53 protein-coding genes are annotated in these 51666 nt (G+C 32.8%); 10 read left to right on the top strand and 43 right to left on the bottom strand.

Features of this window, described 5'->3' with window-relative positions; all coding sequences use genetic code 11:
• Nucleotides 1–193 precede the first annotated feature (193 nt).
• Together IAI10_RS21370 and IAI10_RS21365 are read left to right on the top strand one after the other, a co-directional pair.
• Nucleotides 194–394 (top strand): ribosomal protein L7/L12, encoded by a 201-nt coding sequence (locus tag IAI10_RS21370; RefSeq protein ID WP_315675346.1) that lies wholly within the window; start codon nt 194–196, stop codon nt 392–394.
• Nucleotides 395–504: 110 nt separating this feature from the next.
• The gene (locus IAI10_RS21365) at nt 505–1053 is read left to right on the top strand and encodes a GrpB family protein (protein WP_315675345.1); all 549 of its coding nucleotides are present in this window, start codon (nt 505–507) and stop codon (nt 1051–1053) included.
• Between the two features lie 64 nt (nt 1054–1117).
• Here the strand turns inward: IAI10_RS21365 and IAI10_RS21360 are convergent, their stop codons facing one another.
• Complete coding sequence (locus IAI10_RS21360; RefSeq protein ID WP_315675344.1) at nt 1118–1465, bottom strand: MerR family transcriptional regulator; 348 nt, start codon at nt 1463–1465, stop codon at nt 1118–1120.
• A 90-nt stretch (nt 1466–1555) separates the two neighbouring features.
• Between IAI10_RS21360 and IAI10_RS21355 the strand changes: the two genes are divergently transcribed.
• Entirely contained in the window at nt 1556–1936 is a 381-nt protein-coding gene (locus IAI10_RS21355) for a carboxymuconolactone decarboxylase family protein (RefSeq protein WP_315675343.1), read from the top strand.
• Nucleotides 1937–2010: 74 nt separating this feature from the next.
• On the opposite strand, the gene IAI10_RS21350 is transcribed toward IAI10_RS21355, so the two are convergent.
• From IAI10_RS21350 to IAI10_RS21325, 6 genes are all read right to left on the bottom strand, one after another.
• The gene (locus IAI10_RS21350) at nt 2011–2460 is read right to left on the bottom strand and encodes an N-acetyltransferase (RefSeq protein WP_315675342.1); all 450 of its coding nucleotides are present in this window, start codon (nt 2458–2460) and stop codon (nt 2011–2013) included.
• 56 nt (nt 2461–2516) lie between these two features.
• Entirely contained in the window at nt 2517–2690 is a 174-nt protein-coding gene (locus IAI10_RS21345; RefSeq protein WP_315675341.1) for a hypothetical protein, read from the bottom strand.
• Between the two features lie 295 nt (nt 2691–2985).
• On the bottom strand, nt 2986–3180 hold the full coding sequence (locus IAI10_RS21340; RefSeq protein WP_315675340.1) for a hypothetical protein: 195 nt from the start codon (nt 3178–3180) through the stop codon (nt 2986–2988).
• A gap of 58 nt (nt 3181–3238) precedes the next feature.
• A complete protein-coding gene (locus tag IAI10_RS21335; RefSeq protein ID WP_315675339.1) occupies nt 3239–3700 on the bottom strand; it encodes a GNAT family N-acetyltransferase in 462 nt (153 codons plus the stop codon).
• A gap of 58 nt (nt 3701–3758) precedes the next feature.
• Nucleotides 3759–3896, bottom strand: a complete 138-nt coding sequence (locus IAI10_RS21330) for a hypothetical protein (protein ID WP_315675338.1) — start codon at nt 3894–3896, stop codon at nt 3759–3761.
• 260 nt (nt 3897–4156) lie between these two features.
• The gene (locus tag IAI10_RS21325) at nt 4157–4507 is read right to left on the bottom strand and encodes a GNAT family N-acetyltransferase (protein WP_315675337.1); all 351 of its coding nucleotides are present in this window, start codon (nt 4505–4507) and stop codon (nt 4157–4159) included.
• 584 nt (nt 4508–5091) lie between these two features.
• On the opposite strand from IAI10_RS21325, the gene IAI10_RS21320 reads away from it, so the two are divergent.
• Nucleotides 5092–5613, top strand: a complete 522-nt coding sequence (locus IAI10_RS21320; RefSeq protein ID WP_315675336.1) for a hypothetical protein — start codon at nt 5092–5094, stop codon at nt 5611–5613.
• Nucleotides 5614–5782: 169 nt separating this feature from the next.
• Here IAI10_RS21320 and IAI10_RS21315 read toward each other — a convergent pair whose 3' ends face one another.
• Together IAI10_RS21315 and IAI10_RS21310 are read right to left on the bottom strand one after the other, a co-directional pair.
• Nucleotides 5783–6679, bottom strand: a complete 897-nt coding sequence (locus IAI10_RS21315; RefSeq protein WP_315675335.1) for an aminoglycoside phosphotransferase family protein — start codon at nt 6677–6679, stop codon at nt 5783–5785.
• A 418-nt stretch (nt 6680–7097) separates the two neighbouring features.
• Nucleotides 7098–7895 (bottom strand): tetratricopeptide repeat protein, encoded by a 798-nt coding sequence (locus tag IAI10_RS21310; RefSeq protein WP_315675334.1) that lies wholly within the window; start codon nt 7893–7895, stop codon nt 7098–7100.
• 137 nt (nt 7896–8032) lie between these two features.
• On the opposite strand from IAI10_RS21310, the gene IAI10_RS21305 reads away from it, so the two are divergent.
• Complete coding sequence (locus IAI10_RS21305) at nt 8033–8245, top strand: hypothetical protein (RefSeq protein WP_315675333.1); 213 nt, start codon at nt 8033–8035, stop codon at nt 8243–8245.
• A 77-nt stretch (nt 8246–8322) separates the two neighbouring features.
• On the opposite strand, the gene IAI10_RS21300 is transcribed toward IAI10_RS21305, so the two are convergent.
• From IAI10_RS21300 to IAI10_RS21270, 7 genes are all read right to left on the bottom strand, one after another.
• A complete protein-coding gene (locus IAI10_RS21300) occupies nt 8323–8892 on the bottom strand; it encodes a flavin reductase family protein (protein WP_315675332.1) in 570 nt (189 codons plus the stop codon).
• 331 nt (nt 8893–9223) lie between these two features.
• On the bottom strand, nt 9224–9481 hold the full coding sequence (locus IAI10_RS21295; RefSeq protein ID WP_315675331.1) for a CD3324 family protein: 258 nt from the start codon (nt 9479–9481) through the stop codon (nt 9224–9226).
• Nucleotides 9482–9494: 13 nt separating this feature from the next.
• Complete coding sequence (locus IAI10_RS21290; protein ID WP_315675330.1) at nt 9495–10529, bottom strand: hypothetical protein; 1035 nt, start codon at nt 10527–10529, stop codon at nt 9495–9497.
• 318 nt (nt 10530–10847) lie between these two features.
• Complete coding sequence (locus IAI10_RS21285; RefSeq protein ID WP_315675329.1) at nt 10848–11231, bottom strand: hypothetical protein; 384 nt, start codon at nt 11229–11231, stop codon at nt 10848–10850.
• 153 nt (nt 11232–11384) lie between these two features.
• Complete coding sequence (locus IAI10_RS21280; RefSeq protein WP_315675328.1) at nt 11385–11939, bottom strand: hypothetical protein; 555 nt, start codon at nt 11937–11939, stop codon at nt 11385–11387.
• Nucleotides 11940–12200: 261 nt separating this feature from the next.
• Nucleotides 12201–13286 carry a hypothetical protein gene (locus IAI10_RS21275; protein ID WP_315675327.1) on the bottom strand — a complete coding sequence of 362 codons (1086 nt, stop codon included), beginning with the start codon at nt 13284–13286 and terminating at the stop codon, nt 12201–12203.
• A gap of 268 nt (nt 13287–13554) precedes the next feature.
• Complete coding sequence (locus IAI10_RS21270) at nt 13555–14115, bottom strand: GNAT family N-acetyltransferase (protein WP_315675326.1); 561 nt, start codon at nt 14113–14115, stop codon at nt 13555–13557.
• 563 nt (nt 14116–14678) lie between these two features.
• Between IAI10_RS21270 and IAI10_RS21265 the strand changes: the two genes are divergently transcribed.
• Nucleotides 14679–15104 carry a hypothetical protein gene (locus IAI10_RS21265; RefSeq protein WP_315675325.1) on the top strand — a complete coding sequence of 142 codons (426 nt, stop codon included), beginning with the start codon at nt 14679–14681 and terminating at the stop codon, nt 15102–15104.
• A gap of 287 nt (nt 15105–15391) precedes the next feature.
• Here IAI10_RS21265 and IAI10_RS21260 read toward each other — a convergent pair whose 3' ends face one another.
• From IAI10_RS21260 to IAI10_RS21245, 5 genes are all read right to left on the bottom strand, one after another.
• Nucleotides 15392–15952 carry a carbonic anhydrase gene (locus tag IAI10_RS21260; protein WP_315675324.1) on the bottom strand — a complete coding sequence of 187 codons (561 nt, stop codon included), beginning with the start codon at nt 15950–15952 and terminating at the stop codon, nt 15392–15394.
• A 78-nt stretch (nt 15953–16030) separates the two neighbouring features.
• The gene (locus IAI10_RS24710; RefSeq protein ID WP_396334414.1) at nt 16031–16210 is read right to left on the bottom strand and encodes a methyltransferase; all 180 of its coding nucleotides are present in this window, start codon (nt 16208–16210) and stop codon (nt 16031–16033) included.
• 147 nt (nt 16211–16357) lie between these two features.
• Nucleotides 16358–17158: a class I SAM-dependent methyltransferase gene (locus IAI10_RS21255; protein WP_315675323.1), complete on the bottom strand. Its 801-nt coding sequence runs from the start codon at nt 17156–17158 to the stop codon at nt 16358–16360.
• 186 nt (nt 17159–17344) lie between these two features.
• Nucleotides 17345–18106 (bottom strand): sugar phosphate isomerase/epimerase family protein, encoded by a 762-nt coding sequence (locus IAI10_RS21250; protein ID WP_315675322.1) that lies wholly within the window; start codon nt 18104–18106, stop codon nt 17345–17347.
• Nucleotides 18107–18155: 49 nt separating this feature from the next.
• On the bottom strand, nt 18156–18917 hold the full coding sequence (locus tag IAI10_RS21245; protein WP_315675321.1) for an SDR family oxidoreductase: 762 nt from the start codon (nt 18915–18917) through the stop codon (nt 18156–18158).
• Nucleotides 18918–19387: 470 nt separating this feature from the next.
• Between IAI10_RS21245 and IAI10_RS21240 the strand changes: the two genes are divergently transcribed.
• A complete protein-coding gene (locus IAI10_RS21240) occupies nt 19388–19855 on the top strand; it encodes a hypothetical protein (RefSeq protein ID WP_315675320.1) in 468 nt (155 codons plus the stop codon).
• Nucleotides 19856–19956: 101 nt separating this feature from the next.
• Here the strand turns inward: IAI10_RS21240 and IAI10_RS21235 are convergent, their stop codons facing one another.
• The 22 genes from IAI10_RS21235 to IAI10_RS21130 all read right to left on the bottom strand — a co-directional run bounded on the left by IAI10_RS21235 (nt 19957) and on the right by IAI10_RS21130 (nt 47509).
• Nucleotides 19957–20244 carry a hypothetical protein gene (locus tag IAI10_RS21235; RefSeq protein WP_315675319.1) on the bottom strand — a complete coding sequence of 96 codons (288 nt, stop codon included), beginning with the start codon at nt 20242–20244 and terminating at the stop codon, nt 19957–19959.
• An 83-nt stretch (nt 20245–20327) separates the two neighbouring features.
• Nucleotides 20328–21221: a dTDP-4-dehydrorhamnose reductase gene (rfbD, locus tag IAI10_RS21230; protein ID WP_315675318.1), complete on the bottom strand. Its 894-nt coding sequence runs from the start codon at nt 21219–21221 to the stop codon at nt 20328–20330.
• Nucleotides 21222–21255: 34 nt separating this feature from the next.
• Nucleotides 21256–21429: a hypothetical protein gene (locus tag IAI10_RS21225; RefSeq protein ID WP_315675317.1), complete on the bottom strand. Its 174-nt coding sequence runs from the start codon at nt 21427–21429 to the stop codon at nt 21256–21258.
• 112 nt (nt 21430–21541) lie between these two features.
• Nucleotides 21542–24325, bottom strand: a complete 2784-nt coding sequence (locus IAI10_RS21220; protein ID WP_315675316.1) for a glycoside hydrolase family 48 protein — start codon at nt 24323–24325, stop codon at nt 21542–21544.
• Between the two features lie 573 nt (nt 24326–24898).
• The gene (locus IAI10_RS21215) at nt 24899–25117 is read right to left on the bottom strand and encodes a (2Fe-2S)-binding protein (protein ID WP_315675315.1); all 219 of its coding nucleotides are present in this window, start codon (nt 25115–25117) and stop codon (nt 24899–24901) included.
• 117 nt (nt 25118–25234) lie between these two features.
• A complete protein-coding gene (locus tag IAI10_RS21210) occupies nt 25235–25915 on the bottom strand; it encodes an isochorismatase family cysteine hydrolase (RefSeq protein ID WP_315675314.1) in 681 nt (226 codons plus the stop codon).
• A gap of 39 nt (nt 25916–25954) precedes the next feature.
• Complete coding sequence (locus IAI10_RS21205) at nt 25955–26752, bottom strand: ABC transporter ATP-binding protein (RefSeq protein ID WP_315675313.1); 798 nt, start codon at nt 26750–26752, stop codon at nt 25955–25957.
• Nucleotides 26739–27590 (bottom strand): ABC transporter ATP-binding protein, encoded by an 852-nt coding sequence (locus IAI10_RS21200; RefSeq protein WP_315675312.1) that lies wholly within the window; start codon nt 27588–27590, stop codon nt 26739–26741. The genes IAI10_RS21205 and IAI10_RS21200 overlap by 14 nt, the downstream gene beginning before the upstream one ends.
• Nucleotides 27578–28354, bottom strand: a complete 777-nt coding sequence (locus IAI10_RS21195; protein ID WP_315675311.1) for an energy-coupling factor transporter transmembrane component T — start codon at nt 28352–28354, stop codon at nt 27578–27580. Before IAI10_RS21195 ends, IAI10_RS21200 begins: the two co-directional genes overlap by 13 nt.
• Nucleotides 28355–28693: 339 nt before the next feature.
• A complete protein-coding gene (locus IAI10_RS21190) occupies nt 28694–29296 on the bottom strand; it encodes an ECF transporter S component (RefSeq protein ID WP_315675310.1) in 603 nt (200 codons plus the stop codon).
• Nucleotides 29297–29308: 12 nt separating this feature from the next.
• Entirely contained in the window at nt 29309–30055 is a 747-nt protein-coding gene (locus IAI10_RS21185) for a nucleoside phosphorylase (protein ID WP_315675309.1), read from the bottom strand.
• Between the two features lie 99 nt (nt 30056–30154).
• Nucleotides 30155–31564 carry an arabinan endo-1,5-alpha-L-arabinosidase gene (locus tag IAI10_RS21180; protein ID WP_315675308.1) on the bottom strand — a complete coding sequence of 470 codons (1410 nt, stop codon included), beginning with the start codon at nt 31562–31564 and terminating at the stop codon, nt 30155–30157.
• Between the two features lie 135 nt (nt 31565–31699).
• A complete protein-coding gene (locus IAI10_RS21175; protein WP_315675307.1) occupies nt 31700–35434 on the bottom strand; it encodes an alpha-L-arabinofuranosidase C-terminal domain-containing protein in 3735 nt (1244 codons plus the stop codon).
• Nucleotides 35435–35512: 78 nt separating this feature from the next.
• Entirely contained in the window at nt 35513–36481 is a 969-nt protein-coding gene (locus IAI10_RS21170; protein ID WP_315675306.1) for a family 43 glycosylhydrolase, read from the bottom strand.
• Nucleotides 36482–36517: 36 nt separating this feature from the next.
• The gene (locus IAI10_RS21165) at nt 36518–39388 is read right to left on the bottom strand and encodes an alpha-L-arabinofuranosidase C-terminal domain-containing protein (RefSeq protein WP_315675305.1); all 2871 of its coding nucleotides are present in this window, start codon (nt 39386–39388) and stop codon (nt 36518–36520) included.
• Between the two features lie 70 nt (nt 39389–39458).
• Entirely contained in the window at nt 39459–40322 is an 864-nt protein-coding gene (locus tag IAI10_RS21160; protein WP_315675304.1) for a carbohydrate ABC transporter permease, read from the bottom strand.
• 14 nt (nt 40323–40336) lie between these two features.
• Nucleotides 40337–41278: a sugar ABC transporter permease gene (locus tag IAI10_RS21155; RefSeq protein ID WP_315675303.1), complete on the bottom strand. Its 942-nt coding sequence runs from the start codon at nt 41276–41278 to the stop codon at nt 40337–40339.
• Nucleotides 41279–41347: 69 nt separating this feature from the next.
• Entirely contained in the window at nt 41348–42673 is a 1326-nt protein-coding gene (locus tag IAI10_RS21150; protein WP_315675302.1) for a sugar ABC transporter substrate-binding protein, read from the bottom strand.
• Nucleotides 42674–43745: 1072 nt separating this feature from the next.
• Nucleotides 43746–44792 carry an aldose epimerase family protein gene (locus IAI10_RS21145; protein WP_315675301.1) on the bottom strand — a complete coding sequence of 349 codons (1047 nt, stop codon included), beginning with the start codon at nt 44790–44792 and terminating at the stop codon, nt 43746–43748.
• A 156-nt stretch (nt 44793–44948) separates the two neighbouring features.
• Nucleotides 44949–45593, bottom strand: coding sequence for a fructose-6-phosphate aldolase (fsa, locus tag IAI10_RS21140; RefSeq protein ID WP_315675300.1), 645 nt, complete (start codon nt 45591–45593; stop codon nt 44949–44951).
• A 17-nt stretch (nt 45594–45610) separates the two neighbouring features.
• Nucleotides 45611–46300, bottom strand: coding sequence for an L-ribulose-5-phosphate 4-epimerase (locus IAI10_RS21135; protein ID WP_315675299.1), 690 nt, complete (start codon nt 46298–46300; stop codon nt 45611–45613).
• A gap of 123 nt (nt 46301–46423) precedes the next feature.
• Entirely contained in the window at nt 46424–47509 is a 1086-nt protein-coding gene (locus tag IAI10_RS21130; protein WP_315675298.1) for a GntR family transcriptional regulator, read from the bottom strand.
• A gap of 234 nt (nt 47510–47743) precedes the next feature.
• On the opposite strand from IAI10_RS21130, the gene araA reads away from it, so the two are divergent.
• The 3 genes from araA to IAI10_RS21115 all read left to right on the top strand — a co-directional run bounded on the left by araA (nt 47744) and on the right by IAI10_RS21115 (nt 51524).
• Nucleotides 47744–49234, top strand: a complete 1491-nt coding sequence (gene araA / locus IAI10_RS21125) for an L-arabinose isomerase (protein WP_315675297.1) — start codon at nt 47744–47746, stop codon at nt 49232–49234.
• Nucleotides 49235–49519: 285 nt separating this feature from the next.
• Complete coding sequence (locus IAI10_RS21120; protein ID WP_315675296.1) at nt 49520–50437, top strand: winged helix-turn-helix transcriptional regulator; 918 nt, start codon at nt 49520–49522, stop codon at nt 50435–50437.
• Nucleotides 50438–50663: 226 nt separating this feature from the next.
• Complete coding sequence (locus IAI10_RS21115; RefSeq protein WP_315675295.1) at nt 50664–51524, top strand: Cof-type HAD-IIB family hydrolase; 861 nt, start codon at nt 50664–50666, stop codon at nt 51522–51524.
• The last annotated feature ends 142 nt before the right edge of the window (nt 51525–51666 follow it).

Here is a 51666-nt window from a genome sequence, read left to right as displayed (position 1 = left end):
AAGAACTAGCTTAAATCCAATAGCGAAGCGGTGATGATACATGCTTTCTACTGGATTTAGTTTATCAAAATTTATTAGAAATTTGTATACGGAGAATTTTTGACGGTTACATACTATTTGGATAATCATAGGGGTATTTGCACTAATAACTTTATTGAGCATTATCAGTCAATTAAGAAATGATATTGTTCGTATGAAATTAACTTTAGATAAGATTGCTAAACAAGCCGGTGTACCTGACATTATAACAAAAGATGTAAGAAATGAATTACTAAGTCTTATTTCAGAAGGTAATAAGATTAAAGCGATAAAAAAATACAGAATGATTACTGGGCTTGGCTTAAAGGAATCGAAAGAATATGTTGACCAATTGAGTACGCAGGAAATAGAGTAAATAAATTTAATTATTGGTATCTATTTTAAACCAATGTTGATAATTTAACAAATGCATAATTGTAACTTAAGGGAAGATAAATAACAATTAAATCAACGGAGATGATAGCTATGGCAAGAGAAATGGTTGTTGTTCCTTATGATGATATGTGGGCGAAAATGTATAAAATTGAGGAAAATATCCTATTAGATATTTTGGGTAATTTAATAATTGACATACAACATTTTGGTTCTACATCAATCAAAGGATTGAGTGCGAAACCAATAATAGATATTATGATTGTAGTAAATGATATAAGTCAGATTGATGAATATAATCATGTTATGGAGGATTACGGATATAGCGTTAGGGGAGAAAACGGAATTGAAGGTCGAAGATATTTTGTAAAATTAAGTCCAGATAATTCTGGCAATCACACGCATCACATACATATTTATCAAAAAGGAAACCCTCATATCTCTGATGAATTAATGTTTAGAGATTATTTACGAATTGATAATGAAGTATTAAAGGAGTATGAAAGAATAAAAATAGAAGCCTCTTTGAAATTTCGTTATAGCCCCATAGAATATGTAGATGCAAAATATGATTGCATTATGAGCATTATGAATAAAGCCAACTTATTCTATAAAAACAAATATAATCCATATGTAAAGTAATACTATGTTCTTAAATTGGGAATGGAAGCCCAAGCTTTGGGGAAGGTTATATAACCTACTTAAATCAAAGTTGCTTTTTATACCACTCAATTTTAGAATTTAGATTTTCAGAATACTCTTCCCAAAGTTTTCTTTGCTTCATAACATAAACCTGATGATTTTGTAATATCTCAAGTCTCTCGGAAATCGTATACTCTCCTTCATATCTCAAATCTGAGTAATGCTTCATTTCTTTTAAGGTCATACCTGTATTCTTAAGACGTTGTAAAAATTTTACCCATTCAATATCTTTATCAGAATAAATTCTTCTGTTTCCAAAATCTCGCTGAACCTTTATGAGACCTTTTTCTTCATAATATCTTAATGCTGAGCAATTTATGCCTGTTAATTTAGAAAATTCACCAATTGTCATTTTTACACCTCACAATTTACAATTTGTTCATTGACCTCTACTATACTTGAAGTTTTATTCTTTAAATATCACTTATACAGGAGGTTTTTTATGGATAATAGATTTATAAAAGGAATGGAAAATTTGAAATCTGTAGATGGAAAAGGTGGTGATGCTGTAATTAAATCTTTAGAAGATATATCACCAGATTTAGGTAAATATATTGTTGAATTTGCTTTTGGTGATATATATTCTAGACCAATCTTGTCCCTACAGGAACGTGAAATAATTACTATAGTTAGTCTACTAACTGCTGGAGGCTGCGAACCTCAACTAGAAGTTCATATTAATGGTGCCTTAAATACAGGGATAGCTCCTACAAAAATCATAGAAGCTTTTCTGCAATGTATACCCTACACTGGGTTTCCTAAGGTATTAAATGCTGTATTTACAGCCAAAAAAGTATTTCAGCAGCGAAATATCACATTATGATCCTTATCTCCTCACCTGAAATACAAGTGGGGAGATTTTCATATAACATCTTATACTTCCACTTCCAGCTTCATTTATATACTTAATTTATATCTAAATGCATCTTCAGTAGGATTATCATAATACCCTTTTATAGTTTCTACATTTCTGAAATTAAAATCACTGAATACTTTTTGCATTGGATAATTTGTAACCCTTGTCTCTCCTCTGAAATCTTTCATTCCTTCATTTTGCATCTCATTTATCATTGTTTCAAATAGTTTATGAGCTAATTTTTGCCCTCTAAAACAGCTTTTAGCTCCTATACTAGTTATTTTAACATAATTTTTTTCTTTTCCCCAATTGAATATGCTTAAGTAGGCAATTAAGTCATCATGTTCTTTTACTAGATAAATAATATTATGTTCTAAGTCTCCAAAAATTTCTTGCCATAATTCCTTATCCCAGCTACTAACTCCAAAACATTCCTTATCCAGCTCTATTAATTCATTTTTATCTTTTAAATTAAATTTAACTATTTCCATAGGTTTCTTCCCCTTAAAATTTATTTACTGAAATTCATTATAGGACACAGTATCAATCAACTGTTTAATACTGGTATGCCCAGCATATGGGTTGTGACAATTGAAGCATCAATATCACCACTTATTTTTCCATCATATTCTCTTTTCCAACAAAGCTTCTTATCATAACAAGTTAGAATGGCAAGGGGCGCATTAAAATGACACACTGTACATTTTCTATACCTTGCCAAAGCCTCATCACTTTGAATTACTAATATTTTCTGGGGTTGAAGATTACAGGCTGTTGGAGCTACCTGCCCTCAATATGGCATTGATTTTTTCCTGTTCAACTGGTTTGCTTGCAAAGCTTCTAACGGAGAACCGCTGCTCTGCTAATTGTAAAAAATCCATTTTTTTATTCTCCTTAAATTTATAAATTGTGATTTATCATTGAAAAATGCTTATAATTTTGCTTTAGTGATTATTGTTTTTGCAGCTTCATAAGCAGACAAATTAGTTATATCTAATTTAGGATAAGTTACATCATCAAAAGCTTTTCGTGATTCCTTTAAAGTTCTTTGCAATTGTAGGTATAGTGTCATCATTTAAAACAAATGGATTCATAAACCTGCATGGATCAGAATCAACATAGGCCGAATTTGGTAATTGTTCAACAATTTCTTTGCAGATAGTAGTTTTTCCTATTCCATTTGAACCACATAAAAACAAAATGTTTTTCATCATAACTCCTTTTTTATAAATTACTATTTATAATTCCATAGAGAGTTTTTTTAATTTACTACCAGGACTGCTTCAACATCCTAAATTCCTTATAGGTGACGTCCCCAATTTTATATTCAAAGGAATTCTTTTTAATAAAGCCATGTCTTTCATATAATTTAATAGCTACTTCATTATCTGTTTCTACACTGGTATATAAATCTTCGTTTGGAAATTTGTCGTGAAAAAATACTAGAAATTTTTCTAATGCCTTGGCGCCAAAGCCCTTGTTTTGATATTTAACATCTATCATAAATCTTGAAAATGACCATCCATTTATTTCTTCATCATAATCATATAATATAAATCCTACCATTTCATCCTCATTATATATTCCTAATGGATATAATCCTTCTTCATAGGAAGCTTGTACCAATGAATAGACATTACTTGCTACATAGTTAATTTGGTGTTCTCCCACCTTTAATGACACACAAGTATTATAATTTGTTTTGTCTATCTCTCTAAAATTAATCTCCATATTACACCTCAAAAATTATTATTTTTTTCGAAATAACACTTTATCTCAATTGTACCTTTTAATGATATCTTAAGCTTGTTGATATTACATCAACTATAGTGAATTTATTGTCTGTGTATTTTGCTTGTAATACATCTTCCATATTTAATAGAATATTATCAATATACTCTCTAAGCCTTTCAATGCGATTATCCATATCTTCAGCAAGTCCATTATGTAAATACTTTTGAATTTTTTTAATATGGTTTTCCGTGTCTTCCTCCGCCCATTATATAAATTTTCTAACTTCACAGTTTAATCTTAAACTCTCAATACTTTACAATTTTGAAACAATAAATATATATACCTCTACTACCATCTAAATAATAAATAATTAATTAATGTAAAAATATTAACGCAAGTTAATAGCCTTCCTCAGCACTCATGCTTTTCTATGCTTCTTCACCAGTAGCTATATCAAGGCTGTTCTTCCATGTATTTTCTATATACATGAACAATTTGCATAGTTTGAAAGCCAAGGGACTTGTATAACCTATCTGCTTTTTCATTTTCATCTAAATAGCAAAGGTAGATAGGTTTAAAGTCCTTGCTTAATGCTTTATTAATAGCAAACTGTGTGGTTTTTTTACCATATCCCTTTCCCTGATATTGTGGCGAAACCATTACATTATCAATATAACCATTAGACAAAAACTTTTTCGCTTTTCCATATACATCACCTAGTATATCTATTTCATCAATAATATCTCCTTTGCTAATAATTCTATTAAGTTGAGTTAAGTCTTGTTTCGCAAAATCTCGTAACATAATGAATCTTCCTTTAAATCCAGCAACTGTACCAAGTCAAATATATAGAATATCTTCTTACAGCAGTATCTGGTTATTTTCTATTCTACCTTTTAATAATTTTTATACTTATATTTGATTATTTTACCATATAATAACTATCAATTGCTATATTATTTAAATTGGAGCATAGGCTTAGTAATAGTAATCTCATTTATTTGTCGCTTCTAGATAGTACTATCATCTTTTACTAAAAATTTCATAACTATGTTAGCACAGAAAGCTACTACTGCCACTACAGTATCTATAGCTTCTTCACTTAGCTCAGTGACAATTACCTGCATTATGGCAAAAGATGCTCCTCCTGCTCCAAGCCATATGAAATTGGAGACTTCAACACAAAAAGGCCACTAGATCTCATATGAGTATTTTACCAGATGATTTCACTGGATCTATATAGCTAGTTATCTAGCTTTCTATTTATCTAGATAAATGGTTTTATAGAAGTTAAAGTCAATTACGCTAATCTAAACCAATATATAGTATAATATTTATACTTAAAATTATATGATATAATTTATTATTTATATTTGCGAGGTGATGAAATGAAAAAAGCAATTAAATATGCATGTGTGCTTGCTTGTGTAGTTGGTATAATCATTTTAGTATTGTTCTTTAATAACAATATTGGAATTGCCAAATCTAATATTGAAAAGGATGCAAGAAATTCACAAAAGATTTCTGCTGGCTGGCAAGTATCAAAGGCTTCTACAGAAACAATGTCAGCTATGCTTTTTTATGATAAAAATCATCAAAGCCACACATTTTCCATATATGTCAAAGGGCATATTCCTTCCTTGGGTTACTTTTTTAGAGCCGGTGGAGCCTCAAAGGCAATTGCTGAAGGAATAGGAGAATTTCATATTTACGGATATAATGAGAGCGCTTATATGTCCATGAACAAACAACAAATTAGTAAAATAGAAATAAACAAGGGTGATTCCATTCAAACAATTCATATTGAAAGCACAAAACCCTTCGCTATTATTTTGCCAGTTAATTCAGGTTCTGTTACAATTTACGATGTCAATGGTAATATAATTCATAGCCTACCACAAACATTTTAGGTATTGCCTTGATTTATTTATTTCATGTCCAATAATATTTATATAGTAAGTAGGTGTGCATTATTCCTATTTAACTTTCTGCATAATACATTGTTGGTTTTGCTGTTGCTTTGTTAAGTAAGAACACTATGAATATATAATGAGCATTCTCATTCTTTATTAACTATCATTAACGGTTCATGATAGTTTCTGCCATAATAACACTCTGAATATCCGGCTTTCCATCATCTTCTACATCCCAACAGTTGGCCATGGCTATTTCAATAAAATAGCATTGCTTAATTATCTTATTGGGAATACCTAGGCTTGTTTCTAAAGAATTAATTATAGTGCATACTTTTTCATAATTCTTTTCAGCAGAAATGTGTTCTTCATACTCATTCAAAATAAATCTTGGAATATCAAATATGGGATCACCTACAATTCCCTTAGGGTCAATAATTTTATACTTTCCATCATTATTCAACAAAATATTATCGTGATGAAGATCACCGTGTAATAACATTTTTTTATTATATACTTCACTGATTTGCAAGCAAATGCTTTCTGCCCTTTTCATATACAAGTATAATTCCTTGTAATCTTCTCGATTACTCATATATTGGGTTATTCTAGTTACCCATTCAATATAAGTGGGATATAAACTGGCATTTTTAGGCTGTATATGGAGACCGTTAAATAAATTTGAAAATACATTTAAACGTTTTTCTAATGATTGCTCCTCTCTCAAACGCATACCTGGATTAATACATTCTTCTAAAATAATACCATTCTCAATATCAGAATCAAAAACCTTGCAAAACCTTTTGCCGTCATATTCCCTTAGTGCATTAAACTCTGTAAAAACTTCTCTACAAGGTGTATTTATTTTTAAAACAGCAGCGCCAAATTTTTTTGAAATACATTTAAAAATGCAGTTTACTGAAAAGTAATCAACTAATTCTAATATTTCAAGTTCCCATTTATTTGAATAAAATTTAATATCCCTCTGCACTTTATCAAAAAAATCCTTACCAAAATGTTCTATAATTTTATCCGATTCAAATTCATTAAATTCATATGCCATAAATTTTACTTCCTTTAATTTTTTATAATCTCTTCTTTTCTCAACAATTTCTTATTCCATTATAGTTATTTGTATACTAATTATAACAAGAATAACAATATAATGTATATATCTTGTTTTAATGCTCCATACATTAGGAAAAAAACTACATCTTACTATATCCAATGCTAAGGTTCTTTCCACCACTAAAGGAAAAATAACTCCAGGGGAAGAATTAAACTAATTGAAACTGGAGGCAAATATAAACTTTCAGGAACAAATCCAAAAGAAACAAAAGGACAAGAAGTTGAATTAGCATTTGATGGAGTCAGAGTAATGCAATCTGGTGAACATTTGTATTTATTTGTGCAAGAATTTAATGGACCTCGGGTTAAAGATGCATATATTCCATTAGGTGTATACCAAGGGAAGTTCAAAATTAATAATAATAATGGCGATGTTGAACAACAAGCCACAGCTGAGCTAGGGAATACAGTCCATCGGTAATACAAGGCTTTTCCTGCATCGCAATGCACTTTTCATAATCTGCAATGGCTTCCTGAACAAATCCAATTTTCTTTAGGCGGTCTGCCCTGCTGCAATATGCTTGCCAACGGTGAGAATATTGTTCCACTGCCTTATTCCACAGACCTTTTGCAGTTTCCACATCCCCATGTCCATAGGCTACATCACCGGAATAAAAAAGCATTTGATCCGATTCTGGTGCAACCTCACCTATCTTTTTTATATAAGGAACCGCATCATCAAAGCGGTTGTCTGCTAGTAAGTTCTCTATAATCCTATATAGAGCCCTATAATTTTCTGGATACTTATCTAAGATTTCTTTGCAGTATTGTATTACTGTAAAATGATTATCATACCATTCATCCCCACAGGCTGCATTATTAGCCTCCTGAAAAGCAATCCATCCTGGCTTATGATCAGGATTTAACTCCAAAACGCGTTTTGCATATTCAGATGCTTCTGCATGATCACTGGCAGCTCTATGATTAAACAAATATGCTAAATTTTCATATGCCCTTATGTTTTTAGCATCTTTAGCAATCTGTGCCTGCAAAAAGCTTATTGACTGCTTAAAAGTTTCCTCTGGAATTCTGCGTTCATGCCAATACATATTTTCAATTCGCTCAAATTGAACTTCCTCTGGAATTGCAAATAATTCATCAATAGCCACCCCAAAGAATGTAGATATTGAAGGCAGCAGCGCAATATCCATGTCATCGCCTTTCCATAATTAATTTCTATCAGCTGATAATCGTATGATAACATTCCCTAATAAATGGCATAAATGATTTTCAAAAATCTATTTTAAACACTATTGCATTTGAACAAGAGCAAGCTGTACAAACAGCATTGTGCAATCATAAAGCTGGAGACAATATAGAAAATCTACTTTATAGTACAACTGCCGAATTAATTGCTGAAATTATGACCTTAATTGATGGCTATGCGGATAATAACATTGAATTAGATATTATTAACAAAAGTAACGGAATTAGATTAAAAGAAAAACCTTCCATAGAATTACATGATAAAATTGTAGATTTTATAAAATTTCAAAAGTAAAAAATAGTCTCAAAAAATAGTTATCTATTATAGAATTCGTATAATAAATATTCACTGTTATTATGTTTTTTGGTATTCTAATCTTCTTTAATATAATCACCGATTTTCCCTAAATGTTTGCCTATAGAATGATAATGTCCTGAATATACAACCGGATCAAATAGTGTCAAATCAATTCCATCAGATATATCTATGTCATTATCAATTTGAACATTTTTAATGTCACAGAAAAAGGTATCAGAGTCTCCTGTTTGTACAATCTTATTAATCTGGCACTCATATACCCATTTACTTAAGTCAAGTGTAGGTACATGTAAAGCTTCGCCATTGCTATAGCTATATGTCTTCTTGTCCTTTATCCCATTATTTCCAGAGTTGCTTCCCAAGTAGTCCACTAAATATAACATATTCGTGCTCACAAGATTAACTGATAGTTGCTTTGCTTTTATTACATTTAGTTTTGTTTTCTTTGAACCAAACATACTTATTACAAGCATATAATGATTATTATCACCATCATCATTAGTAACGCTCACCCAAGTTATTGGAGCAAAATTAACATTACCCTCCTCATCATAAGTGCCTATTAGAAAGGTTGGTTGTACACACATGGAATGTTGAGTTCCGATAGACTTTCTCTTGATCATCTTTTCTTTATCTCCCTTTATTATTTTTGAATTTTTGCAATTTTAATTTAATTATACCATTTTTTTACATATACTATGATATTATTTACACGAAATCCCATCCTATATGCCTTTTTTGCTCCAACCCATCCAATGTTTAATTTCAAAGATCATTATTCATGCGTTCAAACTGAAAAGTTAAGTTGGTATTTTCAAATTATAAACCAAGAAACACCCCAAAATCCATATCTGAATAATGCGGTGTTCTTTAAAAATGTTCGGTTTTCCTGCTGGTTAGTTAAATAAAACATAATAAACAAAGTCAACTAAAAATTTGCTTGTATATAAAGTTCTACTGATAAACTATTTTTCTTATCGATTCAATGGAGAGGTTGTACTGCTCAGCAAGAGCTTCAATAGACATTTTTTCAGCAAATTTCTCTTTAATTTCAAGATTTCTCTGTTTATAGTAATCTTTTGCACCTGTACCTTCTCCCCATTTTTGACGACTTTTGTACTTTGGAAAGTATAATGCTTCCCCACTTACATATTTTTGCACTTCTTTAAGCAGTTCATCTGGCAAAACCTCGCTAGCTTTTCTGTATTTCATTCACTTCACTCCCTCAAGAGTTTTGATTTATGAACTCATCCACAGAAGAATAAGAGTCAATTTCCACATTGCTTGATTTTATTGCAGCCACAATGCTCTCTTCAGCTAGTTTTACTTCCTTTGCAAAATCAGATAAGTTATTACTATCAAAATTCGAAATAATATCCAAATTCGGTATTTTAAAATCTTTTGCAATATCATCTAAGTCTGTTTGAATTGCACAGCTTGCACTAAATGCAAGTTCAGATTCATTATTTGCGCAAAAATGATAAATCCTCTTGAAATAATAACTACATTCCTGATACCAGTCTGCTAAGGATTGGTAATTAGGAGTTATCTTATTTTCTCCATGGCGCTTATCATTGATTTTGAAAAAATCTCTTGTAGCTTTAATTATATTATAGCTGAGTGATTGCAATTCAGTTGCAGTTTTTCCATTAACCACTTGTTTATATTGCTGGATAAAATTGCTAGGAAGATGCTTCATTGTGCTTAACTCTTTAAGTTTGGTGAAGCTTTTGAAATAAGTCTGATTGTAGCAAGCAACAGCCATTGCCAAACAATCTATAATAAATGCAGCTCCTTTTCTTACCTTAGAAAGCTCATCTTCAAATAGCAAAGTTTTATATACCTCCATAGCATTATTTATCCATTCCAATCCTCTTTCAAACATATATTGAGAATTTTCAAGGTTTGCAAAAAATTTTGCTCTTAAATATAGGAACCTTTGCTTCTCCGCTTCGTTTTTACTATATAGAATATTAGCTTCTGCAAGTACAGTTACATAATAGCCTTTTACATCTGCGTCTCTTTCAAAGCTTTCCCAGGAAACTTGATTAAAGTCATACCCAATCCCATTAATGATAAAGGTTCTTGATAGTCCAATACGCTTTTTTGAGTCAGATATAATAGTATTTACATATCTTACATTTCGATCTTCCTCAAGACAGTAAGTGTTATGCTCTAACAAAATGGATACTTCGTCTTTATAATGTGTTTCAGTTTCTTTAACTGCCCATTCTACAAGTCGATTATCAATCTCTTTCATTTTACTACCACCTTTTTAATATATTGCAAGTGCTTTGCTATTAATAATGTATCATGGTGGTACAGGAATAAATATACCATCATTTTTTCTAAAAATTTATTACCTAATTATCAGCATTGCTTTTACTTCTGGCTTCTACCTAAATAAGCCCATTTATTTTTAATACCTTTCTCATGCTTAGGAATTGCTAAATAAAATCTATCCGGAATAACTTCAGAATATTTATCATTTTGTTTAACATTCCAATTTATATTTTAAAACCAAGTCTTTAGTTCATAATTTAAGAAAGTTGCGAACTAAATAACGCAATATCCTATTCTACTTAATATCTATAGGGGCAGACCTCTTTAATCCTTTGGCATAACCATCAATGTAACCTGGTAATCTTTCCTCTATACTACATCCATCTAATGAATACCAGGTTATATTTTCAACAACATCCCTCAAACTTTTGCCATGAAATACTTTTGCATTTAGAATATCCTCTAATTTAGCATAATCATACGCTTGTGAACCATCTGGCACTAATCCATACCAATATATTTCTTTGCCACGTTCGTCTCTATTAGGCATTTTTCCAAGCCAGCAATCTTCATATTCTGTATCATTATCAATACTAAAGTTCATTTCAATACAAGAATTATATTTTACTACATCACTATTTAACACTGTTATTAAATCCTGCAATTTAATTTTTGCCAATAATCTCACCCCTCAATACTTGTCTTTATAATATAATCATGCTTCGTAATATTTTACAATTACGATATAATCATAGAATAATTATGCTTGATAGAAATTTTCTACGCCTTCTTTCGCTAAAGTTTTGTATTGCAAACTAAGGATACTCAAAGTCTATATAAGGTTCTCCAAATACACGTCATTCCACAATTGAACTTCAATGTAGCCTCCAATTTGCCCGAATTTTTCAGGAATACTTTTAACAAATTCGCAAATGTCTAATTCAGATTCGTACATTAACTTAAATAGGTTTTCTTTTTTCCATACAGTCTTCTCGGTTCTACCCATATCCATTAGGTGCATACTATCTCTGGGGGTAAAACTTATATGTGAAGAATCAATATTTCTTAGAGAAATCTTTACTTTGTTAGGGTTGCCAAAAAAACTACATAGTCCCTCGCTTTCCAACAGAGTGAAATAAATAGGATGATGTGTCGTCGGCTTTCCATTAAGAGATATGAAAGTATCATATAGCCATTCTTCTGTTCGCAACCTTTTATGATAATATGTATCAAAGTAGTCGCCATATCTATCCTTTTTTGAAACACTCTTTTGCGATAGTGTTTTTGCGAAAGCATAAGCCTCTTCTTTAGGTAGCCTTGTTATACTGTGGAGCGGTAAGCCTCCTGCTTCCCTATAATTCGTTATATATAAGTCATTAATATTCATTTTTTAAGCACCTCCTCTCTAGTTGTATTACAATATTTTGCAATTACGATATAATCATAGGATAATTATAGCATATATGACATATATTATAATTACGCTTGATAGAAATTTTCTACGCCTTCCTTTTCTACAGTTTTAAAATGCGAACTAAAAAACACCACATATTCATCTCTGAATAATGCGGTGCCTTATGAAAATATTCTGTTTTATAGCTTGTTAGTTAAATAAGAAGATTGTGAAGTAAAACAACTTCTGATTAGCTTATACTATGATGTTAGAATAATGAAGGATTAATAACGCCCTAAATGTAATATCACAATCCCTGCGAATATTTGATTTCCAATCTGTTTCTAATTGTAATCCAGCATAAGGTCCCCAGCCTTTGAAAATAGCATCGACCACGGGAATACGGCAAACTCCATCGTCGCTGACAGCATTTGCTATATCATTAACAGTTTCTCGTAAAGCCGGAACAAGCGGAACAACACCGCATCTTGCCAGCCATTCTATATATTCCAGATTATAAAGGTCAGGCTTTGAGGAAGTTATTGCAATGGGATTTGGAAGAAGCGCCGAGGTTTTAATGCTAAATCCCTGAGATGGAAAGCCCCCAAGTGTGCCGAGCGCATAACCGACCCAAGAAGACGGAATCAAATTAACCAATTCAGGGCTATCGCTCTTCATCATCTTTTTAATAGAATCTGCGATAATCTTGATATTGTCCTCATTCTTCCAAGAGTTTGTGTGGCCCAAAATGTCAAGGTGATAACGGCATGGCCATCTTTCATAATCCTTGAAAACACGGCTCCTGCCTTTTTTGATTGGGCGGGAAACATCAAGAACAGAATCAACCTCCAGCACGCGCTTGAAGGAATCAAGGGACAACTGAATCTGCGGAGAAATGTCAATCATATCATCATAGCCTGCCCGGGCAATGCAGGCACAACGGATAAGGTTATATCCGTGTCCGGTTGTCTTAAACTCATCAATAAATATCCCCCGTGTCCCATAGCATAAATCATCCAACGGCACGGTAATAAAAGCATCCATTGCGCGTTTTAAAACAGGCGTGTCCTTATCAACAGCCTTTTCTCCAAGATATTTCGTGCAGGTTTCCATATTCTCAAATTGCCCAGCGTTTCTATTGGTACCGTGAAAGCCATTACCAAGCCAACCGTTTTCCTTTTGACAAGCAATCGTCCGCTTTATATTCGGTTCTTGTAGAATTTGTCTTTGATATTCAGCCGCTTCTTCTTGCGTAATATTATTCAAAATTTCACTCTTTATTCTACGTTTGATTGATGGGTTGGCATTGTTAAGTAAAAACTCTATCATCCTATTTTTCATCACATACCTCTACAATTATAAATAATCATTAATTCGCCATATTTTACAATTACGATATAATCATAGGATAATTATAGCATATATGACATATATTATAATTATGCTTGATAGAAATTTTCTACGCCTTCCTTCGCTAAAGTTTTGAATTACACACTAAAAAACACCTCAAAATCCATCTCTGAATAATTCGTTGCCCTAGAAAGCTATTTAATTTTATTACTTATTTGTTATATAAGAAGAATGGGAAGCAACTCAAAAGCTCTTGTGATTATAATGTTAGTAAATACTCATCTTTAGTAAGGGAATAAAAAGGGTCGCCATTACAACGTTCAAACTCTTTTGGAAGTCCTTCTTGTATATACCTGAATTTCAACCCTATCTTTTCCATCACTCTTTTTGAAGCGATATTCTCTTTCATGCAGACACCGACAATTTCATTTAAACCAATCGTTCTAAACCCATACTCAAGTATTGCCTTTGATGCCTCGGTTGCATATCCTTGATTCTGATATTTGATTCCTGTTAAATAAAAAATTTCTGTTTTTGCAATATCGGTTACAAGCTTACCCAAGCCAACCCAACCAATGCACCTGCCAGTTTCTTTCAGAATGATATTAAAGGAATAGGCAAAATTTCCATCAAAGTCCACATTATATGACTCCAAAAGCCATTCAAATAATCCCTTATATTCATCCAGTGTCATAACTCCCATCTCTTTATATTTAAACAATTCTTTATCCTGCATCAACTTAAAAGATTCTATAAAATCATCTTCAATATAAGGTCTGATTATCAGTCTTTGTGTTTCAAGGCGCATATCTTTTATCATAATTTTTCTTCTCCTCTCATGCATTGTCGATATTTATTTCTATTCTCATTTAAATAATATCATTAGCTCCATTTACAGCTCAACCTCAAACATTTTTCTGAAACAAAAATGCGTCATTTTAGCCAAATTACATTTAGAAAAAATTTGCCAAAACCCCAATATTCAATTTTCAAACACAATTATTCATACTTTCAAACTCAATAGTTAGTTCGCACAATTTTCAAAATTTTTATACATTCATAAGACATTTCTCTTTATTTACGGAAGCTGAATTTTTCCAGCACCACCGTTGCCTTTTGGGTATAATCCTTGATAACCTGATTAATCTTGCCGCATAAGCATCTCAAATTGCATCCTTTACAACTTTTCACTGCCTGAGATTCTATCAAACTGCAGCTGGCTCCTTTAAAGCTGATGTCAAGCATGGTGGAAGCTAAAGCAAATTTGTCATAGCTCTCTTCCTATCTAAATTTTTTCTAAGTTCAACCCATAAAATAATAAATATTCCAAAGCATCTGCATATTTATTATGTATTAAATTAAATTTTTTGAGGAGGTGAAATAATGGGAAAAGACATGGTGTTTAATTCCCTAAGCAATGATGCTGCTGCAGTAGAATCAGTGGATATATTTTATTCCCAAGATGAAGAGGCTGGCTTTACATATGGAGAACCGACTAATGGAAATGCAATAGCTTCTTTTAGCTTTGCCACTGAAGAGGCTGATACAGACGAAGAAGAAGCTGAGCTTACCCTAAAGAAGCAGCCAAAAGGTACATCATCATTTAATACTGCTTTCCCTAACAGGAGAGGCATAACTCCTCCTATAGATGAGGAAGGCTTCATTATAAAAAGATGTTATCAATTTAGGCCTTCCGCCATAAGAAAGCTTAATGAAATAAAAGCCAAGCATCAAGATGTTAATGTGTACATGAATACTCTGCTGGATGAGGCTATCTTATGCTACTATAATAAGCTTTTTAACAGCTGATTTTCCAGCAACTATATAACTATTTATATAGTTACCTATGTATATAGCTGCCTATCTTCTCCTAGGATATAAGTCAAAATGGACGGTCTGTCAGCCTCCATAAGCCAGCTGGCAACTATTCTTTAAATTAAGCTTGGTAACAATGATAGTAATAGAGGTGCTTAAAGAAAATCTCTCCTGTAACAAAACGTTGCAAGAGAGATTTTATTCTTTATCTTAACATTGTAAAAGAACCTCCAAATCATGCAGGTTCTCATTTCTTACATTATGATTTTTTTCTAAAATATCTATTCATATCCATTAACTATAACTTCTAGCTTTCCGGTCTCTGGATCTATTATTAGTCCATGCACTTTTATATCTTTAGGTATTAATGGATGGTTTTTTATAAGTTCCACGCTCTCTTCTACTGATTCCTCTACAGAATCAAAACCGTGCAGCCACTTTTTTGTATTAATTCCCGCATTGTTTAACGTTGTTATGACCTCTTGGGAAATGCCCCTCTCCATGGCCATTTCTAAGATTTTATCTCCATTTAAATTGCTCATACCGCAGCCATAATGTCCGATTACTAATACTTCATCAGCCTTAAATTCATAAACAGCCACCACGATACTTCTTATTATGCTGCCAAAGGGATGCATTATAGACGCGCCCGCATTCTTTATAAGTTTAACGTCACCATTTCTTATGTTTAGTGCCTTTGGAAGAAGTTCTGTTAGTCTTGTATCCATGCAGGACAAAATTACTAACTTCTTATCTGGGTTCTTTGATGTTATATATTTTTCATATTCTTTATTTTCTACAAAACAACGATTGTAGTCTAAGATTTCTTGTAACTTACTCATAATATTCTGCTACCTCCAAATAATTATAATATTTTATTATACCATAGTTTGTAATCGGTGGAACACGCTTACCTAACTTCACATCAGCACCTGAATACTGTAGAAGTACATCTTTCCACAAATGACTAATCTATTAAATCCTTTTTCAATAAATTCTTTTGGAACAGAAAAGTCAGCGTGATATGGTGGATTAGAAAGAATTATAGCAAAGTCCTTTTCATCAATATCTTTAACCCAGTCACTTTGATATAATCTAATTCCTTATCATTTTTATTGAACTCAACAACTAATAACATTGCTAAAGTACCTTTATCAGCATTTTTAGGTAAAAAAACTCATCTGATGTTTTAAATTCCATTTCAATATCCCTTATGTTTACATTTAACATACTTGCACTTCTTTAATTTAATTAGTTCTTTCAGCCCATATTATAGCTCTATATGTGCTTTCATCGATTGGGTTTCTGTTGTAATCTCCGAATTCATTTACAACTTTAAAACCTGATTCAATTAGCCATTTATGCACCTGCTCCAGTGTAGGAATATGCTTTTCCCATGTTTCATGGATGATTTCCTGGTGATTATCAGGCATATGAAGCTCAGTTAATCTTCTTCCGTATGCAATCTGAGTTCTTGCATCATACCCATCTCCTATAACCACGTGCTTTCCATATACGCCATAGCTATCTGTTCCTTCAAAAATCACGCGTCCATTATCTTTAGAAAATATTTCTTCTGGCTGTGCAAACATACCAAAGTCCAAGAAAATATATCCTCCAATTTTTAAGCTAGAAGCAGCCTTCTGTATAAAAAATTGTTGTGTTTTGTCATATGGCATATCAGCTTCAACGTTATGAAGTAAGTTACCTGCAAGTACAACCACCTCATATCCACCTTTCCAGTCTCCGCTGACTGCATCCATACAGCAATATTGTAGGTTTTTAAGTTCCTTTGCTTTTTCTGGTATATATGCTAACCTTTCTTCATCCATATCAAAGCCTTTAGTGTCATGCCCTGCTAGTGCAAGAGGTACAAGAATACGGCCACCACCACATGCAACTTCTAATACTTTTCGACAGTTATCTCCAATCAATGAAAGCAGCAGGTTAATATCCTCTGTTCCTGTTTCGTTAATTTCATATATTTCAGCGTACCATCTTCTATAAATACTCATTTTTTCATTCTCTTTACCTAGTTTTTTTAACATACAAAGCCTCCTGTTATTTACGGAGGGTTACAATATACTTGCCCCACTTATATTTTCTGCTATATTCTTCTTACTCATAAGAAATCACCCTTTCTTTAAGATTATGTATTAAACCATATAAATTGAAATTTTATCAACTCGAAGGTTGTACACGTTTCGTTTATATTTATTAATTTTTTATGGATTTTACATTCTTAACGTATCCAGCCTTTTTGCTCGCTCAAACGCTTCTTTTAAAAATTCCTCAGCGGATAAATCCTTATAACTCCAATTCATTACCTCTATTGCAGTGGCACCCGAATAACCTGTTTCCGCAATTTTTTTCATGGCTACAGACCAATCAATTGTGCTATCAAAAGGTAATCGATGTATTGTGTTTTCGTTATAATCATGTAAATGTAATGCCATCAAACGTGAACCGTACATAGATAATAAATCATAGCTCGGATAATAGTGGTAGTGATGGCAGCAATCATAACAGAATCCTATGCGCATGGAATCCACTTGCTCCAGCATATATGACAAATTAGTGAAATTCCGTAAATTCTCCAGAGCAACATTAACACCAAGCTGTTCAGCCTTTTCAGCAATTCTCTTGATTCTATCAAGTCCCAATACATTATATGGCTTGTCGTCGTTAGGCAGATGTACCACCATGGTGGGAATCCCAAATTCTGCGCAATCTGCAACACATTGCAAATAGCAATCCATTGAGGCTTCACCCTCCAGATTGTCAAGCCAGATGTTGTCTTGGACTTGGAATGGCGTGTGGATGTTTTCTATAGAAAGACCCGCTTCACTCACAATTTGTGGTCCGCTGCGGTAATCATTGCGATCCAAATATTCACTCCACCATAATAAAACACCGTCAAATCCTGCTTCTTTTATTAACCGATAACGTTCCTTTATCGGCAATTCATAACCAAACCAATCATAAATAGTAATCATAAGCCAATTCCTTTCTTTTTTATATCATTTCCTCTACCTTCTTCTAAGCCTATATTGCAGGCATAACATTACCACCGCAGACAGGAATATATGCTCCTGTAATATAGGAAGCTAAATCCGAAGCTAAAAAAGCGACCACATTTGCTATTTCCTGATCAGTTCCTCTTCTTCTCAGTGGCACATTTTTTTCATATTCGGAGTTATGTTCCTGTCCGGCTGCCCTGTCCCTGTCGCTGATTGTCCACCCCGGAGCTACTTGATTGACTGTTATACCATGCTCACCTATTTCCTTAGCCAGCACTCTTAATACTCCATCCATACCTCTCTTACCAGCAACATAAGCAGATTGATTAGGAAAGTTTTGCATAGAACATTCAGTATTTATACCAATAAATCTTCCATACTTCTTTTCAATCATATAGGGTACAAAAGCCTTTGCCATATAAACATTTTGCATTACACAAGAAGAAAACTGACTTTCATAATCCTCAATATCCTGCTCTAATACACTTTTCCAGGTATACTGAATCACAGCATTATCTACAACGATATCTGGCATTCCAATATTTTGCACTACATAATCCTTCATCTTCATTACAGACTCCTTGTCAGTTATATCTGCTTGTACAATAATTGCTTTCCTTCCTGCCCCCTGAAGCTCTTCACATAGCTCACTAGCCTTTTCAATATTTTTTGAATAATTAATAACTACATCCGCACCACATTGTGCCAATGTACGTATCATAACCCTTCCCAAATCACCAGTTGCCCCAGTTACAAGAGCAAGTTTACCAGATAAATCAATCTTCATTTTTTACCTCCTTGAAATATTAGACTTTATATATTATTTTAATTTTTTCTTTAAAATTTCGTAAAACGATGCATTATCAACATTCTTTTTATTTTGCTTACTTATTTGATCATATCTATTATTAGATTGTCTTTGTTCTTTATGTTCGCTAATATTATTAATTATATTTATTCTCATTTTACCACACCTCGATTATAAATTACGTAACTTATTTATTTTTTTGAGGGTGAAAAAAATAACAATTGGTTTAGATTTTTTCAACTTTCAATTTTCTTTTTCCTTGAATTTATGTAATAAGCATTTTATAAATATTGGCTATTTTTAATGAGAATAATACCGCGAGAAATCAAAAATGTGTTATAATTGTAATATCTAAATGTGTCGAAAAATAGTTTATTATGTGTTTTTATATAAATTAAGCTAAAATTATAATTATTCTAAGACAGCAATGGTTATTTTGAGGTGATGTTATGGGCTATAATGCAATTGATTTGATTAATAGAGCTATAGATATTGCAGCTAGAAAAAAAAATATCTATATAAACATAGGAAAAAGAAAAAGTGATATTCAATCTATAGAAATAGTGTCAACGGTACTAATAAGACAGATTGATAATACTATTAAATATTATGAAACTTTAAAAAATCAATTAACAAATGAGAATTTAGAGGATATAGATTTTGGCATCTATGATAAGATTTCCTTTTTAATAAATGAATTTAATAGTAGATTATATGAACCACAGATTAACAATACTAGAGACTTTCTAAAATTTTTACTAGCCTCAGAAAAAGAAACATATTCTTTACTTGTTGACATACAAGGCAGGTTTGTAAAAAGCTTCAGCGATATAGACACTAAAACATACAAAATGTTAACTAATGTTATTAATAATAAAACATCCTTTATTTCTACCCTTGAAAAGCTTTTAAAATAAAAGCATATCAAAATGCATAAATTAAATTGCAACTAGATATCTAGCTATATAGGTATCTAGTTACGTAAATTTTTATACTAAATTTAATAATAAATATGAAATCAATACATAGTTTTCTTATCCTCAATAATCTTCTTGGGATTCTGTGATTTCTTATCTTTATTCATACCAAGCATCATAGGTATCATGGATATCATCATTATCGGACATAAAAATGGAACTATTTTTCTAAGTATTCCTGCAATACCAGGGCTTATCCCACCTATAACTGGAAGCATAAATACTATTGCTATAGGCAATCCACAGCAAATAATCATATGGAGCATATGCCTCATTGAGCCATGGCTATGCTTTGATTTGATTTCCTTATTATCATTATGACAGTTCATATTATTCCCTCCGCAGCAAATATTTTAATATGAACTTATTTTAACTTATTTTTATAAAGTTTTTATGAAGAAAATATGCCCTATCAAAAGTTGCTTCTATCTTTCACATTATCTATAAATACTTTAAGTGCTTCTTCCCAAGATCTCATTTCATCTCCTATGGTGCATCTCAGCATCATATTATCTAAAGATGAATAGGCTGGTCTTTTTACTGGAGTAGGATATTCCTCAGTGGTACAAGGTTTCACTTTACAATCTATTTTAGAAAACTCAACAATTTTGCGTGCAAAGTCGTACCAGGAACATTCACCCTTTCCAGCACAATTATATATACCATACTCTTCTGTAAGCATGATTTTTAATATATGGTGGCATAAATCTTCCGTATTTGTTGGAGTTCCTACCTGATCCATAACAACTTTTATATTTTCCTTTTCTTTGGCAGTTTTCATTATTGTGTATACGAAGTTCTTTCCATTATATCCATATACCCAGGAAGGCCTAACTATAAAATATCTGCCGCAAAGTTCTCTTACATAATTATCTCCCATATTTTTAGTTTTTCCATATACACTTTGAGGATTTGTTAAATCATATTCTCTAAAGGGTATGCTTCCTTCTCCGCTAAAAACATAGTCCGTGGATATATGTACAAGCTTACTTTCTATTTTTTCACAAGCTATGGCCAAGTTTCTTGCTCCCAATGCATTCACTTTAAAAGCAGCCTCTTCATTGCTTTCTGCTCCATTAACATTAGTATAGGCCGCAGCATTTATCACAATATCAGGCTTAATTTTATTTAAAGTTTCATTTACACTTTTACTATCTGCTATATTTAAATCCTTGGAACCAAAGCCTATAATCTCTGACTCCTTTATCCTTTGTGATATATCCCCAAGCTCTGACTTTCCTCTATTTATGATGTCTATCAGCTGTGATCCTACTTGACCTCTAGCACCAGTAATTAAAATTTTCATCTTCTATCATCCTTCGTATGTTTAAATTCATATTTCATTCCTTATCATCTAACTTTTCAATAATTTTGTCCAGCTTTTCTTCTATTCTTTTGCTTTTTGATATATATTTTTTCAGGGTAGCCAATCCAATAAATAGGCTAATTATTATAGCTACGATTATTACCATATTAATTATGGTTATTACTATCCGTGTGATATCAATATCCATTTTATCACTCCTTAAAATATAATTTATATAAATTATACCAAAAAATTCAAGAGGTTGAAACTTGTTCAACCTCTTTTTCTACTTTTATTGAATTGTTATTGAGTTCAATGCCTTATTTAGGTTCTACACCGCTTATCAATGTGTTCGATAAATAAACTGTTATCTTAGTATTATCAGAGTAGCTAGAGGCAGAAGCGTTGTAGGAATAGTCATTAGTTTGAGTATAATTGGACCAGTCTGATTTAGCAAATCTTCCTGAGATCTCTGCAGTAGCTCCCGGTGCCAAAGTACCCGCAGCATTTGAAAAACCTACTTCCAAATAATTATCTGCATTTGTTAGAGCTGAAGCTAGATTAACAAATGTTCCAGTGACATTGGAAGAGTCTACACTTGCCCAGTCACACCAGAAGCTTTGACCAGAAGCTCCATCCTTAGTAAAATAGTATCTGATTTTTAAATCTGATAAATTTATTGTGGTGGTGCCCGTGTTAGTAACCTTAAATTTAGGAATTATTGAATTAGTTGCAGCAGAAGTATTTCCATTAAATTCTTGCAGCTGAACACTTCCTACTGGTTTTGGTTTCACTGGCAGTTTAACTTTAATGTTTACGGGAGCAGAGGTAGCACTCATGCCGTTAGAATCCGTTGCCTGAACTGTTATTGCATAGCTATTAACGCCATCGGTGCTGCTGCTATATCCAGTTGGTGTCCAAACATATTCATAAGGGCTGGTTGAAGTTTCTCCAACCTTAGTTCCGTTAGCAAAAAATTCAACCTTTGCTATGGTTCCGTTATCGGTGGTTGCTGCAGCATCAATTGTTACAGGGCTTACTTTTGTGCTGTTATCATATATCTGTCCTTCGGTTGGATTGGTTATAGAAGTTTTTACTGTGTTTGTAGGACCACTTGCATTGTCAAAAAGCATAGCATAGTTTCCATTTGCTAAAGCAATTTCGCATTGAGCCCAGAATCTATGATAATTAAATACTGGAGACTCACCTTTGTCATAAGCAGCTTTAACCTTAGCATAGTCAGGATCTTGTTTATACTTTGAACGAATATCTATAAATTTAATGCCTGGCTGAATTATGTCGCCATTTGGCATCTTTCCTGAAAAAGTACTTGGTACATACACTTCTTGATCAAACATTCTGTGATAATCTGCACGAGCTTCTGGAGCTGAAAGTCCCTTATCATCGCTGTAAAGTGTCCACATTCTATCCAAAAGCTGTTTTGCTATAGTCTGAGAAGCAACATCTGCTGATGAAGGAGTATATTTCTGAGTTGCTGCACTATAATACAATAAAGTATTTGCTAGAGATGCAGTAACACCTAAGTCAGTACTGTAGTTAACAACGGTTACATGAAGTCCTTTGTTTCCAGTATAGGTTCCAGTCCAGGTATCTGGCTGTCCTGACCAATCTATAGTAGAAGGTACTTGGAAAGTGCCATCTGAATTTAATTTAACTTCTGGTTTAACCCATTGAATCCACTTATCTAGAATTTGTTTTGCTCTCTTGTCACCGGTGTTGTAGTAGTATTCTGCCATACGCTGCATTGACCAGGTTTGCATACCAAACCAGGTATTGCTGCCTGGATCTTCATAAACCGGATTTGCCTGATAAGCCATTCCATAGAAGGTTGAAGTTCCAGCTGGATATTTTTCATATCGTCCATTATAAGAGTTGGTAGCACCTCCAGCTATAGCACCTTCTGAAGATTGAAGCCACTGGTAGAACTCTAATTGCCTATCTAAGCTCTTCCCCCAGTCTGAAGCTGCATTAGGTGATTTTGGCTTAAAATCACTGCTTGAGGATAGAATCCAGGCTGATAAAGGATTCTGATAACCAAAATGATCGTGACTGCTGCCTATTCTCCAGGACCAATTAGCTCCTACACCTCCACCCCATGCATAATACCAAGATAATAAATAAGTTGAGCTGTCATAGCCTGTCCCTTTATTGTTTATATCCTGGGAACCTATCTTTTTAAAATATTTATCAAAGAAAGAGTATCTCAAATAATCTCCCATTTTGGATGCTTTCTGCACTAAACTTGAAAGATCCTTTCCCTGATCCTTTGCCCATTTATCTGCAGAATACATAGCTTGAACTACACGAGCATCCGCGTCTGGCGCATTGGTATACTTCCATTGTTTAGAATAACTTGAGTCACCAGTAAATAAGTCTAAGTATCCGTTCTTTCCTCCAAAATTCATAGCATCCCAGGATGGCTGCGGTATAGTTTCCCAAACGGATTCTTGTTTTCCTCTTTGAAAGGTATTTATATAGGATGGAGAAGTTTTTCCATCGCCTCTAGACCCATATCCATACCAATTATCCACATCCAAAAGCCAATGCATTCCATATATATCACTGGTTCCATAGGCGTTTTTTAATTCATTTGCTATGGGATCGCTGCCAACTGGAACACTGGATTGAAGTTTACTCGGATATTGATCCGGTGTTTCATACTCTCCAGCATAGGTTGCTGGTTTACTTGGATCGTAACTTGCATTAGTAGGTTGATCATCATGAGTTGGAATCATATATTTTTCCATAGTGTCCCATGCTGTGCTTAATCCTGACCAGTTACCAGTAAATTTTCCTTCCATAGCTTCCAGCCATGTATAATAGCTGAAGGCTTCGCTGGTAGTTTCATGTCCGTAGTCAGGAGCTTCACACATAAGTGTTTCAACTGAGTGATAGGGTATCCCCAGCGGACTGAAATATCCACTTTTCGAGTCATGAATTTTGTTGTACAACTGTAAAAACCTTTGCTGATATGGACTGATAGTTGCAGCTTTGGCAGTATTTTTTACAAATGAACCGCCTGCACCTGTAACTGCTGTCATAGCCATTACCATACTTACTAGTAGGGCAATCTTTTTTTTCATTTACCTCATCCCTTCTTGTTTTATATTTATGATATTAGAACCTAAGGCTCTATACCAAACAATAAATTGTGAAAACATAATAAGAAGACATCCCATTAAAAGCCTGTATTTTTAAATTCAGCCGAGACTTAGGTATTGAAATTAAAGGTGATTTTATGTTAACCTTTTCAGCTTTTAGATTACTTATTTTTCATTATTTTATAAAAACATATAGCTTAAAGCGTACATATAATTTGGAATTTTTCATATGAGTATTAATTAGATTTGTGCTTTTTTTCGAAAAGTTTTTCAGAATAGTTTAAATAGATATCAGTTAGTATTGGTTTAAATTTTTTTACCATAATATAATTATAATTTTAAAATTAGTAAATGTAAATGTTTACTAGAAAATTTTAACAAATAAATATTTTTAAAATATATTTATTACATTATTAATTAACACAAAGGGTTTTTTTTTGCGAAAATATCACTCTATTGTCTATTTTACTTACAATTAATCAATTTTATTTTTCATTTATACAAAAAACAAGAGATTGAAACCTGTTCAACCTCTTGTTTTTTAGTTATGTTACGTTAAAACTCTCCATTTTTATGAGCTTCTATAAGTGCTTCTATTTTAGGAGTGCATCTTCTTCCACCACAGGAACCAGAGCCAGCTCCTGTTGCTTTTCTAACAGCCTCAACGGTGTGAGCTCCCTCTTTTATTACTGCCTTCATTTTTGAACGAGGTATAGCTTTGCATATACAAACCTTAGTTAACTTATCCATTATTTCTGCATTTTTATTTTCCATAATTCTCTACCTTTCTATATCAAAAGAATAATTATCTATTAATAGTATATATTATTATATTATCATATTATTCATTTTGTGAAAATAGGAGGGTGGATAATTATTTTATCTGCTGTTTTAAATTATATCTTCTACAATTTCTATACCATTTCCTCGCATATTATATATAGAAAATAAATTCATTAAATCACCTTGGTGATTTGTTATATCTAAATCAAAGGTTTCCACAGCACTTAAAGGCACTATAACTCTACCTGATATATTATTTTCATTAAAATAGCATCTTTGAGCCAGACAAAAATTTAATATACATATATCAGTTACATCACCTATAACAATAATATTAGTTATATCTTTATGTTCCTTTAACCACTGCTGGTATTGAGGAGCTAAAAATCCGTTAACGCTGTTCTTTTTGCAGAGCAGTGCTTTTTCTGCTGCAAAAGGCTTAAGTTCATCTACAAGCTCAACTTCCTGGCTGCCCTCTATGCAGTGCGATACATAAGCTTTAAACTCCTCAGCCTTTTCAGGATGGCAATCTAAGAAGAATACTTTTTCCAAGTCCTTAAACAAAGCATTTATTCTCACTGCATCAGGTATTATTTTTAGCACTCTATCAGAGCTTAAATTTCCTTCCTTGCAAAAGCCATTTATTATGTCTACATTTATAAGTGCAGTATTTTTCTTTTCAAATTCCTCTGCTTTAAGCACAGGAATATTTTCAAAAGAAGTCATTATATTGTCCAGTGTTTTTTCAGCTTCTCTTAAAAATGCCTTTCTATCATCAATCTTTCTCATAAAATCAACTCCTATCTATTATTTTTTATCTCTCGCTTATCACTTGTAGCGCTTAATAAAATCCTCTACTGTCAAAACAGTTTCTTTAAAGCCCAATCTTTCAGAAAGCTGCAGCACATGAGGCTTTTCAAGATATGCACTTTTTAAAATTTCTTCCTGAGAATAAACCTCTTTTGTATCTCCATCTAGCGATACCTTTCCTGAAGTAAATACTATGGTTCTTTCAAATACCTCTGCTACAAAATCCATATCGTGAATGATAGTTATTACAAGTTTTCCTTCACTTACTAAATATCGAATTATTTCTTTTATCTTTTCTTTTCCTGCATAATCTTGAGCAATAGTAGGCTCATCAAATATTATTATATCAGTGTCCATAGCCACTATGGAAGCTATGGTTATGAGCTTTCTTTCAGAAAGACTTAAATCGTAAGGATTGCTATTTTCAAGACCTTTTAATCCCGAAAGCTTCAAAGCTTTTTCGGAATTTTCTAAAGCTTTTTGGTAGCTTAAGCCTATATTTAGCGGTCCAAACATTATCTCATCTATGACTTTATTTTTAAAAATCTGATCATTAGGATTTTGAAATACCATACCTATAAATTTTGCCAGCTTTGCTGCTGTAGAATCCTTAGTATTTGTTTCTTTTATAATTACGTTTCCTCCCGTTGGCTTTAATAGTCCTTTAAGCAATTTTACAAAAGTAGATTTACCTGCACCATTTTGTCCTATTATTGCTGTAGATCTATTATCAAATTCCAAATCTATTCCTTTTAATACTTCTTCTTCTCCATAGGAAAAGGTTAAATTCTCAACTTTTATATTAATTTTCTCCATTAAAATTCACCACCAAATCATAAGCCTCTTCCAAGGTCACAGGATACAATCCTGTTTTGTTGTCTTTTATATTAAGCCCCTTGCAGATTCTTGTGTATACTGGTTCTTGAATGCCATAGCTATTTATATCATCCCTGGAAAATATTTTTCTAGGCTCATCAAGAGCTATTAATTCTCCTCTATTTAAAAGCATTACTCTATCTGAATACTTAGCTATTTTCTCCATTTTGTGCTCCACCATTATTATGGTCTTGCCTTGCCTGCTGAGCTCTTGAATTGCTTTAAATACTTCTTCAGAACCTTGAGGATCCAACTGGGAAGTTGGCTCATCCAGTATTATTACCTGAGGATTCATAGCTATGATACTAGCTATAGCCATTCTCTGCATCTGTCCTCCAGATAAATCAAAAGGATTTTTATTTTTAAGTTCATATATATCAAGTAACTTAAGTGCTTCTTCAACTCTTTCCATCATTTCTTGTCTAGGAAAGCCAAGATTCTCAAGGCCAAAGGCTACCTCTTCATAAACTGTAAGCTTAGCTCCTGACACCTGGGTAAAAGGGTTTTGAAACACTATCCCTACCTTGCTTGAAATGCTGCTTATATCAGCTTTCCCTACCTCTATATCATCTATCAGCACTTTTCCGCCATAGGCTCCCTTGTAAAAGTGAGGAACTAAGCCTACTAAAGCCTGACAAATTGTAGATTTCCCGGACTGATTTTCCCCTATTACCCCTATAAATTCTCCCTCTTCTATGGAAAAGGATATTCCTTTTATAGCTAATTCCTTATTTAGAGGATATCTATACTTTAAATTGTCTACCCTTATCTTAGCCACTGAACACCCCTCCATACTAAGGCACAAACAACGCTCACTAGCAGCACAAAGTTTATAATTAAATTGTACCTATAATTTTTTTCTTCATTTAAAAATGTTTTTTTGCAGCTTGAGTTAAAGCCTCTTACCTCAAGAGCCATAGATCTCTCCCTAGTGTTTATTAGAGAATCCATTACTACTGGTCCTAAAAGAGGGAAAAAAGCCTTTACTCTGGTTAAGAGTTTTCCTTCTGTCTCCATTCCTCTGGATCTTTGAGCATCTGTTATCTTCCCCATGGCAGAGGACATTTGAGGTATAATCTGCAGCACGGATGCTAATACATAACCTATTCTTGGAGATAAGCCTTTTCTAACTAGGGCCTCAACTAAATCGGAAGGCTTTGTGGTAAGGATCAGAACACAAAAGGAAAGCAATATGTTTATAACTCTTATACATACTCCAAAAGCAAAATAAAGGCCTTCTTTATAGAACTTAATTGTTCCAAGTGCTAGTACTACTGTTTTGTTTCCATGCCTAAAAAGTCCTTGTATTAGGATTACTGATAAGAGCACTACAGCTATTAAAGCTATTAAAGGGATAACTTTTTTTAATACCCTTCCTTTAATAAGTATTGCAATACTTATTAATATTGCTATTGCTCCTGCTAATTTGCTTACTAATATTATAGGTATAAAAATTGCTGCAAAAATATATATAATTTTTGATATAGCGCTGATTTTATGAATTACTGTATCTCTTTCCTGGTATAAGCTTAAAGGCTTCAAAATATTATCTCCTTCTTATAGAAATGGGACTGTGGCAAAAGATTATTTTTTTAAGATATTAAGATAAGATTCCTAAGGTACAAATTTCAAGTAAGAAATAATAGTTAAAAATTAATAATTATTGAGGAAACCGTCTCTTTGTGAGAGCCGATTTCTTTTATTTTATTCTTGCTGCAATTTGCTACAAGAAAAATAATAATTGTAAATTTATAAAAAATTCATCAATATTGAATTTTTCACCTTCATTTTTACTTCTTAATTCTTATTTATTAATTCATTCTTATCTATTTCTCTTTAAAATAACTTAATCTTTATTGTTCAACAGTCCCATTTTTCTTCTTATAATTCTTCTATTTCATTGTCATTGCTGTATAATATGGTAAGCTTTTTAGGAAGTCCTTTAAAAATGAAAAATGATATTATTACTACTACCAACTTATCTGGTAAATCCACTAAAATCTCATCTATAAAAGATGCTATAAACATTGGACTTCCGTGAGCTGTAAAATACGCAAAAACTGCATCTCCCCAGAAATTACCTGTAGTACCTCCCCAGAAAGCTATGTTTATAGGTGTGGATACTACTGCAGATACGAGAGCTACTATAAGTCCAAGTATAACAGCCCTTGCAATGTTTTTTACCCATCCTTTATATGCAAGTACTCCTACCACTAAACCTATAGCTACACTAGTAGCAGCATATATAAATGATATAGGAGACAAAGTTAATCCATAAATTATATTATTTATAGCTCCTCCTATGGCCCCTGCTATTGGTCCTGCTAGCATGCTTGCAAGAATTGTACCTATGGAATCAAGCCATAGTGGAAGCTTAAGTGCCTCTGCAAAAGCCTTTCCAATATAATTAATCCCCACTGCTGCTGGTATGAGCACCAATGTAGCTGTGGAAAGCTTTAAGCTCCACATACTTCTTTTTTTCATTAAAATTCCCCCTTATTTAATTGTATTTTCTAATTTTACTATGGCCTCTAAGGCCGTGAGTATCTCTTTTCTTTCCCCTGCTTTAGTAGCATTTTCTCCTTTTACATAATTACTTATGCCTTCTTCAAAGCTTCCATTGCTTTCTACTACCACATTTAATACAGAAGCAGTTTTAAGTTTTCTTAGAGATCCTGCCACGAAAATAGCTGCTGTTTCCATATCTGCTCCAAGCACTCCCCTGCTTGCCCAATACTTATCCTTCTCTTCGTCATTATCTGCATAAAGAGCATCGTGACTTCTCACAACACCGCAATGATATTTAATATTATTATCTTTAGCACTTTCTACTAGAGATAATAGTAATTCGGTATCAGCAAAAGCTGGATATATATCTTCTATGTATGCTTTTGACGTACCCTCATCTCTAACTGCTGCGGAAGCTATTATCAGATCTCCAAGTTTCATATTGGGCTGGTAAGCGCCGCAGCTGCCTATCCTTATTAATGTATCAACCCCAATATTTTTTAATTCCTCTACTGCAATAGAAGCTGATGGGCCTCCAATTCCTGTGGATATAACTATCACCTTTACCCCTTTATAAAACCCACTGCAGCTTTTGTATTCTCTATTATAAGCTAAATCTACACAGTCCTTTAAAAATTCTTTAACCGCGTCCACTCTTTTAGGATCTCCAGGCAGGATGGCATACTTTGCTGACTGGGCAGAATTTAATCTTATATGCGGCTGTAATTCTTCCATTTTTAGTTCACCCCTGTATATACACTTGTCATCATTAATTTTACTACATATTTTATATTTTTTAAATACTATATGAACTTTTTTAGTATATGTTATTATTTATTTCTTCATCTTTCCCCAGATAGCCAAGCCATTTTTATTTATTCCTGTAAAAACTATAGTTCTTCTATTATTTTCATAATCCCAAGCAGGGAGAATTTTGCATTTATAAGTATCCTCTTTTTTATCTGAAAGTTTTATGGTCAATGAATTATCTCCACTAAGCTCCCAAGTTCCTCCGTTTACTCTGCCATTTTTCTTTAAATCATATTCTTTCGAAGAGATTATTCCATTATCATCTTTTTTAAGAATAATTACATCCCATTTTCCAGGAACTAAAGCTTTATCTATTTTCTCTTCTTTCTCCCCTGCATATCTTTCAGTTGAAACCATAGGCCATCCATCTTCAGACCATACTATTTTCCTTACATTTAAATAGAACCAATTCACTTCATTTTCTACTCTTGCATGGTGGAAAATATAATAATCTTCTCCATCCTTCAAAACTGAATTGTGACCTGGTGCCATCCAGCCAACAGTATCTGCAAATTTGTAGCCTCCTAAAATCTTGTTTCCTACTTTATTTGGATCTATGGTGGTATCTGTCAAGTCATTTCCTTCTATATCCACATAGGGTCCATCTATTTTATCTGCTCTTCCCACTCTTACATTGTAATCCTTAGCCAAAGAATCATAGGATTCAAATAAATAATATTTCTTTTGCTTATCATTATATATTATGTAAGGTCCCTCCACAGCACCGCTGACTGAACTGCTTCTTGAAGCTATATTTTTACCCTTATCTTCTTTATCCTCGGGCTTTCCTGTATTTTTATCTAGTTTAAGAATGTATATTCCAGTCCAAAATGAACCATAGCTTAACCACAGACTTCCTTCATCATCAAATACAATATTAGGATCTATTGCATTCATATTGTCTCCTTCTTCGGTTTTAACTACACATCCCATGTCCTCCCAAGGCCCTTCTATGGATTTGCTTCTCTCAAGACCTATATAGGAAGTATTTTTCCCAAAGGAGGAAGCTGCGTAATATAAATAATAATATTCTCCTATCTTTGTCACATCAGGGGCCCATAAGCCTTGAGCTCCTGTCCACTCCTCGGCTTCAGCAGGAACGCCCTTCAGTGCCTGACCAACATATTGCCAATTTATCATATCCTTTGACTTTCTCACTTCTATCCCCGGTGCTACTGAGCCGCCTATCCTAGCATCTGTAGAAAAGACATAGTAAGTATCCCCATCTTTAAATATTGATGGATCATGTGTATTTAATGTTCCCCATTTGCTGCTATCATCTATAATAGATTCATCCATTAACTTTTCCTTAGGAATATTGTCTGAAAGCTTCAATTTGCTTAAACCTCCTTCTTTATCCACCTTTGAATCACAACCTAAAAGACTCAAAGAAAAAAGTATTGAAAGAGCAATAACTAATTTTTTCTTTATCATGAATTCACCGCCTATATCCAAGATTAAACTATTAGTAAAAAAGGATTTAGTACTTTTACATTTTTGCACTAAATCCTCTAAATTTATTTTTAGGCTCTGCTTTAAATCAGTGTTGATTTTTATACCGATTTAAAGTTATTGTACGTCTAGGACTAATACATTCACAGAATTGGCTGGAATATTAATAACTGCGCTGCTGTCCTCAAAATATATTTCAGCTTGGCAGGGTTTAATTATTTCTTCTCCTTTTTTATTAACATTAGGTACATGTACAAGAGAAGCCTCCCCAGTTAGAGTAACCATTTTCCCTAAGTGTTCAAACTTTAAATCTTCAATGATAATTTTTGTTGTTTTATCAATATTATCAGCATTTACAAGTTTTATAAATACCTGCTTTTCGTTCCTAGTTACAGCATTAAATATTTCATCATTATAACTTTCCAATTTATATTCTAGTATTTTACTTTGCCACTCACCACTTGAGTAAGAACAGATTAGCTTATCACCTGATTCATTTCCATAATCCACAGTAATCATATATTCAGTGTTATTATTTAGTTCTTCCAAGCAGGCAGCTCTCAGGTTTCCTGCTGCTGTGCTAGAAGAATAATCTCCTAATGTATATCCCTCTACGCCTTTTTTATATACTTTAACGCCTGTGGCGTGTCCATTATAATTAACGGCATATTCAATTACGTTCTTTTTATCTTTAGAGATATTAGTTAATCCTACCCCTATATAAATCCCTTCCACACCAGACAATTTTGTAGCTGCTACTTCCACTCTATAGTTTGTCCATTCAGCATCAATTATATATAATCCATTTAATCCTTTTTGCTGACCCTTTAAAATAATTCCCCTATTTTCATCTATTTCATAGCCTATAGAGCCAGGAATAACCATCCATAGTGGATTTAGTTTTTTTGTGAAATCTTGCTCCAGAATAACGCTATTATCTAAATTTGATATTACTTTTACATTTTTTATTATTATATCAGCATTTCCAGCTGCTATTTCAATACCGCCTTTAGGTGAATATTGTTCAAGCCTTCCATTTCTATAGCTGGAAAATGATGTTTCTAATAGTTTATCTCCTAAATATTTTGCAAACATTTGCTGCACATAATAATTAGGTGTACGCCATACATTCTCATCATCAAACCAAATACAATCAGGTGTCCATCTATATTGTCCATCAGTAACTACCTTATTAAATAATGGTGCAGTGGCAGCAAGTCTTACTACATCGGAATTTCTTTCAAAGCCGGTCATAACAGCGGCCTCAGCTACTGCTCCTGCTAAAGTATTTTTATCGGTAGAAGCATACTCCCCTACAAAGACCTTTGAAGTTTCTTTGTAATTTTCTGATCTATAGTAGTAATTGTACCTATCTGCATTATTTAATAGGTAATCATTTGAACGATAGTAATGCTCATCAGCGATGGTTTCCATATAATCCTTTTGCTTTTTATAGAGGCTTACAGCTTCTTCATAACTTTCTTTACCATCGGTAAATCTTATAGTTCCGCTTTCTTCTAAGTTTCCACTCAAGAATTTCCAGCCTTGCTGATAGGCATCATCATCCGCTTGAGCACCTACAGTAGAAATTATATTTAATTCATAACCTGGATAATTTACTTTCATATGCTCATCAATAGCGGCTTTAAATACTTCGAAATTAGCAAAGAATTCAGTTCCCCAATTTTCATTACCAACGCCTAGATAATGAAGATCAAAAGCAGCTTCGTGTCCCATGCTCTTTCTAAGAGCTGACCATTTATTATTTTCAAAGTCCATATTTATGGCAAAATCAATTAAATCTATAAAGTTCTTTATATATCTTTCTCTCAAGGCTCCTCCCGCAGGATTTGCATAATCTGAACGAGCCTGACAAAGTACTCCACAGGCCATGACAGGTAAGGGAGTTGCTTTTAAATCTTCTGCTAGTTGAAAGTATTCCATATACCCAAGGCCCATGGTCATCATGTAACCCCAGACATTAAAATTTTCCTTACGCAACTCTACATCTCCCACAGAGTCCTTCCAATCATACACGTTTTCCCATATATAAGATCCTTCCGATATGCAGCCTCCTGGGAAACGAAGAAATTTTGGATGCAAATCAACTAAAGCTTCAACTAAATCCTTTCTCAATCTATAGTTATGATTTTTCTTATAATTTAAATTAGCGGTCTTAGAGCTCTTTTCTTCTTTAAATCCCCATACATTTTCAGGCATCAAGGATACCATATCAATGGATACATCACCAACAAAGCTCAATGCAAGCTGTCCATATTCAGTTACAGCAGCAGTTAATGCTACAGAGTTAAGCTTATCATACTTTTTCCATACATTACCGCCGTCAATTTCCGAAACGCAAATATCACTTATGGCATTACCTCGCTTATCCAACAACTGTAATTCTATTTTTGCTGCCTCTGAAGCTTTTGCCCAAACTGTAAATATATATTTTTCCCCTTTTCTAACAAACATTGCACAGTGATTATTGGAGTCATTAAAGCCTCTATTATACAATTTGGCTCCGTCAGCTGCAGTTATATAGTAAGAGTTGATTTCATTATCTTCAATGGACAAAAATTCATTTAATCCACCCTGGTTTTTTACAGTAACCTTATTTAAATCTCCATACCATCCATATAAAGGAGTATGATTTTTTCCTGTAGATCTTGCATTTTCACCAGATTTTGTGGAATAGGTATCATAAGTAAAGGCTTCAAAGGATCTATTTTTTATAAGCTCAGCATATAGTCCGCCATCTGCAGCATTGTTAATATCCTCATAGAACAAACCGTATAAGGTTTTGCTTATATCTATTTTTTCTTTATCACCTTTTACAGTAAGAACATGTGTAGGTAAGTTTTTAGGGATTACAGAAAGGTTAAATTCTTTTTTAGCAACATATTCTCCTTTTTTCAAGGAAGCAGCAAGGGTAACTCCCTTAGGTTCTACCACATTACCTATTGCCCCATTGCTAGATAATATACTTTCATCACTTGATTTCCATATTACTTCAACCTTTTCTCCCATAAGTGACTTTGGTAAATAGATATCCTTGTTTATCATATCAGTGGCTAAGGATAAATATTTTTCTTTAGCCAAGTTTACAATATCGCTGTCCTTAATTGACTCGCACATGATATTGACTATTTCATTTTCATCAAGAGCTGTATTATATACACGAAAATCCGACAGCGCTCCTGAAAAATCCACATCTGCAGCATATTGTGATTTCCCTATATAGTTTTTGATGTAATTATTCTCATCTTTAAAGGTATTGAACCATTCCTGAAGCTTTCTATAATTTCCACTTGAGGTCTGACTAATAGATCCATCTGCAGCAATTTCTCCATTTACATATACAATAGGACCTGCATTGCTGAGTTTTCCACCTTTTGTACCTCTTATGGAGATAGCTACATGAAACCATTCACCTACAGGAAAGGTTTTACCTGAATCTGCAAATAATTCTCCTCTATCAAAGCAAACTCCTCTTAAATTACGAGTTAAGAAAAAATATGGTCCTTCAATACCCTTTCCAAAGTCAAATATTCTTTCCCATACTGAATAACTTTTCTCAAGATATACCCAGGTACAAATACAAAGTCCTGTACAATCATCAATTTTATTAAACACTTTTTCAGGCAGCTTTATGTAGGAAGTGCCACTTTTACCTCCAGTAAATCTAGCAGCTAGCCTGCCATCAACCATTGAAATAAAAGGTTTTACTTCTCCTGATGCTATTCCGTTGTTTTTATTTAAAGAGCTGTCTTTACCTGCATTTTCAATATCATCAAAGCCGTATTTAGCAATTATTTTGCTATCTATGGTATTATTGCTTTCATTAATCATAAATAGTCTCCTTTTAAAATACTTTTATAAAAGGGGTGGTCTTTACAAAATGCATTAACCATCCCCAATAATATATTTCTATACAAATTCAAAATCCGCTGCTGGTTTTCCGAAATTAGGCATACCCTCCTCATTCCAAGTAAATTTTTGAGCTCTTGCATGTCGATTAGGATCATCAAGTGGATCTCCGTCTATCTCCTTATAATTTCTAGCGTGATAAATCAGCACATCTGATTTTCCATCTTCTGATACTGTAAAACTATTATGTCCCGGTCCATATTGCTTTGCCTGCTCATTAGTTGTAAACACAGGTTCTTTTGCTTTTTTCCAAGATGCTGGATCTAGTAAATCGCTGTACGCATCAGCAGACAACAGACCCATGCAATAATTATAATCAGTGGCACTAGCTGAATAACTTATAAATATTTTTCCATTTTTTTTAATTACAGCAGGTCCCTCGTTAACCCAGAAGCCTATGATTTCCCAAGGATATTCTGGCTTAGAAAGCATTACCTGTTTTCCTTTTATGGTCCATGGATTCTCTAATTCTGCTATATATAAATTAGAGTTTCCTCGTATATTAGGATCATTTTGAGCCCAAACTAAATATCTTATTCCATTATGTTCAAAGGTTGTAGTATCAAGAGAAAAAGATTCCCAATTTGTTTTCAATTGGCCCTTTTCCACCCATTCTCCTTCTAAAGGATTGGCAGAAGAATTCTCTAGCACATATATTCTATGATTAAACATCTCACTTTTAACATCACTAACTTTAGCTGCTGCAAAATATATATACCACTTTTTATCAATATAATGGATTTCTGGTGCCCATATATAGGCACTCATTTCTCCAAATTCATGTTTTCTCCAAACTATTGTAGGCTTTTCTTTTCCTAATCCTTGAATTGTCTTAGATCTTCTAAGCTCGATTCTGTCATATTGAGGAACGGAAGCTGTAAAATAATAGTATCCATCTTCATGCTTATATACAAACGGATCTGCAGCCTGAGGCACTATTGGATTTCTATATTCTTCATCGTTAAACATAATTTTCTCCTTATCCTTCAATTAAATTATTTTAAACTATTTAATTTTTAATCGTATTATAGTAACTGATTGTCCATCAAAATTGTATTCAAATTTAGATTTTAACTCCTCTATCTTTTTACTAATTGGAACCACATTATTAGGGTTAGCGGAAGAATTTTCTGCTTTACTATCTTTATTTGTCAGCTTTATTTCCAGCCCTGATAACTTGTTCTCATTTTGTAATCCTAAATCAAAGCTTATCTTTTGAGCCCATTTTGATGAATTAACTGCTTTAATAATAACCTCTCCTGTTGCTTCATCCATGCTTGAAACAATATACATTCCCTGAGTTTTATCATTACGAGCCTTAATTGAAGTTTCTAAAAGTTTATTTCCAGTATTCTCACTAAATATTTTTTGAACATAGTAATCTGGAGTGCCATAAACTTTACTTCCGTTAAACCAAATCATATCAGGAGTCCACTGTGAATCATTTTCTTTAGCAAATAAGGGTGCATAGGAGGCCATCTTTACAATATCCGAATTTTTCTCAAGGCCTGTCATATAAGCTGCTTCCGCTATAGCTGTTTCTAAGGTACTCTTTTTATTTTCATCTTGAGCTGCATATTCTCCAACAAACACCTTAGCTCCATTTCTGTCATAGCTGTCATACCTGTTGGCATTATTTAAAAACCAATCTGTTGGCATATAATAATGCTCATCTACTATTCCAGTAAAATTATTAGATTTTGTCCAATTCCAAGCTGCATCAAATATATTACCAGAAGCAGCAGTTCCTGAATTAACCACTAGCTGAATGCTTGGATATTTTTGCTTTATTGCTTTTTCAAATTCTTGAAATCTAGTAAAGTAAACGTCCCCCCACTGCTCATTACCTATTTCTAGGTATTTTAAATTAAAGGGCGCTGGATGCCCACTTTCAGCTCTCTTTTTTCCCCAAGTAGTGGTTGCATCACCATTTGCATACTCTATTAAATCCAGTGCATCCTGTATATATTTATTTAACTCCTCTCCAGGTTCTGCCATATAATCACTTACAGCATCTTCACCGCCACTTTGCCAGCTCATACCAACATTTATTACCGGCAGCGGTTCAGCTCCAATATCTTCACACAACTTAAAATACTCATAAAAACCTAAACCATAAGATTGATAATATCCCCAAAAATTTTTATTTACTTTTCTTTCTTCTATCTTTCCAATGGTGTCCTTCCATTCATACATATCTTCTTTTTCTTTTCCTTGCACTATGCAGCCTCCAGGAAATCGAAGGAATTTGGGCTTCATATCATAAAGCATTTGAACTAAATCTTTTCTAAGTCCATGCTTCTCTCCCTTCCATGTATCTTGTGGAAAAAGAGAAATCATGTCCATATCTATTGTTGTGTTTTCTTTAATGTATACATACAGTCTAGCATCATCATCAGTTTCTTTAACTGTAAGCTCCGATTCATAATAGCTCCATTTATTGCCTATAACGGGAATGCTCTTTATATCAGATATTGCTTTTCCCTGAGAATTTTCTATTTGAACAAACAAATTGACTTCCTTATCTACAGAGTTTCTTTCCCATATGGAGAAATCATATTTGGCGCCCTTTTTTACAGATATGCCTTTATATCCTGAATTAATTATGCCTACGCCTTGGCTTGCTTTCAAAACTTCTAACCTTGCATAATCAGCATTATTTTCATTTAGAGGTGACTCACTCATTACCTCCACTTTTCCTTCGCCCGCACTATCTTTCTTTAATTCCCAGCTTTGAAGTTTATCTTCATATTCAAAGGAATTATTCTGAATGAGCTGAGAATATAAGCCGCCATCAGCAGAATGATTAATATCTTCAAAGAATAATCCATAAAGTGTAGGACTTATGTCAAATTTAGGAGTATTAGTATTAATTTGAACATTATAATTAGTTGCTCCCTTAGGTACAACATAAACTTCAAACTTCTTTTCCATAACAGCTTTGCCAGTTTGAATTTTAGCGCTTAATGTAACCTTAGTATCATCCTTACCTGAAGGTAAGGTAACTTTCCCATCCTCTGAAATAATGCTCTTATTACTTGATGTCCATTTGACTTTTGTTTTGCTGCTTAATTTTGTTGACAAAATCAAATCGCTGCTTATTTCTTCTCCATCATTTATGCCTATCTTCTCGCCATCCATGGTTACAATATCTTCATCAGATATTTTATAATACATTAAATCATTAATCTGCTTAGGAGTTAATGCCTTGCTGTAAATTCTAAATTCATCCACAAACCCTGTTAAATTAGGATCTCCGTCATATTTGGATTTACCTATATAATTTTCCACGGAATCCTTAAGTCCGTTTAGTTTATTCTTTAACTGTTCTTTTTTTCCTATCTCTACTCCATTTTCATAATAGATCATTGTATCTTTAGTTATTACAGTAGTTATAAAATGCCAAGTATCGTCTGACAGCAATTTACCTCCGCTTATGCCTTCCACATTTTTATTGCAATTGAAATTATTTGTTCTATTTTTACTCAAAAACAAATTGTTATTTGAATCGCTTCCAAAATCATATACTCTCTGCCAGTCAGATCCGCTGCTAGCATTAAATTCAACCCAAGCGCAAATAGTAACTTCATTCAGTCCATTCAAAATTTTATCCGGCATCCTTACACTGCCATTTCCATCAAGAGTAAGACCGCCGTTAACTCTTCCTATAGTATCTATTTTGGCTGTTCCTTCTAAGGTTCCATCATTTTTATTTCCAGAGGAATCAATAACTGTATCTTCTTTTGAAACATCAAATTTATAATATAATACTAAGTTTTTTTTCAAATCATCTTTTCCGAATACTTTTATGCTAACTGTAGTAACTACAAAAATAATCAAAGCAGCAAAAATCAATATTTTATAAATTTTTTTCACCTTTTCCACCTACATACCAGTAAGAAATCTCTTACTATAATTATTCAAAAGATTTATTTGCACACCATAATCAGCCTTTCATGCCTGTCATGACTATGCCTTCTATAAAATATTTCTGAGCAAAGAAGAATAATGCAACTGTAGGAATAAGAGCAAGCACTGATCCTGCCATTATAAGAGTCCAGGAAGAGGAATATGCACCGTTAAAAGTTGCAAGCTTTAACTGCAAAGTAAACTTATCCGGACTATTTAAGTATATTAATGGTCCCATATAATCATTGTAACCGCCTAAAAATCCAAATATTGCCTGTGTTGCTATTGCTGGTTTAGATAAGGGTAATGCTATTCTTAAAAATATTCCAAAATAGCTAAGTCCATCTAATTCAGCCGCTTCAGTTAGCTCTTTAGGAAGAGTCATAAAATATTGTCTAAGAAAAAATATACAAGCAGCTCCACCAAACATACCTGGTATCATTAGAGGTTTAAAGGTATCTAGCCAATCCAATTGTTTAAATATTACAAATGAAGGTATCATCGTTACTATTCCTGGTATCATCATGGTTGAAAGCAGCAGCATAAACAATTTATCTCTGCCAGGAAACTCCATTTTAGCAAATCCATAAGCTGCTAAGCAGCATGAAAATAAGCCAATTATGGTGGTTGGTATTACTATTGTTAATGTATTTACTAGTCCTTGCACAAGTTCTCCTTGGCTAACAGCTAAAGAATAGTTTGACCACATTAATTTATCAGGAATCCATTGAGGAGGAATGCTAAATACTGTTCCCTCAGTTTTTAAAGATGTGGATAACATCCACAAAAATGGAATTGCCATAAAAATAGCTCCTATTACAAGGAAAATATATACAATAGTATTTTTAATTATCATTTTTCTTTTCTTTTTACTTCTACTTACTATTACCGCACTACTCATTTATATTACCTCCATTAATCATAATGAACCCATCTGCTGGAAACCTTAAAGTTTATAATCGTTAATCCCATTATTATTACAAATAAAACCCATGCCATAGCTGATGCATATCCCATATTCATATATTTAAATGCATTATTATATAGATATAAAACTATTGTAGTTGTGGAATAATCAGGACCGCCATTAGTCATTATCATATATGGAACAAACGCCTGCATAGCACCTATTACTGCAGTAATTAGCAAATAAAATGTTGTTGGTGATATGGATGGAAGTGTAATATTCCAGAATTGCGCCCACTTATTAGCTCCATCTATTTCGGCAGCTTCGTAAAAAGTTTTGGGGACATTTTTAATTGCAGCAATGTAAAGCACCATTCCTGTACCTAATCCTCCCCAAACCCCCTGTATTATCATAGCTGGCATTGCCCACGCTGAACTGCTGAGCCAATTAGGTCCCTTGATGTGTAAATATCCTAAAACAGTATTTAAAACCCCATAATCTGAATTAAATATCCATTTCCACATAAGTGTTAATGCTACTATTGAACAAACTGAAGGCAAGAAAAATGCAGTTCTAAAAAAATTAATTCCTTTTATATTTTGAGTTAATCCTAATGCTATCAGCAGAGAAAACGCTAATCCTATAGGTATACCTAATGCCGCATATACAGTATTAAACATAGATTTCCAAAATAGCGGATCACCCGTAAACAATTTAACATAATTTGATACTCCTGCAAAAACTGGTGCATTGAATAAATCAAAATTAGTTAAACTTATATAAAATGAATATACGATAGGTATAAGTCCGAATAGAGTAAATCCTATAAAAGGAGGAGCTATAAACAAATATCCGTATAAATATTTCTTTTTGAATTTTTTATGATTTGTTTTAGTTAATTTGTCTGAATTTACTTTTTTATGAATCCCTAAATTAACATTATTACTCATATTAATACCTCTACTTATTATTATTATCAAAGGAAACCTATCTCTAGATTTCCTTTGATTGGATAAACATTATTTAAAGATTTCAGGATTTCCTTCCTTTAATTGCTTATCGATTTCAGGTTTCATATCATTAAGAACTTTTTCTGCAGTTCCCTTTCCTTCCCAAAGGTTATTTATTCTCTGGTTGAAAGTATCAAGCCATTTGCTGTTTGGTGTAAGTGTCCATGTACCTGGTTTTTCGTCTTGAGCTGCCTTAATGAATACTTCTGCATGTTCAGGCTTCTGACCTTTTTGTAAGAATAAGTCAGTATTAGACATTGATTTGAATGTTGGTATTTGGAATCCCAATTGAGTTCCAAGCTTTTGTCCGTCAGGTCCTGCTAAGAATTTAATAAGAGTAAATGCTTCCTCTGGATGTTTACATTTTTTATAGATTGAATATCCAACTGATCCAGACCAGCTATAACCAGTTCCAAGTGATCCTGTTGGCATAGGTGCTACATCCCAATCAAAAGATAACTTTCTATAGGTAGGAACCATCCATCTTCCACCGCCCATCATAGCTATTTTGCCAGTGTTAAACATTTGATCTGCACTCATAGCTGCTGTAGCTTTGGCATCTGGAGAAACATGATATTTGTTGATTAAATCTGCTGCATATTGCATTGCAGCAATACCTTCTTTAGAATTTAAAACAAATTCTTTATGGTCTGCACTTAAGAAATCTGCGCCACTGGACCAAACATATCCTTCCCACCAAAGTGGTCCTGTTCCGTATTGAGTAACCTTTCCTGAGACATCTTTTTTAGTAAGTTTTATTGCAAGATCTTGGAATTCCTGCAAGTTCATAGCCTTATCTGCACTTGGAAATGGAATTCCTTCCTTCTTAAATATGTCTTTATTGTAAAAAAGAACTGTTGGCCCAATATCCTTTGGTAAAGAATATTGATCTCCCTTACCTAAAACTTTTCCGTCATATTTGTATCTTACAAGAGCGCTGTCCCACATGTCATTTAAATCGATTCCACTTTTGTCAACATATTTCTGCATGTCCAAAATAAGACCTGCTTTTACCCATCTTCCAAAATCACCATCTGAGGTTAAAAATACATCTGGAGCTGCTCCACCAGCAAGAACAGTATTCATCTTGTTAGAGTAATCATCCGGAATATGGTTATACTTAACCTTAATTTTAGGATACTTAGCTTCAAAAGCATCCAACAATTTTCTCATAACTGCATCTTCATCTGCTGATCCCCAAGCGTTGTAAGTAAGCTGTACAACCCCGCCGCTTGAAGTTGACGAACTGTTCTTTCCGCACCCTGTTAGAGTAGTACCAACTACTAAGCATGCTGCTAACATTAGTGTTAGTAATTTTTTTGAATGTTTTAACATTTTTTCTCCCCCTATAATTTATATTTTGATTTTTAGGCTCTTGAAAAATTTATAAGCAGGATTTTCAACCTCAAATATCCAAGTTCATTTATTAGATTAAAGGAATAAAAATCCTTGCAAACTAATTTAAAATAATTGTCTTATTACTTAGATTTATTTAATGTTAAAGTAATTTTTAGCAAAACAATTATACGTTAGTTAAAATCAAAACGTTAACATTTTTGCTTTAATAATTAAAGCTTATAAAATAATTCATTTATTTATTGTTTTATAATCATATAAAACAATATCAGCTCAAATTATTTTTTCAATCTCTAAAGATATGATATTTTTAACATTATGCTTTTAAAATAATTTAATAATTTCCTTTTATTTTTTCTCATACTTAGTATATAATTAATGGGTAAACATTTTCATAAAGCATTAAAAAAAATTAATTTGGTAATAATGTAATTTTTTATCTTAATTATATTATAGCGCTTTTGTCTATTAAGTCAATGCTTTATATTATATTTTTGTAAAACGTTTTACATATTTGTAAAATATATTTGTTTTTTTATGTTTCTAGCCTGCTTTTTATTGATAAAACATTATTATTCAATTAACTTTTATATTAATTTTCTCTGAAAACAAAAATACTTTACTATATTTTAAATCAATACTATAATTACTTTTTTATAGCTTCGTAATATCTATTATAAAATCATGATTATAATAAAGTACTGATTAATTATATAGCCTAATATATTTTACCCTTATGCCGCTATTTTACACAATTTTTCTAAAGAATTTGTTCATATATGGTTTAAAATTTGTACGTACATTACAATTTAATATTACATTTAATTTCTTTACAAGTCAACAATTTTAAATAAATATTTTAAAAAAATATATAATAATAGTTTTTTATTATATATTTACATAAATTAATTTTTGTACACTATTTTTATAGGTTTTGTTTTAATCAAATTCTGATAAAGAATTTGATTAAAACATATACTTTTATAAAATTTTAGGGAAGCAATATCGCTTCCCTAAAACTTTGTTTTTCGTTCTGTTTTAAATCATATCATCATTTTAATATATCAAATTTATACTTAGTCCATCTTTTATATTCTTCTCCTCTTTTAAGGATAGATTGCTCTTTGTAGCAAGCATTTACTCCTATAGGTGCATTTTGAGTTTCTATGCATACTGCCATTCTTTTCTCAGGCATTTTTTCATTATAGAGAACTTTTTCTACCGGATAATTAGTTGTATAGATTACCACATAGGAATTGTTAGTAGAAACCTTCATAACTCTTCCAGATTTCTCATCCTTGAGTTCTACTTCTCCTATGTAATTATCAAATTTAAAAGGATGATCATATCCTCCTCCTGCCTTAAGCTGATAATCATCTAACTCTACATCTTTGCCAATTTCCTTCTCCTCTCTAAAGTCAAAAGGAGTCCCCTTCACATCAATCTCTTTTCCTGTAGCTCCAAAATCTTCTGACAACTCCAAAAACTTATGGGAAACTATTTTTAATTTGTGCTTCAATACATTTCTTTCAGCATTTCCGCTTAAATTAAAATAGCTGTGGTTAGTTATGTTAAGAACTGTGGTTTTATCAGTCTCCCCTTGAATAAAAAAGTAAAACTCATTATTATTATTCAATACATACTTAACCGTAATTTTTACTTCTCCTGGGAAACCTGCTTCTCCGTCTTTTGAAATATATTCAAGCTGAAGTGCTAATTCATTTTCGTTCTTAAAATCGTTTACTTTCCAGAGCTTTCTTTGAAATCCAAAGCTTCCTCCATGAAGATTATTTATTTCTAAATTGTTTCGTTCTAAAATATACTCTTTATCTTCTATTTGGATCTTTCCTTTATATATTCGTCCTGCAAATCTTCCTATAACAGCTCCATAATAGGCTTCGTTCTCAAAGTAATCTTCAATATTTTTATAACCTAATACAATATTTTTAAAATTTCCGTTTTTATCTGGAGTAAATATTCCAGTTATTACCCCACCTAAATTAAGCACAGATACTCTGATGCCATTGTTATTTTCAATGGTATATTCAATCACATCGTCCCCATTATAGTTTCCTAAAACTTTACTAGAATATCTCATTTATTTCACTCCTCATATAAATTAAAGAAATAGTTCTAAATAAGCGCAAAATAATACTCTTATTTAGAACCTTCTTACTTTTCTCCATTTGAAAGAATTCTTATTGCATTCATGGTTAAATTATCTATATTCTTTTCATATTACCCCTCTAAAATACTAACCAAAAATAGCCTTCCAGTCTTTCATAAACTTCTCTATACCGCTGTCAGTTAACGGATGCTTTAACATCTGATTTATCACATTAAAAGGTACAGTAGCAATATGAGCTCCTGCTTTAGCTGCTTCTATTACATGGGTTGGATTTCTTATACTTGCAGCAATTATTTCTGTCTTTATATTGTGAACATTAAATATAGTTGTTATAGTATCTATAAGTTCTATAGGATCCGTGCTTATGTCATCTAATCTTCCTAAAAACGGACTTACATAAGTAGCACCTGCTCTTGCTGCCAGAAGAGCTTGGCCAGGACTAAATATCAATGTAACATTTGTCTTAATACCTTCACTGGACAACACCTTAGTTGCTTTAAGTCCTTCTGCAGTCATAGGAATTTTCACTACCATATTTGGATGAATTTTTGCTATTTCTCTTCCTTCCTTGATCATACCATCCTTATCTGAGCTTATGACTTCTCCGCTTATAGGACCATCAACTATAGAAGTTATTTCTTTTATAACCTCCTTGAAGTCCCTTCCTTCTTTAGCTATTAATGTAGGATTTGTTGTTACCCCGCAAATAACCCCCATTTCATTCGCTTCTCTGATTTCATTAACATTAGCAGTATCAATAAACAGTTTCATATGAACATACCTCCTAATTATTTTTGACCATAGTAAGCATTTTTTCCATGTTTCCTATAGTAATGCTTATCTAAAAGATATTGATCTAATGATGGTATTTCTTTATTTAAACTTACTGTGTGATAAGCCATTTTACAAGTTTCTTCTAATACTACAGAATTGACTACAGCCTCCTTAGGATTTTTCCCCCAAGTAAATGGAGCATGGCAGCTTACAAGCACCGCTGGCACTGCCATAACATTGCAATCTCCCAAGGTTTCTATAATTACCTTCCCCGTATTTTTTTCGTAATCTTCCTCTATTTCTGCCTCAGTAAGCTTTCTTGTACAAGGAATATTTCCATAAAAATGATCCGCATGAGTTGTACCAAGTGCTGGCATTTCCATATTTGCTTGAGCCCATATAGTAGCCCAAGTAGAATGTGTATGAACGATTCCTCCCATATCCTCATATTTTTTATATAGTTCTATGTGAGTAGGAGTATCCGAAGATGGTCTTAAGTCTCCTTCCACCACATTTCCCTCTAGATCTAAAACGACCAATTTCTCTATGGTCAATTCATCATAGGGGACTCCGCTTGGCTTTATAACTATTAACCCTTTCTCTCTGTCTATGCCGCTAACATTTCCCCAAGTAAATTTAACTAGCCCATACTGGGGAAGCATTATATTAGCATCTAAAACCTGTTTTTTTAATTCTTCTAACATTTGAACATCTCCTATACTTCATACAAATTGTTATTATTGTACGTACAAATATATTTATAATAAAAATATGTAAATACTATTAGCTCCTCTGTAATAAGAGCTAATAGTAATTAAAACAAATGATTAAAATCCAGTGGTAGAAGCCCTTACAATAAGTTCAGGTTTGTATATGTAGGATTCATGAACTATTGTACCTTCTATTATGTCCATAAGCATTCTAGCTGCTCTTCTTCCAAGCTCTTCCTTAGGATGTCGTATTGTAGTAAGCTTTACTTCTGTTGCAGTAGCTATGTAAGAATCATCATATCCAACCAAAGCTATATCCTGTGGAATTCTTAATTCCATTTCCCTTATAGCCTGAAGCGCTTGAACTGCAATTTGATCATTATAACAAATTATAGCTGTTGGTCTCTCTTTTTTTCTTAACAATCCATTGGTAAAATCTTGCGGGAAATATTCCTTTTCCTTAGTACCATATTTGCCTATATTTTTACTATCAACTGCTAAACCACTTTCCCTTATAGCCTTTATATACCCTTTTTCTCTGTTTAGCCCTTGCAAATCATCATTTTTGAAAATCCCAGCTATGTTCTTATGCCCTAGCTGCAAAAGATATCTAGTTAGAATATATGCACCTTCTTCATCATCCATACCTACAAAAGGCGCTTTAAGCTCTTGATATTTACTATTTATCATGATGTAAGGTATATTTCTTTTTTCAAGCTCTAAATAATAATTAATATTTATATTATCAACTGCACTCATAGTTGGTTCAACTATGAGACCTGAAACTTCATTCTCCAATATCTTTTCTAAACATTCTTTTTCCTTTTGTTTTTCATTGTTTGTATTATATAAAAGAAGATCATATCCAGATGAACTTAATACTTCCTCAATACCAGATATAATAGAAGGAAAAATATAGTTTGATATATAGGTAGTTAAGACCGCTATAGTTTTTTTCTCTTTTATTTTACTTCCTTCTATATAACTACAAAAAGTGCCTTTCCCCTGCTCTCTTTTTATATAGCCATTGTTCTCCAGCTCCATGAGCGCCTGCCTCACTGTATGACGGCTTACCGAAAATTTCTCTACTATTTCATTTTCAGTTAAAAGCTGCTGCCCATATGCAATTCTTCCTTCTTCCATTTCCTTTTTAAAAAACGAAGCTATTTGCATATATTTAGACACTTTTGTTTCTTCATTCATATTTCATATCTCCTCGAATTAATTGTACGTATATCCTATAGTCTTATTTTATAACATTATTTCCTTCTGTCAATGTTTATTTATTATAAAATCCTTGAAGCATCTAACACTTTTTTATTTTTTTATATTGAATTATTCCATAGAAATGTTTACAATATAATTAATGTACGTACAAATATAAAGATTAATATAAAAATTGTATGTTTATATGCTTACTATTAAGGAGGATTTAAAATGTTAGCTACAAAACCCTATGAATTTTGGTTTGTTACAGGAAGTCAGCACTTATATGGTGACGATACTTTAAAAGAAGTTGAGACTCACTCTAAAGAAATAGTTGAAAATTTAAATAAAAAAATACTTTCAGGTTATAAAATAGTCTTTAAAAACATATTAACTACTTCAAGTTCAATAACTAAATTTTGTATAGAGGCAAATTCAGCAGAGAATTGCGCTGGTGTAATAACATGGATGCACACATTTTCTCCAGCTAAAATGTGGATAACTGGGCTTCAGCAATTGAACAAACCATTACTGCATCTTCACACTCAATATAATCGAGAAATTCCTTGGGAAACCATGGACATGGATTTTATGAACACCAATCAATCTGCTCATGGCGACAGAGAATACGGCTTTATAGGCGCTAGAATGCAAATCAGAAGAAAAATTGTAGTTGGCTATTGGAATGACCAAGAGGTTATCGATGAGATAAATAATTGGACAAAAGTTGCGGCTGCCTATGTTGAAGGAAAATCCTTAAAAGTAGCCCGCTTTGCAGATAATATGAGAAATGTAGCTGTTACCGATGGCGATAAAGTGGAAGCTCAAATAATATTTGGCTGGGAAGTACAAGCTTACGGTATATATGACTTAGTAGATAAAATGTCAGAAGTCTCAGAAGCACAAGTAGATGCATTATTGGAAGAATATAAAAAAGAATATTATTTTTCAGAAGAATTACTTTCAGATGATTCTAAAATGGCTTCTGTTAGAGAACAGGCTAAAATAGAAGCAGCTCTTGAAATTTTCCTTGAGGAAGGAGGATTTACAGCTTTTACAACAAATTTTGAAGACTTACATGGAATGAGGCAGCTTCCTGGACTAGCAGTTCAGCATCTTATGTCAAAAGGATATGGTTTTGGGGCTGAAGGAGATTGGAAAACCGCTGCCCTGCTCCGTATAATGAAAATAATTGCAGGTAATAATAGAACAGCTTTCATGGAAGATTATACTTACCATTTAGAATCCGGAAACGAGATGATTCTTGGTGCTCACATGCTAGAGGTGTGTCCAACAATAGCTGCTGGAAAGCCCAGAGTAGAAGTGCATCCTCTCGGTATAGGCGGAAAAGAGGATCCAGCAAGATTGGTCTTTGACAGCGTTAGCGGAAACGCATTATGCGCTACTCTTTTAGATATGGGCAATCGTTTCAGACTGTTAATTAATGAGGTAGAAGTAAAAGAAGCACCCCATGACCTTCCAAAGCTACCAGTAGCTAGAGCATTATGGAAGCCATTACCTTCTCTTAAGGTTTCTGCTCACGCTTGGATCTTAGCAGGAGGAGCTCATCACACTAGTTTCTCCTTCGATGTTTCAACTCAGCAGTTAATGGACTTCGCTGAAATGAGCGGAATAGAAGTAGTTGTTATCGATAAAGATACTAAAATACCAGAATTCAAAAAAGAACTATTATGGAATGACTTAGCTTGGAAGCTTAAATAATTGGATATGTTTTAATAAGATTAGGCATAGGAGGATTATCAATGCATATCCACTTATGCCTAATTTTATTGCAAAAATATATAAAACATTTTACATTCAGCATTTCTTTTATATATACTTTGTGCAATTTGCACAAAAATAGAGTAATTTTGTATTATAAGATATTATTCATTTTAGAAAAATATAAAATATTATTTCACTTTCTGTTTTAAAATAGTATAATAATGTCATAGTTAGTATTTTATTATTAAATACTATGGATTAAATTGCTAGAGGAGATTTCGGATGATACATATAACAGATTTAAAGGATAGTTTGCCATTATTTAAAGCTCTTAGCTCAGATATTAGAATAGAGATATTAGAACTTTTAGCTGAAAATAAACAGTTGAATATGAATGAATTGGCTGAGAAGCTTCAACTTACTAATGGAGCAATAACTATGCACGTAAAAAAATTAGAGGAATGCGGATTAATCAAAATAAACACTCTTACCGCAAAGCATGGAATCCAGAAAATATGCTGCCTTCATGAGGATAAATTTGTAATAGATATAGGTGCTCAGGATATCGAAAACTCCTATGAACTTGAAATAGGTATAGGCCACTATTCCTCCTATGAAATTTCGCCAACTTGCGGTATAGCTACAAAGGAAAGTCTTATAGGTGAAGTTGACAACCCTAGTTATTTTGCAGATCCAGTTAGAATTAATGCCGATATTCTTTGGTTTACTAAAGGCTTTATAGAATACAGAATACCTAATTATCTAAAACCTGGTCAAAACTTTTCAGAAATACAGATTTCTATGGAAATAAGTTCTGAAGCCCCTGGAAATTGCAGCATATGGCCCTCTGATATTCATTTTTTCATAAATGATATAAATGTAGGCAGCTGGACTAGTCCTGGTGATTATGCGGACAGTAAGGGCATTCTAACCCCTTCTTGGTGGTTTCCAAACTGGAATCAATATGGCCTTCTAAAACTTTTGACAGTTAATAAATTCGGCACCTTCATAGATGGATTAAAAATTTCTGATATAACTATAGAAGATATCGCTTTGAATTATAAGAGCGATATAATATTTAAGCTAGCTGTACCTAAAGAGACAAAACACGTAGGAGGCCTAACCATTTTCGGAAAAAATTTCGGTAACTATAATCAAGGCATAAATATAAGAATTGTTTATGAACTTCCAACAGCTTAACAATAGGTCATGTTTTAAGAGAATGTTGATAAATGCTTCGTTTGGTCTGGATAAAGCTATAAATCAGTGTAAAAATCAAAACTGATTTATAGCAGAACCTAATAATAAGATACTTTCTATAGTTAAAGTATCTTATTATTTTTTAACTAAAACTTTTTTGACTTTTTTGGATGATACAAATATCATATTATTATAGTAGAAATTTTTACTAAGGAAGGATGATGTTATGATAAAACTAGTAGCTGTAGATATGGACGGGACTCTTCTAAATGATAGTAACGAAATAAGTCCAAAAAACGTGGCAGCAATTAATAAACTTAAAGAAAAAGGAATCGAATTTATAATTTGTACAGGCCGTAATTTTAACGATGCAAAAATTCCAGTTGAAAATGCTGGTATTTCCTGTGATTATATATGCATGAGCGGTGCTGGTATATTTAATAGATACGGTAATCAATTAGCGCATACTCCTCTGTCAAAAGTTAATGTAATACAAGTCTTTGATATTTTGCAGCAACACAATTTATATAATGATATACTTACAAATAAAGGTGTATACACCACTGTTTCAAAAGAATATTTAAATGATTTTTTCTATAATGATTTCATGTCCATGGCAGTAAACTTTGGAATCAAAAAAGAAAATTTTAATAAAAATATAAAAAGAATTCTATCTAGAATTAAACATTCTGCATCAATGGAAGAATTATTAGACAGAAACACTATTATATATAAAATCTCTACTATACATTCCAATATAGAATTATTGAAGTCTTTGAGAAAAGATCTATCTGCATTCTCACAACTATCTGTAGTTTCATCTTTTCCAATAAATATAGAGATCACAGATATTAAAGCACAAAAAGGATTAGCTCTTAAAGAATATGCTTTAGAAAGAAATATAAGCATGAGGGAAGTTATGGCTATAGGCGATAGCGAAAATGATTATTCTATGCTATCCATGGATTTTGGATATACAGTAGCTATGGGAAATGCTGATGAGTCTATAAAAAATATAAGCAAGTATACTACTAAAACAAATTTAGAGGATGGCGTTGCTTGGGCCATAGAGAAATATGCTCTGTGATCATTTTATTAGGTTCTGTTTTAAATCAGTATTGATTTTTACACTGATTTAAAACTTCCTTCAGTTCGGGAGGCTATGTTTTAAAATGTTGATATTATCGTTTGAGTTCTAGGAACTCTTAGGGATTGCGACTTATAATTGG

This window comes from Clostridium sp. 19966, from assembly GCF_032335695.1.
Lineage (GTDB): Bacteria > Bacillota > Clostridia > Clostridiales > Clostridiaceae > JACTOJ01.
Note: the sequence above shows the minus strand (reverse complement) of the source record. Positions and strands in the feature narration are given on the sequence as shown.

Excerpts from the sequence above, each read along its gene's own strand:
- IAI10_RS21270 (WP_315675326.1), bottom strand. The coding sequence starts at position 14,115 with ATGATAAAAGATATGCGCCTTGAAACACAAAGACTGATAATCAGACCT.
- IAI10_RS21185 (WP_315675309.1), bottom strand. The coding sequence starts at position 30,055 with ATGGAAGAATTACAGCCGCATATAAGATTAAATTCTGCCCAGTCAGCA.
- IAI10_RS21265 (WP_315675325.1), top strand. The coding sequence starts at position 14,679 with ATGGGAAAAGACATGGTGTTTAATTCCCTAAGCAATGATGCTGCTGCA.
- IAI10_RS21290 (WP_315675330.1), bottom strand. The coding sequence starts at position 10,529 with ATGAAAGAGATTGATAATCGACTTGTAGAATGGGCAGTTAAAGAAACT.
- IAI10_RS21175 (WP_315675307.1), bottom strand. The coding sequence starts at position 35,434 with ATGATTAATGAAAGCAATAATACCATAGATAGCAAAATAATTGCTAAA.
- IAI10_RS21215 (WP_315675315.1), bottom strand. The coding sequence starts at position 25,117 with ATGGAAAATAAAAATGCAGAAATAATGGATAAGTTAACTAAGGTTTGT.
- IAI10_RS21360 (WP_315675344.1), bottom strand. The coding sequence starts at position 1,465 with ATGACAATTGGTGAATTTTCTAAATTAACAGGCATAAATTGCTCAGCA.
- IAI10_RS21170 (WP_315675306.1), bottom strand. The coding sequence starts at position 36,481 with ATGTTTAACGATGAAGAATATAGAAATCCAATAGTGCCTCAGGCTGCA.
- IAI10_RS21240 (WP_315675320.1), top strand. The coding sequence starts at position 19,388 with ATGGGCTATAATGCAATTGATTTGATTAATAGAGCTATAGATATTGCA.
- IAI10_RS21130 (WP_315675298.1), bottom strand. The coding sequence starts at position 47,509 with ATGAATGAAGAAACAAAAGTGTCTAAATATATGCAAATAGCTTCGTTT.
- IAI10_RS21355 (WP_315675343.1), top strand. The coding sequence starts at position 1,556 with ATGGATAATAGATTTATAAAAGGAATGGAAAATTTGAAATCTGTAGAT.
- IAI10_RS21340 (WP_315675340.1), bottom strand. The coding sequence starts at position 3,180 with ATGAAAAACATTTTGTTTTTATGTGGTTCAAATGGAATAGGAAAAACT.
- IAI10_RS21310 (WP_315675334.1), bottom strand. The coding sequence starts at position 7,895 with ATGGATATTGCGCTGCTGCCTTCAATATCTACATTCTTTGGGGTGGCT.
- IAI10_RS21115 (WP_315675295.1), top strand. The coding sequence starts at position 50,664 with ATGATAAAACTAGTAGCTGTAGATATGGACGGGACTCTTCTAAATGAT.
- IAI10_RS21235 (WP_315675319.1), bottom strand. The coding sequence starts at position 20,244 with ATGAACTGTCATAATGATAATAAGGAAATCAAATCAAAGCATAGCCAT.
- rfbD (WP_315675318.1), bottom strand. The coding sequence starts at position 21,221 with ATGAAAATTTTAATTACTGGTGCTAGAGGTCAAGTAGGATCACAGCTG.
- IAI10_RS21330 (WP_315675338.1), bottom strand. The coding sequence starts at position 3,896 with ATGGATAATCGCATTGAAAGGCTTAGAGAGTATATTGATAATATTCTA.
- IAI10_RS21220 (WP_315675316.1), bottom strand. The coding sequence starts at position 24,325 with ATGAAAAAAAAGATTGCCCTACTAGTAAGTATGGTAATGGCTATGACA.
- IAI10_RS21190 (WP_315675310.1), bottom strand. The coding sequence starts at position 29,296 with ATGAAAAAAAGAAGTATGTGGAGCTTAAAGCTTTCCACAGCTACATTG.
- IAI10_RS21210 (WP_315675314.1), bottom strand. The coding sequence starts at position 25,915 with ATGAGAAAGATTGATGATAGAAAGGCATTTTTAAGAGAAGCTGAAAAA.
- IAI10_RS21365 (WP_315675345.1), top strand. The coding sequence starts at position 505 with ATGGCAAGAGAAATGGTTGTTGTTCCTTATGATGATATGTGGGCGAAA.
- IAI10_RS21150 (WP_315675302.1), bottom strand. The coding sequence starts at position 42,673 with ATGTTAAAACATTCAAAAAAATTACTAACACTAATGTTAGCAGCATGC.
- IAI10_RS21320 (WP_315675336.1), top strand. The coding sequence starts at position 5,092 with ATGAAAAAAGCAATTAAATATGCATGTGTGCTTGCTTGTGTAGTTGGT.
- IAI10_RS21335 (WP_315675339.1), bottom strand. The coding sequence starts at position 3,700 with ATGGAGATTAATTTTAGAGAGATAGACAAAACAAATTATAATACTTGT.
- IAI10_RS21370 (WP_315675346.1), top strand. The coding sequence starts at position 194 with ATGAAATTAACTTTAGATAAGATTGCTAAACAAGCCGGTGTACCTGAC.
- IAI10_RS21120 (WP_315675296.1), top strand. The coding sequence starts at position 49,520 with ATGATACATATAACAGATTTAAAGGATAGTTTGCCATTATTTAAAGCT.
- IAI10_RS21350 (WP_315675342.1), bottom strand. The coding sequence starts at position 2,460 with ATGGAAATAGTTAAATTTAATTTAAAAGATAAAAATGAATTAATAGAG.
- IAI10_RS21280 (WP_315675328.1), bottom strand. The coding sequence starts at position 11,939 with ATGAATATTAATGACTTATATATAACGAATTATAGGGAAGCAGGAGGC.
- IAI10_RS21315 (WP_315675335.1), bottom strand. The coding sequence starts at position 6,679 with ATGGCATATGAATTTAATGAATTTGAATCGGATAAAATTATAGAACAT.
- IAI10_RS21155 (WP_315675303.1), bottom strand. The coding sequence starts at position 41,278 with ATGAGTAATAATGTTAATTTAGGGATTCATAAAAAAGTAAATTCAGAC.
- IAI10_RS21250 (WP_315675322.1), bottom strand. The coding sequence starts at position 18,106 with ATGATTACTATTTATGATTGGTTTGGTTATGAATTGCCGATAAAGGAA.
- IAI10_RS21325 (WP_315675337.1), bottom strand. The coding sequence starts at position 4,507 with ATGTTACGAGATTTTGCGAAACAAGACTTAACTCAACTTAATAGAATT.
- IAI10_RS21135 (WP_315675299.1), bottom strand. The coding sequence starts at position 46,300 with ATGTTAGAAGAATTAAAAAAACAGGTTTTAGATGCTAATATAATGCTT.
- IAI10_RS21275 (WP_315675327.1), bottom strand. The coding sequence starts at position 13,286 with ATGAAAAATAGGATGATAGAGTTTTTACTTAACAATGCCAACCCATCA.
- IAI10_RS21145 (WP_315675301.1), bottom strand. The coding sequence starts at position 44,792 with ATGAGATATTCTAGTAAAGTTTTAGGAAACTATAATGGGGACGATGTG.
- IAI10_RS21255 (WP_315675323.1), bottom strand. The coding sequence starts at position 17,158 with ATGTTAAAAAAACTAGGTAAAGAGAATGAAAAAATGAGTATTTATAGA.
- IAI10_RS21295 (WP_315675331.1), bottom strand. The coding sequence starts at position 9,481 with ATGAAATACAGAAAAGCTAGCGAGGTTTTGCCAGATGAACTGCTTAAA.
- IAI10_RS21245 (WP_315675321.1), bottom strand. The coding sequence starts at position 18,917 with ATGAAGATTGATTTATCTGGTAAACTTGCTCTTGTAACTGGGGCAACT.
- IAI10_RS21225 (WP_315675317.1), bottom strand. The coding sequence starts at position 21,429 with ATGGATATTGATATCACACGGATAGTAATAACCATAATTAATATGGTA.
- araA (WP_315675297.1), top strand. The coding sequence starts at position 47,744 with ATGTTAGCTACAAAACCCTATGAATTTTGGTTTGTTACAGGAAGTCAG.
- IAI10_RS21260 (WP_315675324.1), bottom strand. The coding sequence starts at position 15,952 with ATGAGTAAGTTACAAGAAATCTTAGACTACAATCGTTGTTTTGTAGAA.
- IAI10_RS21160 (WP_315675304.1), bottom strand. The coding sequence starts at position 40,322 with ATGAGTAGTGCGGTAATAGTAAGTAGAAGTAAAAAGAAAAGAAAAATG.
- IAI10_RS21205 (WP_315675313.1), bottom strand. The coding sequence starts at position 26,752 with ATGGAGAAAATTAATATAAAAGTTGAGAATTTAACCTTTTCCTATGGA.
- IAI10_RS21180 (WP_315675308.1), bottom strand. The coding sequence starts at position 31,564 with ATGATAAAGAAAAAATTAGTTATTGCTCTTTCAATACTTTTTTCTTTG.
- fsa (WP_315675300.1), bottom strand. The coding sequence starts at position 45,593 with ATGAAACTGTTTATTGATACTGCTAATGTTAATGAAATCAGAGAAGCG.
- IAI10_RS21300 (WP_315675332.1), bottom strand. The coding sequence starts at position 8,892 with ATGATCAAGAGAAAGTCTATCGGAACTCAACATTCCATGTGTGTACAA.